This window comes from Clostridium sp., from assembly GCF_051654825.1.
Lineage (GTDB): Bacteria > Bacillota > Clostridia > Clostridiales > Clostridiaceae > Clostridium.
Map to the genome: position 1 here is coordinate 1 of NZ_JBOFYU010000007.1, position 45622 is coordinate 45622.

Sequence of the window (45622 nt, forward strand, 5' to 3'; positions counted from 1 at the left end):
ATCTTGTATCTATATCTTGGCAAGTTATCTGGACCTGTAAATTCTTCTGCTACTACACCGCTTCCTAACATACTCCAAGTTAATACACCATCTTTAAAGGATGCCCCTGGAGGAATATCTCCATTAGGGAAACCATTAAACTCCACGTAGTCTCCCATTGGATCTGTAAGCTTCCAAATATTTGTCTTTTCTAAAATTTCCTTAGAAACTTCCTGGAATTTTTTTGTTAACTCTCCAACATCATTAACTTCTGAATATTCACCTTTAGATGCAATATTACTTATTGTAAACTTAGCTTGTTCATATTTTGTATTATCATCCTCTACCGCAGATGTTAAAAATATTGAATGAATATCTATACCTTTCTTTTTTATAATAAATCCTTCTGAAATAGTTCCTATACCATTGTCATAAACTGTCCTAGTTCCAGTTTTAATAAATACTTTATTTTCATCGTAATATCCATAATCAACATTATAAGTATCATCTTTCAATATTGATTTTAATGAAAATGTACCACCATCTCCTACATCATTACCAGGAACTCCATATTGAAATCCCTCTAATTTATAATCATATACTAGAGTAACCCCTGGATTAACCTCACCTGGACTTCCTACTATATTTTCATCCTCATCTAAATAAACAGCCCTTTGACCCTTATAGCTATAATTAGGTTCTCCATCACTAAGCAATACAATATATTTATCATTAAGCTCTCGTGGTTTCTTAGCAGGACCATTCTGGTCCACATAATTCCCCTCTAACAACTGTCTTGAAAAAGCAAGTCCCTCTTGCATATGTGTTTGTGATCCACTTTTAATTGAATTTATTGAGTTTAAAACTACATTCTTATTACTTGTAAAATCTAACTCTTTTCTAGCAGTTGTTCCAAACACTACTATACATATTTCATTTAAACTATCAGGATCATCCAGCAATATATTAGTAAACTCTTTAGCTGCTTCCTTTGCATTTTCAAGTAAAGTCTTTCCATTAGATCCTATCTTATTCATACTACTTGAAATATCTATTGTTAATACAACTGATGCTCCAGCTGGTGACTTTACTTTATCTTTAGTTACAACTTCTAATGTAATATCAAAATTATCATCAGAAGTTTGCTTTATAGATTTAATAAAATCCACCATTCCATCCTTTGAAGTCTGCATACTTTCTGCTTGACTAACTACTTGCTTTTGATCACTACTGGAGGGGTCATTTGCTAATGTGAAAATCTTATTATAATTTAATATTGAAGCTGTAATAGCAATAGCAAGTATTGAACTATAAATTCTATTAAATGTTTTTTTTCTTTTTATAAGTCTATATGTTCTTTTCATATATTTACCTCCTCCTTAATCAAATAATGTAGTTAGCCTGTCTAAAAGTTCATTATCCACAGTTCCCCATGTATCTATTAATGCATCTTTTGTAGCTTCTATAGCATCCATATTAACTACTAAATCATATTTCATTCCCTTATGACTATTAGGTAAACTATTGCTTAAAGTAACTTTATCTAATAGTACTGTTGAAATTTCTTTTTGCTTTAATATCTTTGTGTAATAAAAATATCTTGTATTTTCATCATAAATCCAATCATCATCTAAATTAGTAAAACTTATATCCAAGTATTCAATAGATGATTTAATTCCTATATTGCTTTCTTTTCTTATTTCTTTAATTTTATTGTATTTTTTCCCATCTAATCTATCCCTATTTAATTGACCTACAGCCCATGAATTTGGGTCCTTCATATCTAGTTTTTCTGATCCATCATCATCTATAGTTAATAAATTTCCTGTGTTACTGTCAATTTCAAACAAAGCCAAATATTCATCTAAAGAAATTCTTACTAAAGCACTTGCTCCCCCAGTATTCTCAACTGTTACCATCTTTTTTACCGTTTCTCCTAATCTCATATCCTCTGGTGGTACAAAATATTCTGCTACTCTAACTTCTAACTTACTTGTTTTAAAAATATTTAACATACTAACTTCAGTTTTAAACCAAGCAAAACTATCTACTGAAACTAAAATTGCTGAAATTAATAGAGTACATATTAAAATATATCTTTTCCTTTTAGGTTTAGATCTTTTTCTCATCTTGCACCATCCCTTTCAGCTATTTTAGATAACTCATCACTAATACTCTTTAAAGGCTCTTCTGTTGGTGCGTTTCCTCCCCACCAGGAATTAATATGAACTTTGCTTCTAGTTATTGGACAACCCTCACTTTTCACCATAATATCGAATTTAGAATTTTCGTATATATCCTTACTTATATTATCGGCTATACTAACATTCTTAAATAAAGAAGCTGTAGTTTTTCCTACTTCTAAAACACCTTTATAATAATAATATCCATCTTTTCCATCTCTCCAATTAGCCTCATCTATATCTAATAAAACAATTGCTTTTGTTTCTAATACCATTTCACCTAAAGCAATTTGTGGCAATGCCATAACCCTTACAAATATAGGTTGATTTGAATTATTTTTCACCTTAACATCTTTTATATGACTATCTCCTGGATATAAAAAATCTGTAGGTAATTTAAAGTCTTCATCAATACTTACATTTAAATCTGCTACTATAAAATCATTTTTAATTGAATCATTTGATGATCTAAAAGCCCAAACTGCCACAACCATAGTTAATACTAATGCTAAAGTAATAAAAATTGTCCTTTTTAACTTTTTCATATGCAATCACGCTCCCTTTTTTCTTTAATTACATATAAAATCAATATACTAACTGAAAATAACAGTATTATTAAATATATTAGCTTGTCAAAAGTAATTCCTGTTTGTGGTTTATCAACATTAACATTTTTAACAGCAGAAAAAACCCATTTAAAATCTATATCTCCGTTATATTCTCCATTCATATCTGAATCTAACATAGCTGTCACATACATAACCTTTTCTTCACCAGGCTTAAAGCTTCCTATTTCCTTTACTTTACTTTGCATATCTATACTTCCAAACCCATTTGGTGACCCCTTATAAAGTTCATTATCATCAATAGATAACGTAATAGTTACTAATTCAAATAAATCTACATCTCCTCTACTTTCTACTGGCTCCATTCTCATGTATAAATTTAAATTAGAATCTAAACTTAAGTTACTTAAGTGAATTTTGTTTGTATATTCTTCTCCTGGCAGCATATCATCTATTTTTACATAATACTCTCCATTTGAAGTGTCCGCACTTATTCCATTATCATCAACAATTAAAAATTTATTTGGTAAAGGTTCTGCATTAACTGAACTATAAAAAATAGTCACTGTCAAAGCTACAAGCAATACTGTAAAACATATTAATTTTTTTACCATTGTTTTCATACATCCGCCACCTCCCAAATATATTAAAATTAATATTTATTTTTCTTTAGTACATTTTTCTTATACTTTCCAATGATATATTGGTAACAAAACGGCCATCTCTATAAACATAAATCTAACCTTCAAATGGAGTTTTAACTCCACTTGAAGGTTAGAAGTCCTTATCTATAGGCATATCAATTGTTAATTACCTCTTAAATATGAAGAGTTTTTCAATTACTAGCCATCAGATAAATTTCTAGAGAAAGCCGTTATATCTTTAGTTTCTTGGAGCGATAATTTCTATTAATATTGCTTGTGCTTCGGCACTTAATGTTGTTGGTCCAATTATTTCAAAGTTTCCACTTACATTTTGAGTAACAGGTGCAATCTTCCACTCAGCTTCAATAGCCTCCCATGTAGGTTGTACCGCTTGCATACGAACGTTTATTTTATAATCAATATCATTTGCTTCATTTCCTACCTTCTTATCTAGCTCAACAGTTTCAAGTAAAGTTGGTGTAGAAGTTCCTTCACTTAATAATTTACCATAATATGCCCATCCATCTGTATCATAGAACCAAGCATCCTCCGGGCCTGTCCAATTAGCTATTGGTTTAACTTTTGTTCCATTTAAAGTTAATATTATATCTCCATGATCTGGATCTAATGCTGTATCTCCATTATTTAATAAGTGAATAGCTGTAACTGCATCTAACTTCTTATTAAATTGATAAGTAACTCCTGTGATTTTATCCGCTGATGTTGTTAAATCAACAAGCTGATATGTGTCATCATCAATTTTATTAAATCCAATGTATTGATATGTTGTTCCTGATACTGAAGCTGTTTGTTTTTCATAAACTAATAATTCTACTGGAGCTGATCCCCCTAAAATTCTTCCTGTATCAGTTATTTGAGTTAATCCTAAAGCATTAATTTTTGCATCTCTGCCTTCTTTTGAAATTGTAACTGCCTTTAAAGAAGCATCTGCTGGATTTGATGTAACTTCATTATATACAGCTAATCCACCATCAACCTTTGCCTCAAACTTTTGTAACATCTCTTCTAAACGTACACGAGTAACAGCTGATCCAGTTCCAGTTTGTATTACACTTACTCTTTTATTAATAGTTACTCCAGGTTTTAAATCACCTGCTCCAATTGAGTCGAAATCTTCTACAAGATCTACCCCTATTACATTTTTAGAGTTAAAATTATTTAATACTGTCTCTTCTGCTGTAAACCATGCATATGTTGCCCCAATTATTATTGCAGATGATACCAATGCTGTCGCTAATAATACTACTTTTTTGTTTTTCTTCATTCTTCCTCTCTCCTTTTGTCATATTTATGTTAATTACTTAAAATAAGCAACTTACATCATTTTTTACAAAAGTACCTTACAAGCTTGGCCCAAATAACTATTAAAAGTACTAGAGATATAATTAGTATTATATTTTGACTTATATAAGAAATTATAAATCCCAAATAAGGTATAACAAATTCTACAACTCCTACTACCTTTTTTTCACTAACAACCATATTATCTGCGCTCTCATTATTGTCCCCTTTTGTTTTAAACCCAATTAATCCTGAATCATTATAATTTTCAGCTTTTTCTATAACTCTATGTGTTAAATAAGCATCAGGATTTACTGAAGGATAAAATGTAATAATATCTCCTACTTCTATATTTTTAGAGTCAGTTATTTTTGTTAATACCAAATCCCCGCTCTTTATAGCTGGTTCCATACTGCTAGTTAAAACATTATAAAACCTAAATCCAAATATTGATTTATTTTTATTTTTGCTAAGAGAAAAAACTGTAGATCCTACTAAAATAAAAATTATCAAGCTATAAAATAAAATGCTTGGTATTATTTTTGACTTTTCCTTTCTATACTCCTCCATAGAGTTATCCTCCTATAATCATTCTCATATACCACTTATCTGCTAACATTAATTATTATATCAATGTTTTTACCAATAAAAAGTTATTCACAATGACTCTTAGTGACAATTGATGACACACCTTGTCCATCACAATTCCTATTTACTTCTCTATTTCATTAATGAAATCTTCTTATACATCATAAATCTACTAAGTATAAGATTTATAATATATTCCTTGTCATAATAATTCTTGATTTCATTTATTTTTTTATTTTGCTTAAGTTCATTATTAATAGCTTCAATAATTTTCCTATCTAATATTTTATAATGAGATGTTTTAAAGTTTTTCAACTTTTCGCCACACTTTACTAAAAAAGCTTTATCTTCATTACAAAATAAAGAAAGTCTAAATAAATTAGTTGTCTCAAATTTAAATGCAGTATCATCAATTAAAATTAAATTTATACTTTCAAACTTTCTCATTTTTTCTATCATACTTTTTATGTGAAGTTCTCTTTCTTCCCAAGACATATAATAATCCATTTGACCTAGTGAAACTCTTCCATGCTTTATATACTCTAATAATTTTGATTTAATTATTATAATATTTATGATTTTTTTATCTGAAAAAAAATCTTCCATTATTACTTCAGTTTTTTCAAATGTTTTTAATATACTTTCTTTTAAAACATCTCTTTTTTTATTAACTAAACCCTTTATAAGTTCATTATTCAAAAAATTTGAAAAGCCCTCATTTGGAACTATATTGAAATTATTTCCTCTATAAAAATCTATAACGTAATCCATATTTTCTATTTCAGTAACGCTTAAAGGCTCAATTATCATATTTTTTCTACTAAAAAATTTTATTGTATCATTATATAAATCCTGAACATTTTTTAAGTTTGTAATATATACTCCAGCTCCATAATTACTTTCTTTGTTATAAGAAAAAATTAATGCAAATCTATTTTTAACTATTAACCTATTTAAATTTTTAAAGTTCTTATTGTCATATATAGTAAAGTTAGAATTTATCATACAGCTTAATAAACTAGTTACTTTTCTAAATTTGCTTATGTCATAAATACTTTCAACTTCTACGCCTAACTTAACATCTATATCTATATCCTTAATATTGTTATCATTTAATTTATTGTCTAAATTATCATTAAAATAATCAAATATATTGTCTGTACAAAGTATTTCAATATCTTCTTTTGTTTCATTTAAAATCTTATCTAATCTTTTATATATAAATTCAAGTAGTCTATTTTCTATAAACTTAATATCATTATCAACTTGTTCTTCCTTTGAATTACCTGATTTTAAATAATTTTTAGTTAAAAGTTCCTCTATATTAATCTTAAGCTCCTCAGTAGTATTACTTGAATTTAAATCAAACCTTTTATTAAATTCTTCAATCATTCCATTACTTTCTAATTCAATAGAAAAAAACTCACTTAATTTTTGTATTACATATTTACTATTATTTAATGATGGCAATCTTTTATTATTACACCACTTGCTTATGTATGAAGAATCATATTCTAATGCAGTTGCAATTCTTACATACTTTACTCCCGTAAACTCTATAATCTCCTTTAAAATATTCCCAAAATCTCCATACCTCATATTTTTTTCTCCTTAAACTTAATATACAACTATTATTTCATTTCCCCATTATTCATATATACAATTGTCTATTTTTTTCTTTTTCCCCACTAAGATGCTTGTACTTTTTACAACAATTTTATATTAAATTTATTTTTATTTTTCAAACATTACTTATATGAGCCCAAATTATTCGCGAATTATAACTTTTTTTAAGTAAATAAAAAAATAGGTATGAATATCATACCTATTTTTGCATTATCCTAATTTACTATTCTATTGATCCTGGTAAAACTATTTCTTCTTGAACACCAACTATATCAAGAATCTTTTCAGCTCTTTCTTTAGTTGAACCAGTTATCACTGTATATTTAACATTTTCAGCTTCTAAGAAACTTAATATTGCCTTATCAACAGCCTTGGCAACTTCTTCATCTTGCCATCTTACGCCATCTTTAGCATAACCAAATTCTCTTGGAACAAAGAATATATGATCATACTTTGGTAAATCTCTTAAAGCTAAAACATATAAGTCTTTTAATATTTCTATTTCCTTAGAAGATCTTTTTTTAGTTCCTAACATAAATCTTCCATATATGTATGGTACAAATGTAGCATAATCTGTTATTGCATAATCAAATGAATTTAAGCTTTCTTCTAAATGAAGTTGCCCTAAATAAATTCCATATTGTTCTGCTATATTTTCAATCATACCTTTATCTCTTAAATAATCAGTACTATATTCTGTTGCTACACCTACATTTAAATCTCTTATTTTCATTTCTACATATAATTGTTGTATTAATGTAGTCTTTCCACATCTTGGACCACCTAAAATTGCTATTCTATTTGGCATTAGTATTCCTCCAAAATTTCTATCTATTTTATAAAGTCTCTATTTTTATAATTTAAAACTAATATATTAATTTGATTATACTTATTTATCAATAATATATTCAAATTAATATCTACTAAATCTATTTTTAATTTTTTTTATTAAAATCTTCTGTAGTAATTAGTTTTATCTAGTCTATAAAATAAGTACATATTTTATCTACTAATACTTTAAATAGAGATTATATTATATCAGTATTGTTATTTAAATTCAATGTATAATAAGTGGAAAAGCCACTTTATAATTCGTATTTGATTTCTAATATAAAATTTCTACATTGTATATATATTGAAAATTTAATAATAAAAACATCTAATAAGAAGTAATTTCTTATTAGATGTTTTATTGTTAAGAAAGTTTAATTAGTAATTAATTAACCATCCCTTTAAAACTTTCTTTTTATTATTTAGTTGTTCTAACATTTTTAGATACTGGCTTAGAAACTTCCCCATTAGAGTATTTAGCTACTACTTTAAATCCATAAATAGTATTTGCTCTTAATTCTTCTACAGTATATTCTGTAGTTCCATTATCTACTGTAGCTACTTCCTTACCATCTTTATAGATAACATATCCAACTAAACCATCTGTAGTTTTAGGAGCTTCCCAAGTTAAAGCTACTGAACTATTAGTTGATTCACCACTTAATTTTGCTGGTTTTGAAACAACTATATCCTTAACTACATGAGTTTTATTATCTTGAACAACGTATTCTATATCATCTTTAAATATTCTTAATTTAAATTCATAGTTACCAGCTTTTTCACTAGTCCATGTGAATTTATTATTATCTGATTTTTCACTTAGTACAGTCCATGTACTGATTCCTTTTTCTTTTACTGATAATTCGTATTCGAACTCAACACCTTCAATTGGAGGTATTGCTACTAAATTAACTGTTTCTCCAACTACTGAAGCTTCTTTATCCATTTCTAATTGAACATTATATTCTGGAGTTTCATCGAAATATCCACAGCTTTCAAGAACGTCAATAATATCTTTTCCATCAACTACTGATTCTGGAGTTTTAGAATCTGTTCTAGTTAAATCTTGCTTTAAGTAACTAGCAAGAATAACATCCATATCTAATCTATTAACTTTTCCATCACCGTTAAAGTCAACTATTGAATCTTCTTTAGCTCTAGTTTGTAATTCAAATTCATATGATTTAGCAACTTCCATAGTATCTACTATATCAATAGCTCCATCACCATTTGTATCTCCTAAAACAGTACCAATTCCATATGGTGCTTGGAAACTTTGTCCTGCAAGTGAGAATGCATTACCAACTCTTTCTCCTGCTTTATTTAATTTAGATCCTGGAACATTAACTATACTATTAAATGCACCTGGTGTTTCTACTATTAAATTATAATCTCCATTGATAATAGGTAGGTCATTGAATGCAAATGTATATCCATATTCAAACATATCTTGTTCAAGATATGTAGGTTCATATTTATTTCCTTGAGGATCTACAGCATAAACCTTACTTCCCTTTACACCTCTAACAATACTTCTTGTATTTCCATATATAACAGTTCTATCAGAATCAATAACTGCATTTTTATTTATAGTACCTGCTTTAACATCTACTATTTCATTTGCAGAGTTTCTAAACTCACCATCTTGACCTTCAAATCTATTATATCTAAATTGGTAACCATCCATTAAAGTTTCTGGATATCCCTTTAAATCTTCAACTGTATATTCAATATCAAATAAATTTAAATCCCCAGTTAATCCTTTTACGTTATCACCAGTTATTTCAAATGACACTTGGAATTCATCATTAAAGTGATCTAGCTTAGTCTTTTCTATATTTACTTTTACTTCATTTCCATTTTCATTTAATATATCTTGTAATTCTTTAGTAGGTGTTATTGAGCTAACTGCTAAATCAGCATCTCCATATACTTTTAATTTGAAATTACCTTTTGCTACATCTTTAACATTATTTAAAGTAATTGTTGATTTAACTGGTTTATCTTTACTAATATTTTCTGGAAGTTCCATTGATACATATTGAGTATCTTCTTTTACAAATATAAAGTCTTTTAATTCATCAGTTACCTTACCTGCATTTGCAAAGCTTACTTCCATTCTGAAGAATCCATTATCTAAGTCTGATCTTTCTACACCAGCTACTTTTATAGTTTCCTCTCCTTCTGACATTGTTCCCATACCTACACTATTTCCATTAGGATAGAATCCTAGTGTAAACATTGAAGCAACTTCATTTTGCTTTAAGTAACTTAAACCTTTTTCATTTTTTAATTTATCTACTATAGTGTTATTGACATTAGCTTTTAACCAAATTCCTTCATGCATTGCACCATCATACCAAAGTTCTTTTGTAAACATATCTTCAGTTACTTCAATAATTCCTGGTTCAAAGTTAAAATCTTGTGTATCAGTGCTTGTATCATTTATGATACCCATAGGCATTGAGTCTGTAAATGTTTCTCCATTAGTTTTTTCTGCAATAATTTCTAATTCATAAGCACCGTCTTTTAATGTAATTTGCTCATGAGATATTTTACCATCAACAATTTTATTAACCTTACCATTTGGTACAATACCTTCTACTATTACTGTTACACCTTCTGGTATCCACCAACCTTCTTCTGTTCCTGCATGTCCGATATATTCACCTGTTTCTGCATCTTTAACAAAGAAGTATATATTTTTTATAGGATCATTAACTGAAAGTAATACATTTATATCAGAAAATGCCATATATAAATTTTCATTTCTATTTAACATGTTTGCTGATGTAAATGCTGCTATTCCCTTTGCATATCCTTGCATATCTGGGTAATCTACAACATCAAATCCATTTTTCTTCACAGTTGCACTAAATGGCATTTGATAATCATTTTTATCATTTCCAACTTCATTGAAGTGTACATAACCTTCATAAGTTCCAAATTCAGCTCCTACTGGTGCTGTTATTGTTACATCAAATGTAGTAGTTTCCCCTGAAGCTACTGTAACTGTTTCTGGTAATGTTAAATTAACTCCATTTTTAGCAGCATCTTTAGCTCTCTTACTATCTGAGTATTCTACTTCTACATTATACGTTTTTGCTTCATCTGTATTATTTTCTACTGTAACTGGTATAGTTTTTGTTCCTACACCCTCTTCAGGCATATTTAACTTACCGTATGAAATCATACCTGTTACATTGTCATATGTCATTCCTTCTTCACCAGCAAAAACCTTGTATTTTGCATTGAATGACACTTTTTCCTTTACTGCATTTACAGGATTAACTCTTCCTGCTCCAGCTTCATGAACACTATAGCTTTCTCCACTCTTTTGGTGAATATGCTCTGATGTATTCATTAATGCAGCCTTAACTTGCTCTGGAGTATATTCTGGATTAGCTTGTAATATTAATGCTGCAATACCTGATACGTGAGGTGCAGACATTGATGTACCACTCATTCTTTGGTAAGCTATTCCATAGTTATCTACATCTTCATTTTTATCATTTATAAATTCTGGAACTGTTGAGAATACTTGAGCTCCTGGTGCAACTACGTCTGGTCTTATATCGTAAGTTTGCTTTACTGGTCCAACTGAACTAAAGCTAGTGATTTCATCACCTTCTACTAAGATACTTCCAGTTGAAGTTATAGCTATTTTTTTATCTAAGTTTTCTTTAAGTTTTGCTCCATCAGCCTTTGAAATAGCTATTGTGTTAGCTACATCTAGCTCTCCTAAGTAAGACATTCTTCCTGAATCTACATTGTTACTCATTATAGCAAATGCAGCTCCATACTTTTTAGCATTTGCAGCTTTATCAACTAATGCAATTTCTCCTCTTTCAACGTAAGCAATTTTACCTGTTAAATCTTTACCTTCAAAATCTTCTGGCTTACCTAATCCACAATAAACAACTTCAAGTTCTTGACCTTCGTATTTGTTTATTGAACTTTGTAAATCCTTAGCCATTATTTCACCTGATATTGTTAAATCACCTAATTTAACATCATAAGTGTCATAATTAAAGTCTACCGTACTAGCTCCAACAGCTATTGGAAGTGGTGATGTACCTGGATTTCCTACTGTAAAGTTATTTGGTCCTGAGTTACCATTTGAAATAACTGTTACAACTCCTGCTAAAGTAGCATTATTTACAGCTATAGTCATTGGGTCATATGGACTATTATTTGCTCCATTTCCAAGAGACATATTAATTACATCCATTCCATCAATAACTGATTTTTCTATAGCTCCTATAATTCCTGATGTTGCTCCTGAACCATATGGACCTAATACTCTATATCCATAAAGTTCTACTTCTGGTGCTACACCTAATACTGGCATGTCTGTATTTGGATTTTCTTTTTGACCTGCTATTGTTCCTGATACGTGAGTACCGTGTGCAGTATAGTATGCTCCACCTTGAGAGTCAAACTCTGGTTTTCCACTTCCTTGCCAATCCTTATAAGTAGTTTCCATTGGATCTGCATCACCATCAACGAAATCCCATCCAATAACTGAATCTATATCTTGTGAATTTGGATCTCCATCTGAATTTCTAAATCCTTGATAAGCATTTGTAAGGTCTGGGTGATTATAATCTATTCCTGTATCTAAAACCCCAACTTTAATTCCTTGACCTTTAATATCTTCATCATGTAATGTATCAACACCTAAGTAAGGTACTGAATCCATCATATAAGGCTCTATTTGATTTGTTTCAACTTCAGTAGCTCTCTTTTGAACTTCTACTGGTTGTTCAACAACAACTTCTGCATCTTTATGAACTCTTTTAACTACACCTGATTCAAAAAGATTTTCTACTTCACTTGCTTTTATGTTTAAAGATACCCCATTAAATACGTTTGTATATGAATTTTTAACTTCTACTGCTTCTGTTGAATAAGTCTTTGGCATTTTAGCTAAGAACTTTTCAAATATTTTATGATCCCTATCAACTTTAACCTTAGATAAGCTAAAAGCTTTAGCTTCCTTAGCTGATAAAACTGTTGGTTCACTTACAAACTCAACTATTACTGAAATCACTTCTTCTGATGCAGTATCTATTTCTTTACTAATTTTAAAATCTTCTTCACTGCTATTAGTTGGCTTTCTTAAGTAATCACCTTCAATAGCTTGTACATTTGTAGCTGTGTTATTTTTTTCTCCTGGTGTGTTTACTGCAGCTGTATAAGTAATACTATTACTTGCTAACGCTAATGTTAAAGCTGCCCCAATTATTCTTTTAACCTTTTTCTTAATCATTGTTATCCCCCTTTTTATTTATGGCTATATTTCAATAGAAACTAAGTGCTTTATATTGAAACATAACAAAATTTCTCATATCAATCGACATTCTCAAAAATAACCAATATTGAAATATCAATTATTTGCCCTATTTGTTAATATTTTCGTATTAATATAATAATTATTTTAACACACTCTCCTATTTTTTCCTACTTTTTTCATTTTTTAAATTTTTACATTTTTTTACCATAAAAATATCAATAATTTATATTTTTTATATAAAAAATTATAATTTATGCTATTTTATTTATAGTTATATTTTTTTCTATATTTATTTACAGCAAATTTTTATTAAAAATATAAAAAAACGCCTTTGCATTGCCTTTTTTTTTAATATAAATTAAATATAATAAACTAAACCCTTGTCGAAAAAAATAAAGAGTAGAAATTTTCATTCTACTCTTTAAAATTAATTATTTTTGTGTTCTTACATTTATTGATACTGGTTTAGATTCTTCTTCATTTAAATATTTAGCAGTAACTTTAAATCCATAAATAGTATTAGCTTTTAAAGCTTCTACTAAATATTCATTAACTTCAACTGGTACTTCTGCTATCATCTTTCCATCTTTGTAAATTACATATCCAACTAATCCATCAATGGACTTTGGAGCTTCCCAAGTTAATGAAGCTGAACTATTTGTTACTTCTGACTTTAAATTCTCAGCTTTTGAAATAACTATATCTTTAACTGTATGAATTTTATTATCTTGAACTACATATTCAATATCATCTTTAAATATTCTTAATTTAAACTCATACTCTCCAGCTTTTTCACTCTTCCATGTAAATTTATTGTTCATTGATTTCTTACTTATAACTGCCCAATCATTACTTCCAACTTCTCTTACTGATAACTCATATTTAAAGTCTACAGTTTCAACTGGAGGTATAGCTAAAAGATTTAAAGTTTCTCCAACTACAGTTGTTTCTTTATCCATGTTTAACTCAACATTGTATTCAGGAGTTTCATCAAAATATCCACAACTTTCAAGAACATCAATAATATCCTTTCCATCTACAAGAGTTTCTGGCACTTTAGAATCTTCTCTAGTTAAATCTTGTTTTAAATAGTTATATACAATTATATCCATTTCAGTTCTATCTACTTTTCCATCACCATTAAAATCAACTGTTAACTTTGATTTAGTTTTTGGTATATCAGTTTCATATAATTTTGCTATTTCCATAGCATCTACTATATCAATAGCTCCATCTCCATTAGTATCACCTATAACAGTTTCCATACCATATGATGCTTGGAAGCTTTGTCCTGTAATTGAGAAGGCATTTCCTACTCTTTCTCCAGATTTGTTTATTGTAGATCCCGGAACATTTACTATACTATTAAATGAACCTGGTGTTTCAGCAATTACTTTATAATCACCTTCAATTACTGGTAAGTTATTAAATACAAATGTATAACCAAATCCAAACATTTCATCATATTTACTATGAGTTGCCTCATATCTATTTCCTTCTGGATCTACTGCGTAAATTGCACTTCCTTTAAATCCTCTAATAATATTATCAACGCTACCAAATATAAGTGTTCTATTTGAATCTATATCTATTTCTTTTGCAATAGTTTTTACTTTTACTGCTACTTCTTCATTAGCAGAGTTTTTAAATCCACCTTTAGTTCCATTTATTTTATTACTTGTAAATTGATAACTATCTTTTAAATTTTCTGATATTCCTCTTAACTCTTGGACTGAATATTCAACATCAAATAATTTAATATCTCCATTTAAGCCTTTAACTTGATCTCCTGTTAATTTAAATGATATTTCAAATTTATCTGAGAAATCTGCCCCTTCTTTTCTATTAATTGATACCTCAACATCATTATTATTTTTAGCTAATATTTCTTCTAACTCTTTTGTTGGCTTTATAGCATCAGCTTTTAATTTAGCAGCTCCTACTACTTCAAATTCAAAAGTACCTTCAACTATATCCTCTACATTATTTAATGAAATTGTTGTTTTTAATTCTTTATCTGTACTTATTGTTTCATTTTCAAAATCTAATGATAAATATTGAGTTCCTTCTTTTACAAAAATAAAGTTATCATCCTTTTGAGTTACTTTTCCTGCATTAGCTAAACTAAGTTGTACTTTAAAGAAACCATCTTCTAAATCACTCTTTTCAACACCAGCAACTTTTATAATCTCTTCTTCTTCAGGCATAGTTCCCATTGCTACTCTTTTTCCATTTTCTAAATATCCTGTAGCAAAAATAGTATTTACTTCATTTTGCTTTATAAAGTTTAATCCTCTATTTTTCATTTTTTCGACTGCTTCATTATGAACATTTGCTTTTATCCAAAGACCTTCATGCATTGCTCCATCATACCAAAGTTCTTTTGTAAACATATCCTCAGTTACTTCAGTAATTCCAGGCTCAAAGTTATAACTGATCTCATCTCCGTTAGTATTATTTACTATGCTAATAGGAATTGAGTCTGTAAATGTTCCTCCATCAGTTTTTTCTGCAATAAGTTCTAAATCATATAACCCCTCTTCTAATGCAATTTTTTCGTGAGTTATTTTTCCATTAACTATTTTACTTACTCTTCCATTTGGTGCTATATTTTCTAAGAATACAGTTGCTCCTTCTCTAATCCACCAACCTTCTTCTGTTCCTGCATGTCCAATATACTCACCTGTTTCTGCATCCTTAATAAAGTAATAAATATTTTTTATTGGATCATTAACAGAAGCTATTAAATTTATATCTGAATAAATCAAGAATAATTCAGGATGTCTATTCATTAAGTTTGATGATGTAAATGCTGATATTCCCTTTGCAAACCCATTGAAATCTGGGTAATCTAAAAGATCAAATCCATTTTTCCTTATAGTTGTACTAAACGGCATTTGATAATCATTTTTATCATTTCCTACTTCATTGAAGTGTACATAACCTTCATAAGTTCCAAACTCAGCTCCTACTGGTGCTGTTATTGTTACATCAAATGTAGCTATTTCTCCTGGAGCTACTGTAACTGTTTCTGGTAATGTTAAGCTAACCCCATTTTTAGCAGCATCTTTAGCTCTATTACTATCTGAATATTCTACTTCTACATTATAAGTTTTTTCTGTATCAGTATTATTTTCAACTGTAACTGGTATAGTTTTTGTTCCTACACCCTCTTCTGGCATATTTAACTTACCGTATGAAATCATACCTGTTACATTGTCATATGTCATTCCTTCTTCACCAGCAAAAACTTTGTATTTTGCTTTGAATGACACTCTTTCTTTTACTGCATTTACAGGATTAACTCTTCCTGCTCCAGCTTCATGAACACTATAGCTTTCTCCACTCTTTTGATGAATATGCTCTGAAGTATTCATTAATGCAGCCTTTACTTGCTCTGGTGTATATTCTGGATTAGCTTGTAATATTAATGCTGCTATACCTGATACGTGAGGTGCAGACATTGATGTACCGCTCATTCTTTGATAAGCTATTCCATAGTTATCCACATCTTCATTTTTATCATTAATATATTCTGGAACTGTTGAGAATACTTGAGCTCCAGGTGCAACTACGTCTGGTCTTATATCGTAAGTTTGCTTAACTGGTCCAACTGAACTAAAGCTAGTTACTTCATCACCTTCTACTAAGATGCTTCCAGTTGAAGTTATAGCTATTTTCTTATCTAAATTTTCTTTAAGCTTTTCTCCATCAGCTTTTGAAATAGCTATTGTATTAGCTACATCTAATTCTCCTAAATAAGCCATTCTTCCTGAATCTACATTATTACTCATTATAGCAAAGGCAGCTCCATACTTTTTAGCATTTGCAACTTTATCAACTAATGCAATATCTCCTCTTTCAACATAAGCAATTTTACCTGTTAAATCCTTACCTTCAAAGTCTGACTCTTTACCTAATCCACAATAAACAACTTCAAGTTCTTGACCTTCGTATTGGTTTATTGAACTTTGTAAGTCCTTAGCCATTATTTCACCTGATATTGTTAAATCACCTAATTTAACATCATAAGTATCATAATTAAAATCTACTGTACTAGCTCCAACAGCTATTGGAAGTGGTGATGTACCTGGATTTCCTACTGTAAAGTTATTTGGACCTGCGTTACCATTTGATATAACAGTTACAACTCCTGCTAAAGTAGCATTGTTTACAGCTATAGTCATTGGATCATATGGACTATTATTAGCTGATGAACCTAAAGACATATTTATTACATCCATTCCATCAGTAATTGCTTTTTCTATAGCCCCTATAATTCCAGATGTTGCTCCTGATCCGTAAGGTCCTAATACTCTATATCCATAAAGTTCTACTTCAGGTGCTACCCCTAGTACAGGCATTTCACTTTCTAAATTTTCTTTTTGCCCTGCTATTGTTCCTGATACATGAGTTCCATGTGATGTATAGTAACTTCCTTGTGAAGTAGTTTCTGGCTTACCACTAACCTTCCAATCTTGATAAGTAGTTTCCATTGGATCTGCATCATTATTTATGAAGTCCCAACCCTTAATTGTATTAATATCTTGAGTTTTAGGATCCCCATCTTCTGCTCTAAATCCTACATATGCATTTGTAAGATCTGGGTGATTATAATCTATACCTGTATCTAATACACCTACTTTTACCCCGTGTCCTTTTATATCTTCTTTGTGTAATTCATCTACACCTAAGTATGGTACTGAATCCATCATATATGGTTCTATTTGATTTGTTTCAAGTTCATTAGTTCTTGTTTGAACTTCTACTGGCTGCTCTACAACAACTTCAGCATCTTTATGAACTCTTTTAACTACTCCTGAATTAAAAAGATTTTCTATTTCACTTGCTTTTATATTTAAAGATACTCCATTAAAAACATTTGTATATGAATTTTTAACTTCTACTGTTTCTGTTGAATAAACCTTCGGCATTTTAGCTAAAAACTTTTCAAATATTTTATGATCTCTATCAACCTTTACCTTAGCTAAACTAAAAGTTTTAGCTTGCTTAGCTGATAATACTGTTGGTTCACTTACAAACTCAACTATTACTGGAATTACTCCATCTGAAGTAATATCAATATCCTTACTTATTTTAAATTCTTCCTCACTAGCTGATGGCTTTTTTAAATAATCACCTTCAACAGCTTGTACATTGTTAGAAATCTTTTCTTCTGGTGTATTAACTGCTGCTTTATAAGTAATGCTATTACTTGCTAATGCTAAAGTTAAAGCAGCTCCAATTATCCCTCTCACTTTTTTCTTAATCATAATTATCCCCCTTTTATTTATAACTATAGTTAAAGATAAAATATATTTATAAAGACTAAATTTTATACTTTATAAAGTTTATTTATTACTTAGACTTTATAAAAATATAATCTTCAACTTACTTTCAAGCTAAATTCCCACAAGCTCAAAATACTAAAATATTAATTTTTTTCGCAATTAATTAACACTTTGTTATTAATACACTGAGTATTTTAACATATAATGCTATATCTTCCTATATTTTTCATTTTTTAAATTTTTACATCTTTCTACTAGTTTAAATCTTTAAAATAATATATTTCATATAAAATATTAAAATCTTTTTACATTTTAATTATCTTTAAAATATATTTCTATGTTATATTACAAACTCTACTATAAAATAAATAAAAGTGCCTATTAAGAATATTAATTCCTTATAGACACTTCTAAAAATAGTTTTACATATATTAATTTTTTATTTTGCAGTTCTTATATTAACTGAAGCTGGTTTTGATTCTTTATGAGAGTATTTAGCTGTTACTTTTACACCATAAATAGTATTAGCTTTTAATCCTTCTATTTCATAACTTGTTGTTCCTACTGGTACATTTGCTATTTCCTTACCATCTTTATAAATAACATATCCCTCTAATTCAGCCTTTGAACTTGGCTCATTCCATACTATTGATGCACTATTATTAGTAACCTTAGAGTTTAATCCAGTAACCTTTTCCACTACAGCAGATTTTACTGTTGTACCAAAAGGTAATTGATAATCTTCATCTCCATTAGTATCATTAATATGAATATAACCTTCATAGTTTCCTAATTGGACTGTTGCTGGAACATTTATAGTAACATCAAAAGTAGCTGTTCCATTAGCTTCAACTGTTACTTCTGTTGGAAGAGTTAAGTTCACTCCATTTTTAGCAGCATCCTTAGCTCTTGGACTATCTGAATACTCAACTTGGATTGAATAAGTTTTTGCTTCACTTGTATTATTTTCTACTGTAACTGGAATAGTCTTTTCTGCTCCGCCCTCATTATCTATAACTAATTTTGCATATGAAAGCATTCCTGTTACATTTTCAATAGTTTCTTTATTTTCACCAGCTAAAACATCATAAGTAGCCTTAAATGAAACTTTTTCTTTTACTGCTTCTACAGGATTTACTCTTCCTGCTCCAATTTCATGAACACTATAGCTAACTCCATCTTTTCTATGAAGATGCTCTGAAGTATTCATCATTGCTGCCTTTACATCTTCTGGAGTATATTCTGGATTAGCTTGTAAAATTAAAGCTGCTATTCCAGCTACATGTGGCGCTGCCATTGATGTACCACTCATTCTTTGATATGCTGCTGCATAATTATCTACATCATCATTTCTATCATTAATATATTCTGGAACTGTTGAGAAAACTTGTGACCCTGGTGCTATTAAGTCAGGTCTTATATCATAAGTTCCCTTAACTGGTCCAACTGAACTAAAGTCAGTTAATTCATCTCCCTTAATTAGCTCTTCACCAGTTTTTCCAACTGAAATCTTAGCATTAGGATTATTCTTTAATTGATCACCTACTGTTTTTTGTACAGCTATAGTATTAGTAGCAATCATTTCCCCTAAGTATGGAACTCTTGTATCATCACTAGTATTTACTAATATAGTAAGTACAGCTCCATTTTCTTTAGCATTAATTGATTTATCTACTAATGCTATATCTCCTCTATCTATAACTGCTACTTTTCCTGTTAAATCCTTACCTTCAAAATCTTCAGGAGTTCCTATTCCACAATAAACAAATTCATATTCTTTTCCATCATATTCATTAAATGATACTTCTAAATCCTTTAAGATTACTTCTCCTGCTATATTTAATGCATCTGCTCCTTCAACTTTAGCATTTACATTATATAATTCTCTCTTATTATCAATAGTACTAGCTCCAACAGCTATAGGTAATTGAGATGTTCCTGGTGAACCTACTGTTTCTGGTCCTGGCCCTGAATTACCATTAGATATAACTGTTACAACACCTGCTTCTGTAGCATTGTTTACTGCTGTAGTCATTGGATCAAATGGATCATTTATATCTGAATCTCCAAGAGACATATTTATTACATCCATTCCATCTGTAACAGCCTTTTCTATAGCTGCAATTATTCCATCATTTTCACCATATCCATATGGACCTAATACTCTATACCCATAAATATCTGCCTTAGGTGCAATTCCCACAACTTTAAATGCACTATCAGGATTTTCACCTCTAGCACCTATTGTTCCAGATACGTGAGTACCATGAGCAGTATAATATTTGCTACCATACTCTGGATGAATCTCAGGTAATCCACTTTCTTTCCAATCCTTATAAGTAGATTCCATTGGATTTGCATCATTATCTATAAAGTCCCATCCAATAGTTGCATCTATATCTTGGTTATGCTCATCACCATCTTCAGCTCTAAATCCTTTATAAGCATTTTTTAAATCTGGATGATTATAATCTATTCCAGTATCTAAAACCCCTACTTTTATTCCTTCACCATCTACTCCTTCATTATGAAGTCCATCTACGCCTAAATAAGGAACTGTATCTACCATTCTACTATTTTTATTATTTGCATCGCTATCTTCCACTGATTTTTCAGTTGCCTCTAAAGCACCTGTATCAACATGAACTGTATTAGTTTTATGAATTCTCTTAACTACACCTGAATTCAATAAATTAGCTACTTCAGTTCCTTTGATTTGCATACTTACACCATTAAATACTGTTTCATAAGAATATTTAATTGTTGGTGCTACTGCTGAATAAGCTTTTGGAGTCTTAGCTAAAAAAGCTTCAAAAGTTTCATGATCCTTTTTTACAGCTGATTCAGCACTTTTTAAGCTGTAAGCTTTTTGCTTTGATGCAACTGCTGTTGGTTCACTAACAAATTCAACTATAATTGATACAAGTTCATCTGATGTAGTATCAATTTCCTTTGATATTTTTGTATCTTCTGCTACATCACTTGCTGTAGCTACATTAATAGTATTGGCATTAATTACGCTTGTTCCTGTAACTGCTGCTATTAAAGCTAGTCCAATTATCTTTTTTACTCTTTTCTTGTTCATACGAATACCCCCATCTCATTTTTGCTTTCAAATTAGATAATCTATTAATACTTATCTCTTTAAATAACTATAACTAAATATTAAATATTTAATATTGCCCCATAATTTTTGATATTTAGTTATTAATATTGTAAATATATTATCATAAATATAATTATTTTCCAATATTTTTCTTTTTTTAAAATTTTACATTTTATTTACTATTAATGATAAATATAACTGTTTTTGCCATATAAAATATATTTGCATAATAATAAATTTAATCATTATATCTAAATTTTAAAAATAACATAATTTATACTTTTTATTTTAAATAAAAAAAGTACCAATATTAGATAAATCTAATATTGGTACTACCTAAATATACAAGTTTCTAACTTTTTCCCATTAATCTTACTTTACCTTAACCTTATCTCATCACTAGTTTTCTTATATCTTACTTTAGCTCACAATTATTATTTTCCACAGTCATTCCTTCTGAAAATACTTCAACAATCTCTTCATTTCCATCTATTTTTTCACTTATTAACTTATTATATAACCCTTGTAGTAAATCTTGAAACTTATTAACCAATGGACCCACCAGCAATGTTGCAAGAATAGTTCCTATTCCTATTGGCCCTTTAAATATAAGTGCTATAAAGATACAACATCCATCTACAAGTAATTTTGCATACATTACTTTTAAACTTAATTTTTCTTTTATAGTTACCATTAAATAATCTATTGGATTAGGTGGCAAACTAGGTAATAAATAAATTCCTATACCAAAGGATAATACTATTATTCCTAGAAAAAATGTTAAATATCTTAAAGCAATATTATTTACTTCTACCCCATTGATAACCTTTACCCAAAAGTCCACACCTGTCCCTACTAATACTGATGTTAAAAAACATAGTATATTAGGAAACTTTTTCTTTATTATTCCAGCTAAAACTAAGGCAACTCCAGAGCAAATAGCCATCCAAGTTCCTGTTGTTAACAAAGCCATATTACTTAATCCAAAACTTATAGCATCCCAAGAGCCTGTTCCTAAATTAGACTTTGAAATTAAAGCTACACCAAATGTAAAAATAAAAATACCAATTAAGAATATAAAATACTTATTATACTTTTTCACAAAACCACCCCCATGTTATAATTATACAAATTTTACTTTTAATTACTACAAATTATTTTATAATTTATATAAAAAAATAGATGGAGTTTATTTAAACTTGCCTCTATCTTCTTAATAGAAATCAGTTTAAATTTCCCCATCTACCTTTTTATTCAAAATTAAGTTTATTTGAATCAAATATAATTCTTTCTATGCCATCTCTTATATAAATATTCATGTATGATAATATTTTTCCAACTAAAATCATAGATAAAAATGTTCCTAACCCTATTCCCCCTAATCCAATACCACTAATTAAAGTAACAATTAAAGCTATTCCAACTACGGTACAATCGAAATATACTTTTATTTTCCCAAATTCTATTCCTGTTTTTGATGATATTACTTTTATTAATCCCTCTGGTGGCATAGGTATAATATTTACAGTTATTGTACATAAAATACCAAAGGATGTAATAAATAAAGCTACTATTAAAAGTATTATTCTAGCCCATATATTTTCTATATTAAAATTAATAGATACATTTAATATATCAACTAATCTACCAAATAATATAGCTACTAAAATTTGTGTTAATTGAATTAATTTAAAATCTTTTTTTAATATTATTATTTGAAGTATTACATAAACTGTAAAAACACATGTAGATAAGGTCCCGATATTAAATGATGTAATTAAACTCAAATTAAGAGCTAATGCACTTACTGAAGAAACACCTAAATTTGATTTTATAGCTAATACTGAACCTAATGATAAAAAGAATATTCCTAATAAATAAATGATATATTTATTACACTTTTTCATCTTTTCTCTTCTTAAATTAATTATAGTTCTTCTCCATTTGTTTTTATAACATTTTGATACCAGTTAAAACTCTTCTTTTTACGTCTTTCTAATGTACCATTTCCTTCATTATCTTTATCTACATATATAAATCCATAACGTTTTTTCATTTCACCTGTTGATGCTGATACTATATCTATTGGCCCCCATGATGTATATCCTATTAGTTCAACTCCATCTGCTATTGCTTCCTTTGCTTCTTTTAAATGTGCACTCATATATTCTATTCTATAGTCATCATTTATTGACCCATCATCTTCAATTACATCATTTGCACCTAATCCATTTTCTACAATAAATAAAGGCTTTTGATATCTATCATATAAATCATTACATGTTATTCTTAATCCTAATGGATCTATTTGCCATCCCCACTCTGAAACTCTTAAATGTGGATTTCTTACAGATTTAAATGCGTTTCCTGAAGTCATACCATTTAATATTTCTGGATCTGTGCTAGTACATCTACTTGAATAATAACTAAATCCTAAAAAATCTACTGTATTATTCTTTAAAATTTCTTCATCTCCAGGTTCCATTTTTATATCTATGTTATTTTCAACAAAAAATCTCTTTGCATAACCTGGATAAGCTCCTCTTGACTGTACATCTATAAAGAAATAAGTGTCTCTATCCTTTTCCCTTGCCTTCTGAACATCATTTGGATTACATGAATATGGATAATATGATGCCGCTGCTAACATGCATCCAACCATATTATTTGGATCTATTTCATGAGCTGCCTTTACTGCTAAAGCACTTGCTATAAGTTCATTATGAGCTGCTTCATATTTAACTTGTAACTCATCTTCTCCATCCTCAATAGTTATCCCTGCACCCATAAAAGGAAGATGTAGTAACATATTTATTTCATTAAATGTCATCCAATACTTAACTTTACCCTTATATCTTGTGAATAATACCCTTGCATATCTTTCATAGCATTCTATTAACTTTCTACTTTTCCAACCACCGAATTTTTCTATTACACCAATTGGTGTATCAAAATGACAAATTGTAACTACTGGCTCTATACCATATTTTAATAATTCATCAAATAACTCATCATAGAATTTTAATCCTTCTTCATTTGCCTCTAGTTCATCTCCTTGTGGAAATATTCTAGCCCATGCAACTGAAACTCTTAAACATTTAAATCCCATTTCTGCAAATAATGCTATGTCTTCTCTAAATTTGTGATAAAAATCTATTGATTCATGTGATGGATAATATTCATCCTCTAAAGGTGATAATGATGGCACATTTCCTTTCATTACACTTAGTCTATTTTTCCCTGCTGGACAAATATCTACAGTAGTTAATCCCTTTCCACCTTCATTATATGCTCCTTCACATTGGTTAGCAGCTAATGCTCCTCCCCATAAAAATCCCTTTGGAAATTTATTTAAACCATTATTCATAACCATACCTCCGTACTTTAGTAAATTTAACTCTATTTTTTATTTAAATTTAATTTATAAAGTAAGTTGTCTAAAATACCAAACAACTTACTTTATATTTATATAATTGTTAATACTGTATTCCCTGCATTAACCTCTTCTATTTCCTTTGGTAATACTTCTAAATAATCGTTTGTATTTGTAACTATTACTGGAGTTATTAAATCATAACCTTCTTTTTTAATTGCATCCATATCAAATTCAACTAATGTATCTCCTACATTAATTTCATCTCCTGATTCTACGTATGACTTAAAGTATTTACCATTTAACTGTACTGTATCAATACCAATATGAATTAAAATTTCAGTTCCATCTTCAGAAGTTAATCCAATTGCATGCTTTGTGTTAAATATCATTTGCACTTTTCCATTTACAGGAGATACTATCTTTCCTTCACTTGGATTTATTGCAATTCCTTTTCCCATAAATTCACCTGCAAAAGTTTCATCATTTACATCTTTTAATTGAACTACTTTTCCATTAGCTGGACTTGCTATAATTATCTTTTTATTTAAGGGTTCTATACTTTTTTCTTCAACTTCTTCTTCTACTACTTCATCTACTTCAACAGTTTGCTCTTCATTACTAGGCTCTTCAAATCCTATAATCCAAGTTAAAATAAAAGCTGATACAAATGCTATTGCAAGAGCTATAATTGTATGAATTATATTCATAGGATTATCTCCCATAAAAATAGGTAGTGATGCAATTCCTGGTGAACCTGATGCGTAACGAACTACTCCTGTAAACCCTGCATATGCCCCAGCTATTCCCCCACTAATCATTATTGAAATAAGTGGTTTTTTAAGTCTCATTGTAACACCATACATAGCTGGCTCAGTAATACCTAAAACAGCTGTTAATCCTGCTGATCCTGCTAACTGTTTTAAATCTTTATTCTTTGTTTTTGCTGCTACTGCTAATGTTGATGCCCCTTGAGCTATATTTGACACAAGCATACCTGGACCTACAATATTTTCATACCCATTTAAAGCTATTCCGTTAATTCCCATAGGTATTAATGCATAATGCATACCTACCATTACTAATAATGGTGAAGTTGCTCCTACAATCATTGGTATTGACCATGGTGCTACTCCATTTATTGTATCTATAACCTTTGATAATCCATCTCCTAAGAAAGAACCTATTGGCCCTAAAGCACTAAAGGCTATCGGTGTCATAACTAACATTGTAATTAAAGGTTTTGAGAAAAATTTAATTGGTTTTGGTGATATTTTATCTGCAAATGCTTCTACATATGACATTATCCAAACTATTAAAATTATTGGCACTACTGTTGATGAGTAGTTTATTAGCTTTATTGGTAGTCCTAATAATGTTACTGACTCACCGGCTGACACTAAAGCACTAAAACTTGGATGAATAAGCATTCCACCTATCAACATCCCCATATATGGATTAGCCTTAAATTTTACTGCTGATGTGTACCCTAATATTACTGGGAAGAAGAAAAATAATGAATCACTTACAAAGTTAAATATATAGTAAGTTTGACTATCTTTTGTTAACCAACCAAATGTCGTTGCAATTACTAATACAGCTTTTAACATACCTGCTGCTGCAAGTGGTTGTAATATTGGTGTAAATATACCTGAAATTATTTCAAATATACTAGATATTCCTTTTTTACTCTTTTCAGTATTTCCATCATTACTCTTTTGGAATGACCCTAATTCCATTAGCTTCTTATATACATTAGCTACATCGCTTCCAATAATTATTTGGAATTGCCCATTACTATTTACAACTCCCATAACACCTTTTGTTTGTTTTAACTTCTCTTGGTTTACTTTTGATACATCCTTTAAGTTGAATCTTAGTCTTGTTGCACAATGAGTTACATGTTCAACATTACCTTCTTCTCCAACATAATTTAAAATACTTTTTGCTAAATTTTCATAATTCATAGCTTAATTCCTCTCTTTCAATCTTTTCATTATTTCTACTAATTAATATTAAGATTTGAAGAATTAAGGTTTTGCCTAGCCGAACTAGTCACAATCCTATGATTACTTCTGGTTATAATTCAAATTATCCAGCACATCACCTCCTTAAATTGAATAGTTACATATATATTAAAATTTATGTTACTTTACTTATTATTAATTGCCTTCTCTAACCACACGAGCTGTGTGTATCATTAAATAAAGTTTTTCTTCTTTAGTTAATTTATTTTTATATCTTTTTTCTACTAATGAACAAATTCTTTCCACACATTTATTAGAATTTGGATATTTAACTTTTATCATCTCATATAAATCATTTTCTTCATCTTCGTAATATCTTCCATTCATTAATCTTTGTGCAAAGAATTTTAAATGTGTTATAAATCTATAATAATTAATAGATTCTTCGTCAAATTCAATATTAAAATGATATTGAACTATTTTAAGTATTTCTTCTATTAAATTTATCATATCTACTATTTCAGGCATGTCTCCATTTAGTTCTCCATTTAAAATATGCATTGCAATTGATGCAGCTTCATCTTCTGGTAACTCTATATTAAGCCTGTCTTTTATTATCTCTAAAGCCTTAAGACCTATCTTAAATTGCTCTTTATGTAATCTTTTAATATCCCAAAGCATTGTATTTTTTATTGGCATATTATTTTTATGTCTATTTACTGAAAAATTAATATGATCTGTAAGTGTTAAATATATATTTTCATTTAACTTAGTATCTAATTTTACTTCAGCATAATTTATTATTTCTTCAGATATTTCTAAATAATCTACTGGTATATCATTTATCAGATTAAGAAGTTTTTCATTAATTGATTTGTTGTTTAAAATAAATATTTTATCAATAATCTCTTCATTAATTTCATCTCCCTTTTTCTTTTGAAATGATATTCCTCTCCCCATAACCACAGCTTCTTTATTGTTTTCATCTATTATAGTTACAACATTATTATTCAATACCTTATGTATTATCATGATTTTAACTCCTTACTTAAACTGAACTTATAAGTACTAATAATATATTTTGTAAAAAGAATGCAAAAAAAACCCTAAACTAATATCAAATATATATAGAGATACCCTATCCCTATAAAATACTTGCTATCAATTTGGGTTTTGCCTGCCTATCCAGTTACAATCCAAAATGGATAATCCGTTTTTACTTATTTATACTTTAACATCTAATGTAAACATTGTCAACGGTATTTTCTATGTTCAGTAAATTAAATAACCCATTTTCTATTTCCTGTAAATGAAACATTTAACCATTTTTCATATTTAATATGCTTAGTTTCCTTATCTATCTTTTCTCTTACTGTATCCATTTCTTCTAAAGTATCTAATTTAGATTGTCCATTAAATACAAAGTCTATCTCTATTCTTAATAATCCACCTATTTTACTTACTCTAGTTATTGAATCTTCAAAGTTATATTCTTTTTCTATATCCTTAACTATTAAGTATATATCGTTATTAATTTCATCATTTGCTTTAACTAATATTATTTCTTTAAAAGATTTAATTAATGCTGTAATTGGAACCTTTAAGAATATTAATGATGTAATAATAACCATCATAGGATCTATATAAATTGTTAAGTAACTTAAACTTGTATTCTTAATTGCTAAAGAAACTAAAAATCCTACTAATACTCCAACGCTTAATAATGTATCCATTAGCCATTGAGTACTTTCTGCCTTTAATATTTCTGAATTTAGCTTTTGTCCTTTTTTTCTCATATATAAGTAAATAAAACTACATCCTACAACTGATATTATTGAATAACTTAATGCAAATCCAGTATCTACTGCATTTCCCCCTATAAGTATTGTAGTTATTGCATTTATTAATGATATTGAACACATAATTATTAATACTATTGATTTAAATGCTACAACAATTGGGCTTAGGGCTGCCTTTCCAAATGGGAAATTTACTTTGTCATTCTTATTTATGAAGTTTAATATAAATAATGATAGCATTGATAAAAATAAGCTGATTAATGAATATAATCCATCAAACATTATCATTGCTGAATCTATAAATAATCCCCATCCTATGCCTAAAAGCGCAAAGAATAGTCCTCCCATTGCTGATAGCTTTAATAGCTTACTTGCCGTTTTCATTTTACACCTCTTTTATTTCTTCCGATTTCTTATACTACTATGATATAATTTTTAAAAACTATTTGTAACTCACTTTAATACTTAATAATTTCAATTAATATGTTAATTTCCATTTAGGAATAATATAGAAAAAGCATAAATGTACCTAAAATTCAATGTATTAATACTCACTTTAATGATTTTTCACATTTTTTTACCTTAATTAGGATAAATCCATCTAAAATTTATAATCATTTTATTTAAAATCATTCTTTTTTCTTTGCTGTGTTTTTATTTTATCTCTTTCTAAATAGGTATAAGATTTCATTTTTTGTGGAAAATTATCTTTTGTTGACATTAAAACTTGAAAATTATTTATTGTTGGAGGTGCCTCATGCAAGCTATAGTTGATAAAAACATTTGTGTAGGTTGTAGATTATGCACAAAAACTTGTCCTGATGTATTTCATATGGATAGTGATGGAAAATCTGTAGCTATCGATGGTGAAATTCCTGAAAGCCAAATATCTAATGCTCAAGAAGCAAGAGATGGATGTCCAGTAAGCGCTATATCTCTATCATAATCCTTATAAAAATAATAACGTAGTAGAAATTTTTTCTACTACGTTATTATTTTTAACCTAAATCAAATTATTTTTTAGTTCTTATATTTATAGACATAGGTTTAGATACTTGTTCATTTACGTATCTAGCTATAACCTTAACTCCATATATAGTATTTCTTTTTAATTCATTTATAACATAACTATTACTATCAATAGATACACTATCTATTAGTTTTCCATCCATATATAAGTCATAAGCTACTAATCCATTCACATTTGATGGTTTCATCCAAGATATAGTTGCACTATTATTAGTTATTTCATCTACTCTTAAATTTTTAACCTTGTCTGGATTTATAATTAGAGAATCTTTAAATTTAGTTATAGCTTCTTCTAAACTTAAAATTACTCCACTTAAATCTTCTATGCTTAAATCATCGCTTATAATTATGTCTCTAGCTTCATTTATTACTAATTGTAATTTTGCCTTTTCATCATTAAATCCATTTATAGATTCAATTTCAGCTTCAGCACTATCTATTAAGCTACTAACATATAAACTTTTGTTCTTTACATCCTCTAGTTTATTTAATATGTTACTTGATGATTGGTCATAGGCTACTACTTCTTCTAAGCTTAAATCTATTTTATTATATAAATTAATACCATTATTTATAGCTATTTCTAATTCACTATATAGCTTTTCTTCAATAGGTAATACTATTTCTGGCTTAGCTAATAATTCTGCCTTTAAAGTCTCAACTTTTTCTAATAAAGAATCTACTTGTTCTAGATTTCTTCTATTATCAAATTCAGAATATAACTTAGCTACTTCACTTATATTTACACCCTTGCTATATAATCTTGCTAAAGCTATGTTTCCATCTAAAACTATACCTGCCCCACTTGAACTTGGGTCTCCCCCCACAGCAAAGTGAACATTAGGATGATAAACGCTTCCTGTTGCCGCTGCTGAAGCTACCTTTTCACCATCTAAGTATAAATCTAATGAACTTCCATTATATGATGCTAAAAGATGATAATATTTATCCTTTTCTAACTTAACTCCTACTCTTTTATATGAACCTCCTATATGAGCCCATATTTCAACAGTCCCATTTGATGTTGATTCAAATCCTATACCACCTGATTCTGTATTCATTAAAATACCTTGATTTTTTATAGTATTCATTTTGAATACAGTTTCTAAAGAAAACTGCTCTGTTACCTTATTTTTTTGTTCTTCACCAAAAGGAACCTTAACATAGTTATTATTTTTCCCACTTAATTTAACTACATCTTGATTTATTTCACTATCATACTCGACTTTTACGTCACCTTTTATTTCAGCATTTACTCCGCTTTCCGTTTTGTCCACTAAACTTTTGCTTAAAAAGTCAAAGTTAAACACATCTGCTCTAGGTTTTTCCACAGTTTCATCAATATCTAAGCTTAAAGTCTTTATAGGTGTTGATAAGTAATCTTCACTTACCTTTCCAAATGATTCAATAGCATAAACATTTAAGTCATATTCAGTATTACTTTTTAATCCATCTATTTTAAAGCTTAAACTATTAGGCATATTAGACCCAAAGTAAAACTCTGAAAAAGCTAATACACTTTTTTCCACAGCTCCTGTAGATTTATTCACAGCATCAATTTTATATGAATGAACAAAATCCTCATGTTCTCCTTGATCAAATGTAATACTAGCTGAATCTTCATTTATATTTGAAGCAGTAATATTAGCGTCAGCTCTAAAAAATGGTTTATTTCTCTCTTCGCTTCTTTCATCAGTATATTTAAAGTTTTCTTTTGAAGAAGGTAATTCTACAGTCCAATTTTCCTTTATAACTTCATCATTATGAAAATCTAATCTTTCTATATCTACCTTGTCTTCACTAACTCTTAAAATCATACCTTGACTAAAATCTGATGCATTAGGTGGAACACTTCCATTTATTTTTCCAGGCTCAAGCTCTGTGTAGCTAATAGCTGAAGTTCCTATACTGGTAAAGTCTCTTTGATGTATAGATCTTTCATCATTCATTGGATAATGTGAATGTCCTGAGAATGTTATTACTTGTGGATAATCCTTTAATACATCATATAATGCATCATTGCCCCAATCATCACTTCCATAAACAGTCCCCTTTATGTGCTGATGTACAGTTAAAAATATAGGTTTATCTCCTCCATCAGCTACAGCTTTATCTAATTCTGCTTTTAACCAATTAACAAGATTTGATGAAAAATCACCATGAGTTGATGAACCTTCCGTACTTACTTGAATAAAGTGATATCCTTCAACGACTTCATGAGTTTGTAAATCTGTACCTACTTGCTCCTTAAATCTTTCTTGAGCCATTTTTGGTGTTAACCCATTCCAATAATCATGATTTCCCATAACTGTTAAAAGCTTAGAATCCTTATTTCCGTACTTTTCATAAATAGAATTAAAAGCATTATACTGACTTATATACCCATTATCAGTTAAATCACCTGCAATTATTAATGCATCTGAATCTGGAGCCTCTCTATTAATTATTTCTAAGGCATTTTTAAACTTGTTTCCATAAGAGCTATTTTCAGTATTTAGCTGTAAGTCACTTATTACTGCAAAAACTAATTCTCCATTGCCCTTTGCTCCGACTTCTGTTAGTGCCATTACCTTAACAGGTGTTATTGATGTTACTACACTTAAAATAAGTGCCATGCTTATTAACCCTTTTATCTTTTTTAATCTTTTGACCATATTGCCCCCTTAAAAATTCTCTATTATTAATTTTTTATGAAATAAAACTATTCATCTATAAGATAACCTTTTTGTGTTAATTAATTATTGGATTCCCTTTATAACTTTGTAAAATTTAGTAAATAATTTTGAAAAAATATTTTTTATTATGTTTAAAAAAATTATAGTTGTCCATAATAAAGATATAAGAAGCAATTATCATTTTTTTATATAGATAAAAATCTCAATTCTCCTATTTAAATCAAAAAAGCAACTTCACCCCCTGAAGTTGCTTTTTATTTTGCTTAGAAATGAAAATATTTAATGATACCTTTTTTAGAAGATAATACTATGAATTAAAATTAATATATTTCAAATAATACTACTGTAAGGAGGGATTAAAGATGAGCGACCAACATAAACCTTATTTACCAAATGTAAGAACTGGATATAAACCAGAAGCACATTCTTTGGTTAGTCATGGTAAATGTAGTGGAGCCACTAAATTACCAAACCCAATAGAAGATCCTATTGTAGTAAATAATATTGTAAATGCTGAATTTGATTACACAGAACGTACGGATGTGGATAAAGATTTAAATGTTAATTCTCAAGAGTAATCCACAAAGCCTTGTATGAATCAAAATATATAGCATGGAAAACGTAAATTAACACTTATTTCTATTGATAATTCTATATAATTTTTTAGTATTTTGTTTTAATTAGAGTCCATAATTTTTAAGCTAACAAGTTTGAGATTAAAAACAAAATACTATAATAGTAGTGTATTTTAATCTATTGAAAATGAGTTAAGCTTACGTACGGCAATTGGTGTAGATGAAAAATCTTTTAGGTTTTAAAATTCACATCTTTACCTTACAAAAAATTTTATCTCTAGTAATTAAACAGAATTGCTATTTTCATGAACTTTAATAGGTAATATACCCTTAAGCATATTTAAATAGATTTAGTTCGAGTTTTTCTATTTGTGCTTAAATAAGTATATTAATGCTATACCTATTTATTAAAAAGCTAATTACTAAAATAACAAAAGTTCGGACGTATTTAGGTGAAGAAATTTTTTTCAAATAGGACACTGTACACTTAAACCTTAATTTAAGACTTATATCTAAATATTTGTAAGGAGTGATTTGAAATGTCTAATAATAAAAAAAATAGAACAGATGGAATTACCCCTTCTGTTGGAAAAAGATTTGCAACCCCAGTAAACTCAACTAATATATCAACATCTTTTTACAACTATTCATCTAAACAACAAATATCTAGAAAATCTAAGTCAAATCAACTATATTAATTAAATAAAGTGTTCCTTTGTGACACTTTAACTTACTTACTAAATAATTATTAAATTTACATTTACTAAAAATATCAGTATCTTGTTGTATCGTTAATTACAATTTAAATAAGCCTATAAATATTATATTTAGTTAGGCTAATTTACTCCTTCTACACTGTAGAGGGAGTTTCCTTTAAAAAGAACAGCCTATAGGAGGTTTTCTCTATGCTCAGTTTTTCAAAAAAAACAAAAAATAATATTAAGTCCTTTGGATATTATTTTAATGAAAGATATCCTGATAGAAGTAACTTAAACTATGTTGGAACTAATTACTGTGAACATAATCTTCTAAATAGGAAAGAATCTTGGAGATAACTGATTTTTTTCCTAATATAGCTTTTAAATTTTTATTCTTATAGTTAAAGGTGTTTCAATACGAAACACCTTTGTTATTTTTTATATTAATCCTAGCTTTTTTAAACCTTCATAAATTCCTTCATTTTCAACATTGTGAGTAAAGTCATATGCATGTTCCTTTAATCTGTCATGGTAATCACCCATAGCTATTCCATGTTTTACAGCTTGGAACATTTCTATATCATTTTCACCATCTCCAAAGGCATATGTATTTTCTCTATCTATATCTAACTTTTCTATTAGTTGTTCAACACCATAACCCTTAGTATATGCACTTACATACATTTCAAAAGATATTCTTGATGGGTGAACCATAAATGCAAAATCACCTTCATATTTTTCTATAATATCCCTATAAACTTCTTCATTATTTAAATGACCTATTATTTTATTACATCTTACATTTGACTTGTCCCATGTATCTGTAATTGAATCCTTAGAAATATTAGCTTGGCTAAGTAAATCCATTAACTCTTTAGCATCATAGCTAGATATATAACTTTTTTCTTTTCCTTCTAATAAGTAATCTATATTATTTTCTTCTAATAAAGTTAAGATTTCATTTAACTTATTATTTTCTATATTGTAATCAAATAAAACTTCTTCATCTAAATCAGCATAAGATCCATTACATGCTATATAACCATGAAGACCTAAATCTACTATTCCACTATCTATACAACTCTTTGGTCTACCTGTTGCTAACATAGTTAAATATCCATTTTCCTTTAATTTATTAATAGCTTCCTTAGTTTTATCACTAGGAGATTTTATTCCTTTAAAGCAATCTATTAAAGTTCCATCTACATCAAAAAATACTACACCCTTGTAATTTTTCATATTCTCTTCCTCCATTGTTAATTATCATTTATTCCTATTTACTTGATTGTAGTTTACTATATATACTTTATTTTTACAATCTTCTAAAAATTAATAATATAAATATACTATCTTTACCCTGACTTCCTATAATGATAAAATCACGTGCTAAATTTAACCTTATAAAAAATAAAAATCTACACTATCAATGCCTCTTTGCATTGATAGTGTAGATTTAAACTACAAAACATAAAGAATAAACTATTTTTAAGATAATCATATATTATAAACTTACCATAGTCACAAGTTGCAGTGATTTTATACATAAGTCTATAAAATAATTACTTAAATAATCACAACTATTTCTAACTCTCCACTATCTTTAGGAATCATATCTCCCTCTATCTTCTTCCCATTAATAGTAATTCCCTTTTCTTTTCCTCTTATCACTCTAATATTATATTTTTCTTTTTCGTTATTTATTTTTATTTCGTATTCATTCCAATCTTCTGGTATACAAGGCTCAATCTTATATCCTTTTCCATTAACTATCTTTAATCCAATAATATTTTCTATTCCAACCTTATACATCCAACCTGAAGCTCCAGTGTACCAACTCCAGCCACCTCTTCCTCCATGTGGATCTTTCAAGTAAACATCAGCTGCCATTACATAAGGCTCAACTTTATAATTCCTTGCTGAAATTTCTGTTGAAGAATGGTTTATTGGATTTATCATATTATAATACTTTACTGCCTTATCTTCTAAACCTAATTTAGTTAAGGCTAGAATAACCCATACAGCAGCATGTGTATATTGACCGCCATTTTCTCTAACACCAGCTACATACCCCTTTATGTATCCTGGTTCTAAGTTAGATTTATCAAATGGTGGTGAAAGTAATTTAATAATTCCCTTATCTTTATCTACTAAATACTTATCTACTGAAGCCATAGCTTCCTTTTCCCTGGCCTTATCTCCAGCACCAGATATTATAGACCAAGATTGAGCTAATGAATCTATCTTACATTCATCATTTACTCTGGAACCTAATGGAGTTCCATCATCAAAGTAAGCTCTTCTATACCAATCTCCATCCCAAGCATTTTCTTCTAAGTTTTCTCTAATAAATTCTTGGAATTTTATGTACCTCTTCTTTTTCTCATCATCCTTCATATAATCACAAATTTCATTAAAGCCATCCAATATCTTATATAAGAACCAACCAAGCCACACACTTTCTCCTCGGCCCTCATTTCCAACAGTACTCATTCCATCATTCCAGTCACCACTACCCATAAGAGGTATATTATGCTGCCCAAACTTTAACCCTCTTTCAATGGCTCTAATACAATGCATATAAATACTTTCTTCCTTAGTTACGTTATTCACTATTGTATATCTTTCATCTTCACCTGGATTTAAAGGGCTATCTTCTAAATAAGGTACCTTTTCAGATAAAACCCCATAATCCCCTGTTAAGTTTATATATTCTATAACAACATACGGTAACCAAAGTAAATCATCAGAAAACCTAGTTCTTATTCCTGAATTAACAACTGGATGCCACCAATGCTGAACATCACCTTCAATATATTGTCTTGAAGCACTTCTTAAAATTTGATCTCTAGTAACTTTTGAATTTAACATTCCTATAGACATTGAATCTTGAAGCTGGTCTCTAAAACCATAAGCTCCTCCTGATTGATAAAATGCTGTTCTTGAAAGATATCTACAGCCTAATGTTTGATACATCAACCAACCATTTAATAAATAATCCATAGACTTATCTGGTGTCTTTACTTGTATATTTCCCAGGAAATTTGACCAATACGCCTTAACATTGTCTAAGGCTTTATCTACTTCTTTTATATTTTTATACTTTTCTACTTTTTCTTTTATTAATTCCTTATTTTCTTCTTGACCTAATAAAACTACAATATCCTTCTTTTCCCCTGGACTTAGTTTTATCTTTGTCATTGATGCCAAGCAAGGATCAAGTACCCCGCCTGAATTATTTGAAAAGCTATCTAACTTTAATGCATATGGATGAGCTAAATCTTCTCCAATTCCTATAAACTCTTTTCTATCTCCAGTGAAACTTTGCCCTTCTCCACCCTGAATAGATAAATAAGCTTTTAGCATACCAAAGTATTTTGAATAAGGATTTTGCCCCCAAATGTAATCATTCTCAATATATGTGCTAATATTCTTAGCATTACTATAACTATGTACTCCTAATACTAACTGAGCATAGTAGAATAAGGATAATTCTTTTTCTTCAGATGATAAATTTTCTAATGATACCTTATAAAGCTTTACTTTTTCCTTTTTAGGACAAAATGCTTTAAGTTCTCCACGAATGTCATATGCAGTATGTTTAAATGTAGAGTAACCAAAGCTATGCTCTATAATATATTCTCCATCATCCCTTACAGGCTTAGGAGTTATACTAAAGTAGTCACCAGTACTATTATCCCTAACATAAAAAGCTTCTCCTACAGGGTCCATTACCCAGTCATTACTCCAAGGTGTTATCTTATTTTCTCTACTATTCCCACACCAAGTATAAGATGATCCCACCTCAGATATATGGAAGCCAAAATCCTCATTTGAAATAACATTGATCCACGGTGCTGGAGTGCTTTCATAATTATCTAACCTTATTACATAACTATTATCACTTTCTCTAAAGCCTCCATATCCATTAAAGAAGTCTAGCTTTTCCTTTTCAAAATCTCTGTTACTTCTTTCATTATGCCTACTTTTCTCTGAAGTATTCTTTTTTGAATCATATTTTAACATTTTATCTTTATGGTCAAATATTTTTTCATCACCATAATTTATTGTTCTACCAAGCTTCGCTCCTGATAGCTCCTTATGTCTAATGTAACTTATTTCTTCCCTTACTTCTGTTTCCTTTATTTGATTTATTAAAGTTCCATTAGATGAATCTATATAGAATTTAGCTATACCAACTAAGAAGTTTTTAACATCTTCACCCATAGTTGACTTATTGTGAATAAAAATTCCACCTGGCTTATTAAGGTAATCTCTTGATAATGAATTTCTAATAGATTCTCCTATGCTTTTTTGTAATGGCTCATCATAGGAAACTTCTTCTTCATTATATATTACAAGGTCAGCCTTTATCCCCTTAATTCTCCAATAATAATGCATATTTATTATTTGTCTTAATAAATCTATGTCATCATCATTTTTAATTAAAAGCATAACTATAGGCAAATCACCTGATATACCATAAGCCCATAAATTTTCTTGGTTCATATTAATATTTTTTATATAATCTTCTCTATCCCTTCTACCACTATGTAAAAATAATATATAAGAAGATAGCTTTTGATATAAGTTTGCTTGTGCAGATTTTATTCCCATATACTTTAATTCTAATTGACTAGAATGATTATATGATTCAATGGAGCTTTGTATTTTATTAATGGCCTTATATCTATCAGCTAAGGCTAAAACTTCACTTTTTGAATCACCTACTGCTGTAATATAATAAACTTCTCTTTCTTCTCCTCCATTAACCTTTATCCTCGTTCTTAAACTCATAATAGGGTCTAAAACTATTCCTATAGTGTTTTCTAGAGATTCTCCCTTATCCATCGCCTTTGGTGATTTTAAATCTCTATCTCTTCCTATAAAACTAATCCTTGATGTATCATAAGAAATACTAGGCTTTTCTTCACCATTTACTAATAAAGTATGTATTATATGTGGAGTTTTTCCTCCCTTTGCTCTTGCTCTTCTATTACCTATTAAGCTCTGTGAAGCTTCATCATATTCTGTGCTAATAAATAAATTTGAAAAGCTAGGATGAACAGCATCTCCTTCAAAGGATTGAAGCGTTACTTCTAAATAACTTGTTATATCTATTAATGCTTCCCCTTCACCTAGATTTTTAATAGTTAATTTTCTTATTTCTACATCATCTTCTGCTGAAATTATTACTTCTGAAGTAGTTTCTATCTTTTCATCTATTCTTTTAAATATTCCACTATCTAAAGTAAATTCTACCTTATAATCACTAGCTTCTACCTTACATGGCTCATATGTAGCACTCCAATATTTATTGCTTTCTACATTTTTTATATAAAAGAACATTCCTGTTGAATCTGATGTACTATCACCCTTCCATCTATATACAGTCATATCATCCTTTTTAGAATAGCCACTTCCTGTTTGAGTAATCATTGTTGAGTAACTACCATTTGATAATAATAATACTTCTGGATTTTCTCTCTTCCATCCATCTATTATTCTTGGAATAAACTTTTCTCTTTCTACAGTTACCTTATGTGTATTAATATCAACTTCTCTTTCAAATGTAATATTTTGAGGTATTTTTTCCTTTAGTAATATTTCAACAGCCTTTATTTCTGGTATATTATGAAATCTTTCTTGTAATATATTTTCATTTAAAACATTATCTAATGCCATTAATGACATTCCAAGATGATGAACCATATAACATCTTACTTCTTCATCTTCACCATCTGTTTTAACTCTAGACTTTGTATAGTCTATAGCTTCTATATAACCATACCTACCTGTTGCCCCTATTTTTTCTAATCTTTTCAAATTACTTATTGAAGCTTCTCTATCATATGGTAGTGCCATAAGTGTAGAATATGGTGAAACTACTAATTCATCTTCTAATCCTCTTTTTAATCCTACTCCAGGTACACCAAATGCTCTATATTGATAATTTTTATCTATATCAAACTCATAAAATGCAGATTCTGAAATTCCCCACGGAACCCCTTTTTTTTCTGCATAATCCCTTTGAGATTTTATTACTGAAGAATAAGTCAAATCTAAAAGGGTTTTATCAAAATTTTTCATTATTTGATACGGCATAAAATATTCAAACATAGTTCCGCTCCAAGAAACTAAGCTTTTATTTCCAAATGCCTTAGTCATATTTCTACTTAAGTTATACCAATGCTCTTTAGGAACTTCACCTCTAGCTATAGCTAAAAATGATGTTGCCCTTGCTTCTGAAGCCATTAAGTCATAATAAGAGCTTCCTAAAGAATTTTCCTCTAAGTTATATCCTATAGAAAATAAACCTCTTTCCTTAACATAAAGAACCTTAAAATCCATTTCATCCATTATACTTTTAATAGTTTCTGAAGCTTTCTTTATTCTTAAATTAAATTCTTCTAAGTGATTAAGCTTTTTCCCTACTACATTCCTTTTATTTTCATCAGCTAAGCTCTTTATACTTCTTAAGAATTCTAAAAGCCCATTAAGTGTTAGATTTTTTTCTTCTCCAAGCTTATCACTTAGTATTTCTTCTATTCCATCAAAAATATAATCATAAAAATCTATCTTAAATTCTAATTCATCCTTAGCTTTATTTAACCAATATCCCTTATTTGACTCTTCCTTATTATCTTTCTTAATATTATTAAAAAGTTCTTTTACTCTTAAAATCTCACTTTGTAATAACTCCCTATATTCATTTATTTCTATTTCATCAGGAAGGTTATTTTCAAGCTCTAAGCCATCATCCTTACTAATTAATTTATAAGTATCTCTTATTGCTAATACTTCATTTATTCTTATTAATGGTTTATCCCCGAAACCTTCCAACATATCTTTTATTATCCACAAATAACCTAACAAGTTTCCACTATCAACTGTGGAAATATACCTAGGCCACAGAGGCATTTGTGTCTTAGTATCATACCAGTTCAAATAATGACCATGATATTTTTCTAATCCATTCATTCCCTCTAAAATAAGCTCCAATCTATTAAGAACGTCTCCCATAGTTAAATATCCAAGATCATAAGCTATTAAGTTAGTTATTAATCCCATTCCTATATTAGTAGGTGATGTTCTATGAGCCACTCCTTTAAAAGGTTTTTCTTGATAATTATCGGGAGCTAAATAGTTATTTTCTTCATTTACAAAATCCTCATAATATGCCCATATCCTTCTACTAGCCCCTCTTAAAAACTCTAAATCATCCTCTTCTATATAATCTCTCTCTTCTTTATCTACTGTAGATATCTTATATGCCAATACAGGTGCTATAAACCAAAGTACTACTAACACTAAATTTGTAGCAGCTATTAATGATGAATTTCTTAATAAAAATACTAATATTAATATTGATACTACTGGAGAAATCCACATCCTCTTATAATAACCACCTAATGTATTAACAACTGATTTTTCAGCATCTTCAGCCGTTTGCCATTGAAGTAAACTCTTTCTTGATATAGTTAATCTAAATAATGTCCTTATTATTGCATCAAGCATTAAATAAGCTTGATAAGGAATAAAGCTAAGTATTAAAACTATTTGCTTAAAGCTTTTAAAGGTACCCATTAATCTATTTTTAGGGGTTACAACAAAATCTGTAACAGTAAATACTAATGGTATTATTACAGCTAAAAATAATAATATAGTTACTTGCCCTGCTCCCCTTAATGCTGTTAAAGTAAGCATTAATCCAATTAATAGACTTGGTGCTAATAAGCTTCTTCTAAGATTATCGAATATCTTCCATCTTGAAAGTGCACTAAGCTTTGATGAGAATAACCACGGCAACGTTTGCCAATCTCCTCTTACCCATCTATGTAACCTTTGACAACTAGATGCATAATAAGATGGATAACCATCTATTACTTCTACATCTGTTAACAAGGCACATCTTGCATATGAACCTTCTAATAAGTCATGTGATAATATAGTATTATCAGGTATTTCATCCTTTAAAGTATTATAAAAAGTATCTATTTCTAAAATTCCCTTTCCAGTAAAAATACCTTCTCCAAATAAATCTTGATATGTATCTGATGAAGCTATTGAATATCCATCAACTCCTGCTTCACCTGCAAATATCTTTGAAAAATATGTTTTATGCTTATCCTCTAGGTTTACACCTACCTTTGGCTGCATTATTCCATATCCTCTAACTACTCTTCCATTTTCTTTATACGGTCTATTTAATATATGCCCCATAGCTTCTATCATTTTTTTAGCTACTCCTAAAGGCAATATAGTATCACTATCTAAAGTTATTATGTATTTTGCAGGTTTTAAATGTTCAAATCCACTACTTATTACATTATATGTAGTATTTTTTTCTCCCTTTAACAAAGCCATGAACTCCATAAGCTTTCCACGTTTTCTCTCATACCCCATATATATTTTTTCTTTCTTATTAAATAGTCTTTTTCTATTTAAAAAGAAGAAATGCTCATTTTTATTATTAAAATATTTTTTATTTAATTTTTCAACTTCTTCTAATGCTACATTATTTATTTCTTCATCCTTTTCTTCCTTTTCATTTTTGCTATCCTTAAAGTCACCAAGTAAAGCAAAATATATATTTTCATCTTTATTTGCTAAATAATATAATTCTAAATGTTCTATTAGCTCCTTTGTTCTTTTTACTGATGATAATAGTGTTGGAATAACTACTATAGTTTGCTCCTGCTTAGGTATTCCCTTAGAATAATCCATCTTTGGAATATATGCTGGTGAAACTACCTTTGATGTGTTCCAATTAAATAATGCTATAGTTATTTCACTAGCCGGAATTATCATAATTAAAAATGCTATTATATATTGAGCTACATTAAAGTTTACTCCTATTAAATACATAAGAATTAATACACCTAATGAACTTAATAATGTTATAGAAGTTATAGTTCCTATAAACCTTCCTGTACTCATTTTATTAGTTATTTTTTCTTTAATGGAAAAACTTTTTAATAACTCATTTACTCCATCATCTATAAGATAATATCCAACATGGCTTTTAAATAATTCCCTTTCATTATTTAAATATCTATTAGATAATTCTAAAACTCTAGCTACTATTTCCTCTTCTGAAACATTTACTATTCTTGCTAACCTTTCTACCTTATGCCTATAGTAATCCTTAGTTTTAAAATCCATATTAGAATAAGTTTTCATTGGATCCTTATTTAATAAATGCTCTACCTTTGATGTATTATTAAAATAATTTTTCCAGTTTATTGAGTCTATTATTCTTAAAGAAGTAATTGTACTCCCTAAGTAAGTTTCAATTATTCCTTCTTGAATATGCTCTCTCTTTATTTTTTCATCTAGAGTTACATCGTTTCCTCCATCTGATCTTTCTAATACAAAATTATAAATTCTTTCATCTTCAATAGAATTGTCCTTTAATATTCTAAAGAACTTTTCTATAAATTCAGCTGAAAATAAGCCATCATGAAGAATCTTAGAATCACCTAAATATTTGTTATCTTTAACTTCTTCTTCAACCTTAACATGAAGAGGATACTCAGTTTGTAGCTTAGTCATTAACTTATCTAGCTTTCCATGATTATATGCATTAACCACAACATCTGCAAAGTCTCTAGCACCAGCCCTTTGCTTTTGCAGTACTACCATATCACTTGTTGTTTTCGCTAATTCTATTATTAATGCTATTCTTATCATTAAGGGAAATGCCCATAGCTCTCCAATAGTAAAGTTAATGCTTTTTCCCTTTATAAAGTTAATTATTTCCTCTTCTTTTATTATGCATCTATTATCATTTACATATTTTTTAGCTAACTCATATATTCTAGGTACACATTCATCATTATTAGATATTGGTAAATTGTCAAAATAACTTTCTGGCAAGTTAAATTTAATAGCCTTATATTCCTTTTCTATTAAATAAATATTATCTAATAGCCAGGCGCCACATCCAATAACCTCTTCCCCCTGTTTTATTAATTTATTTAGGTATTTATGATTATATAATATCCCTTTGAAAGCATTATTTAGTTCTGATATTACTGATTTTCTACAATTAGCTGAATTATTATCTTTCATAACTATACCTCTCTCTATTATTAATAATATGAGGTTATTATTCCCAAAATTTTTTATTTTACTCTCTTATACATAATTATGATATATTTGAACATAAAAAAGAGGAAATATCCCCTAATGATAAAATCATTTAGATATTTCCTCTTTTTCTTTTTTATCTTCATCACTATCAAAGAAGGTCTCCTTTAATACTAATAAAGCTAATAATATTAATGATACAAACATCACAATTGGCTTAGATAAAAATGCAATAACAAATCCTACCTTAGGTAAAACAGTTACTACCTTTCCTATAACATTGCTTGAAGGAACTACTTCTCTATCCTCAACATTGTTATTATCACCCTTTGTAACAAATCCTTTTTCTGTTTCTTCTACTATTCTATGAGTTACTCTATCCCCCTCATAGTTAAATGTAATCACATCATTTACTTTTAATTCTTCACTATCTACAGATTTTACTATTACTAAATCTCCCGGCATAATATCAGGTTCCATACTACCTGTTAATACTGTATATGATCTAAAGCCCACAATATTGTATATATTATCCGATCTAACAATAATATTATTAAGCATTAACAATATTACAAATACAACAACTACATAATATAAAACTTTACCTATTTTCCTTATTGTATCATTCATCTCTGTCCCTCACTAATAAAGCAAAGTGAAGCAAAATATATTTATTTTACTTCACTAATATTTAAATTATAATTTTTCTATTTCTATAGTTAATCCAGTATTTATTGCACTCTTAGATGTAATATCTAATCTTGTGCCTCCATCCTTTAACGCTATCATATATTTCTTAGTATCAAATTTACTTAATACAGTTGAAGATATCTTAGTCATAAGTTGCTTTTGTGTTTCATCCTTAATTGATAAGAATGTTTCTTCAGCAATTATACCTTCAGAGTCAGAAATCTTAACTTTAAACCTTCCTGTAGTGTTAGCTATACTGTTTATAGAAATACTTCCTCTTGTATTTTTTCCTGCTATAGTATTCTTAGCCCCTCCAAGTACGCATACTGATTCTTCAGTTTCCATAGTTGGTTTTAGTAATTTAGTGTTATCATCAAACTTAACATTAACCTTTGTTATTCCAAATTCATGGCTTCTTAATAAATTAATGTCTATATTAATAACTTCATCAACTATTCTTTGAATATCAGCTTCTGTGTACTCAACATCATAACAAAGATAAACTTCTAATGTATCTCCTACCCATTCTGAATAAGCATCAGTTCCATAAGTAGGTATTAATTTAATCATTTTTCCATTAGCAAATTCTTCTGTTTCTGCCTTGCTTTGAACATCAATATTCATAGTCACAATATCATCTTCTGAATTTATGAAGTTTAATTGTGAATTTGCAAATACACCTTGTATTGCACTAACTCCTGGAATTGATGTAGATAATATTTCAGCATCTGTAATACTTCCTTTGTTAGATACTATGTATCCTACACTTCCAGTTAACTCAAACTCATTTCCTTCATATAAATAGATGTCTTGTGGATTTATCTTATTACCAAATCTATCTTCAAAATTTTCTATTGATATTTTTGGTAAGTTTTTTTCTTCTTTATTTTTAGGTAATGTCCAATCTCCATCAAGTTTCTTTATAAAAAGACTATTTCCATTCATAGATACTTCTATATTTTCTGTAATATCACTATCTCCTGATATACCTTCTATAATATTTTCACTTTGGAAAAATAATCTTTTACTAAACTTAAGCTCTAAAACATTATCCTTTATACTAGCCTCTACTAACTCTTGAACTCCTTCTTCAGCCTCTAACTGGCCAATTGAAATCTTATTTCCTGACTCTATGCTTTGAGAAGTAAAGTAAGCATAACTTGAATAGGTACCTGCGCAAGCTATTGATAAACTTAATAATAATGCATATACTTTTTTATTTTTTATCATTTCCCTTACCCCCTACCTATTGCTCTGGAGAATTAATCTGATCTGCATTTATAACAATATCAAAATTAATTTCCGTATTTGAATA

At 28.8% G+C, this 45622-nt stretch carries 26 protein-coding genes; 4 read left to right on the plus strand and 22 right to left on the minus strand.

Features of this window, described 5'->3' with window-relative positions; translation table 11 throughout:
* The 17 genes from ACRDBA_RS00135 to ACRDBA_RS00215 all read right to left on the minus strand — a co-directional run.
* Positions 1 to 1343, minus strand: a 1343-nt coding sequence (locus tag ACRDBA_RS00135; protein WP_438570921.1) for a vWA domain-containing protein, incomplete at its 3' end; no start/stop codon positions are given.
* A 15-nt stretch (positions 1344 to 1358) separates the two neighbouring features.
* Entirely contained in the window at positions 1359 to 2108 is a 750-nt protein-coding gene (locus ACRDBA_RS00140; RefSeq protein ID WP_438570922.1) for a BsaA family SipW-dependent biofilm matrix protein, read from the minus strand.
* Positions 2105 to 2707, minus strand: coding sequence for a hypothetical protein (locus tag ACRDBA_RS00145; RefSeq protein ID WP_438570923.1), 603 nt, complete (start codon positions 2705 to 2707; stop codon positions 2105 to 2107). The genes ACRDBA_RS00140 and ACRDBA_RS00145 overlap by 4 nt, the downstream gene beginning before the upstream one ends.
* The gene (locus tag ACRDBA_RS00150) at positions 2704 to 3351 is read right to left on the minus strand and encodes a hypothetical protein (RefSeq protein WP_438570924.1); all 648 of its coding nucleotides are present in this window, start codon (positions 3349 to 3351) and stop codon (positions 2704 to 2706) included. The genes ACRDBA_RS00145 and ACRDBA_RS00150 overlap by 4 nt, the downstream gene beginning before the upstream one ends.
* A gap of 259 nt (positions 3352 to 3610) precedes the next feature.
* Complete coding sequence (locus tag ACRDBA_RS00155) at positions 3611 to 4657, minus strand: TasA family protein (protein ID WP_438570925.1); 1047 nt, start codon at positions 4655 to 4657, stop codon at positions 3611 to 3613.
* A gap of 56 nt (positions 4658 to 4713) precedes the next feature.
* Positions 4714 to 5244 carry a signal peptidase I gene (locus ACRDBA_RS00160; RefSeq protein WP_438570926.1) on the minus strand — a complete coding sequence of 177 codons (531 nt, stop codon included), beginning with the start codon at positions 5242 to 5244 and terminating at the stop codon, positions 4714 to 4716.
* 150 nt (positions 5245 to 5394) lie between these two features.
* Positions 5395 to 6861 (minus strand): helix-turn-helix domain-containing protein, encoded by a 1467-nt coding sequence (locus tag ACRDBA_RS00165; RefSeq protein ID WP_438570927.1) that lies wholly within the window; start codon positions 6859 to 6861, stop codon positions 5395 to 5397.
* A gap of 250 nt (positions 6862 to 7111) precedes the next feature.
* A complete protein-coding gene (locus ACRDBA_RS00170; RefSeq protein ID WP_438570928.1) occupies positions 7112 to 7696 on the minus strand; it encodes an AAA family ATPase in 585 nt (194 codons plus the stop codon).
* A gap of 441 nt (positions 7697 to 8137) precedes the next feature.
* The gene (locus ACRDBA_RS00175) at positions 8138 to 12991 is read right to left on the minus strand and encodes a S8 family serine peptidase (RefSeq protein WP_438570929.1); all 4854 of its coding nucleotides are present in this window, start codon (positions 12989 to 12991) and stop codon (positions 8138 to 8140) included.
* 455 nt (positions 12992 to 13446) lie between these two features.
* The gene (locus tag ACRDBA_RS00180) at positions 13447 to 18288 is read right to left on the minus strand and encodes a S8 family serine peptidase (RefSeq protein ID WP_438570930.1); all 4842 of its coding nucleotides are present in this window, start codon (positions 18286 to 18288) and stop codon (positions 13447 to 13449) included.
* A 457-nt stretch (positions 18289 to 18745) separates the two neighbouring features.
* A complete protein-coding gene (locus tag ACRDBA_RS00185; RefSeq protein ID WP_438570931.1) occupies positions 18746 to 21391 on the minus strand; it encodes a S8 family serine peptidase in 2646 nt (881 codons plus the stop codon).
* Between the two features lie 436 nt (positions 21392 to 21827).
* A complete protein-coding gene (locus tag ACRDBA_RS00190; protein WP_438570932.1) occupies positions 21828 to 22514 on the minus strand; it encodes a YczE/YyaS/YitT family protein in 687 nt (228 codons plus the stop codon).
* Between the two features lie 148 nt (positions 22515 to 22662).
* Positions 22663 to 23319 carry a YczE/YyaS/YitT family protein gene (locus ACRDBA_RS00195; RefSeq protein WP_438570933.1) on the minus strand — a complete coding sequence of 219 codons (657 nt, stop codon included), beginning with the start codon at positions 23317 to 23319 and terminating at the stop codon, positions 22663 to 22665.
* A 20-nt stretch (positions 23320 to 23339) separates the two neighbouring features.
* Positions 23340 to 24779 (minus strand): 6-phospho-beta-glucosidase, encoded by a 1440-nt coding sequence (locus ACRDBA_RS00200; RefSeq protein ID WP_438570934.1) that lies wholly within the window; start codon positions 24777 to 24779, stop codon positions 23340 to 23342.
* Positions 24780 to 24877: 98 nt separating this feature from the next.
* Positions 24878 to 26752 (minus strand): beta-glucoside-specific PTS transporter subunit IIABC, encoded by a 1875-nt coding sequence (locus ACRDBA_RS00205; RefSeq protein ID WP_438570935.1) that lies wholly within the window; start codon positions 26750 to 26752, stop codon positions 24878 to 24880.
* 195 nt (positions 26753 to 26947) lie between these two features.
* Positions 26948 to 27784 (minus strand): BglG family transcription antiterminator LicT, encoded by an 837-nt coding sequence (licT, locus tag ACRDBA_RS00210; RefSeq protein WP_438570936.1) that lies wholly within the window; start codon positions 27782 to 27784, stop codon positions 26948 to 26950.
* Between the two features lie 248 nt (positions 27785 to 28032).
* Positions 28033 to 28935, minus strand: coding sequence for a cation diffusion facilitator family transporter (locus ACRDBA_RS00215; RefSeq protein ID WP_438570937.1), 903 nt, complete (start codon positions 28933 to 28935; stop codon positions 28033 to 28035).
* Positions 28936 to 29308: 373 nt separating this feature from the next.
* Between ACRDBA_RS00215 and ACRDBA_RS00220 the strand changes: the two genes are divergently transcribed.
* Complete coding sequence (locus tag ACRDBA_RS00220; protein ID WP_438570938.1) at positions 29309 to 29497, plus strand: ferredoxin; 189 nt, start codon at positions 29309 to 29311, stop codon at positions 29495 to 29497.
* Positions 29498 to 29564: 67 nt separating this feature from the next.
* Here the strand turns inward: ACRDBA_RS00220 and ACRDBA_RS00225 are convergent, their stop codons facing one another.
* Complete coding sequence (locus ACRDBA_RS00225) at positions 29565 to 32234, minus strand: metallophosphoesterase (protein WP_438570939.1); 2670 nt, start codon at positions 32232 to 32234, stop codon at positions 29565 to 29567.
* 383 nt (positions 32235 to 32617) lie between these two features.
* Between ACRDBA_RS00225 and ACRDBA_RS00230 the strand changes: the two genes are divergently transcribed.
* The 3 genes from ACRDBA_RS00230 (at position 32618) to ACRDBA_RS00240 (ending at position 33885) form a co-directional block, all read left to right on the plus strand.
* Positions 32618 to 32833, plus strand: coding sequence for a hypothetical protein (locus ACRDBA_RS00230; protein ID WP_438570940.1), 216 nt, complete (start codon positions 32618 to 32620; stop codon positions 32831 to 32833).
* A gap of 536 nt (positions 32834 to 33369) precedes the next feature.
* Entirely contained in the window at positions 33370 to 33528 is a 159-nt protein-coding gene (locus ACRDBA_RS00235) for a hypothetical protein (protein WP_438570941.1), read from the plus strand.
* 207 nt (positions 33529 to 33735) lie between these two features.
* Positions 33736 to 33885 carry a hypothetical protein gene (locus ACRDBA_RS00240; protein WP_438570942.1) on the plus strand — a complete coding sequence of 50 codons (150 nt, stop codon included), beginning with the start codon at positions 33736 to 33738 and terminating at the stop codon, positions 33883 to 33885.
* A gap of 81 nt (positions 33886 to 33966) precedes the next feature.
* Here the strand turns inward: ACRDBA_RS00240 and ACRDBA_RS00245 are convergent, their stop codons facing one another.
* From ACRDBA_RS00245 to ACRDBA_RS00260, 4 genes are all read right to left on the minus strand, one after another.
* Positions 33967 to 34767 carry an HAD family hydrolase gene (locus ACRDBA_RS00245; protein WP_438570943.1) on the minus strand — a complete coding sequence of 267 codons (801 nt, stop codon included), beginning with the start codon at positions 34765 to 34767 and terminating at the stop codon, positions 33967 to 33969.
* A gap of 324 nt (positions 34768 to 35091) precedes the next feature.
* On the minus strand, positions 35092 to 43599 hold the full coding sequence (locus tag ACRDBA_RS00250) for a GH36-type glycosyl hydrolase domain-containing protein (RefSeq protein ID WP_438570944.1): 8508 nt from the start codon (positions 43597 to 43599) through the stop codon (positions 35092 to 35094).
* A gap of 126 nt (positions 43600 to 43725) precedes the next feature.
* Positions 43726 to 44247: a signal peptidase I gene (locus tag ACRDBA_RS00255; protein ID WP_438570945.1), complete on the minus strand. Its 522-nt coding sequence runs from the start codon at positions 44245 to 44247 to the stop codon at positions 43726 to 43728.
* Between the two features lie 66 nt (positions 44248 to 44313).
* Complete coding sequence (locus ACRDBA_RS00260) at positions 44314 to 45537, minus strand: hypothetical protein (protein WP_438570946.1); 1224 nt, start codon at positions 45535 to 45537, stop codon at positions 44314 to 44316.
* Positions 45538 to 45622: the final 85 nt, after the last annotated feature.

What these genes read in the sequence shown, in the direction of transcription:
- ACRDBA_RS00165 (WP_438570927.1), bottom strand. Translation starts at nt 6,861, where the DNA reads ATGAGGTATGGAGATTTTGGGAATATTTTAAAGGAGATTATAGAGTTT.
- ACRDBA_RS00240 (WP_438570942.1), top strand. Translation starts at nt 33,736, where the DNA reads ATGCTCAGTTTTTCAAAAAAAACAAAAAATAATATTAAGTCCTTTGGA.
- ACRDBA_RS00225 (WP_438570939.1), bottom strand. Translation starts at nt 32,234, where the DNA reads ATGGTCAAAAGATTAAAAAAGATAAAAGGGTTAATAAGCATGGCACTT.
- ACRDBA_RS00180 (WP_438570930.1), bottom strand. Translation starts at nt 18,288, where the DNA reads ATGATTAAGAAAAAAGTGAGAGGGATAATTGGAGCTGCTTTAACTTTA.
- ACRDBA_RS00140 (WP_438570922.1), bottom strand. Translation starts at nt 2,108, where the DNA reads ATGAGAAAAAGATCTAAACCTAAAAGGAAAAGATATATTTTAATATGT.
- ACRDBA_RS00175 (WP_438570929.1), bottom strand. Translation starts at nt 12,991, where the DNA reads ATGATTAAGAAAAAGGTTAAAAGAATAATTGGGGCAGCTTTAACATTA.
- ACRDBA_RS00160 (WP_438570926.1), bottom strand. Translation starts at nt 5,244, where the DNA reads ATGGAGGAGTATAGAAAGGAAAAGTCAAAAATAATACCAAGCATTTTA.
- ACRDBA_RS00215 (WP_438570937.1), bottom strand. Translation starts at nt 28,935, where the DNA reads ATGAAAACGGCAAGTAAGCTATTAAAGCTATCAGCAATGGGAGGACTA.
- ACRDBA_RS00185 (WP_438570931.1), bottom strand. Translation starts at nt 21,391, where the DNA reads ATGAACAAGAAAAGAGTAAAAAAGATAATTGGACTAGCTTTAATAGCA.
- ACRDBA_RS00230 (WP_438570940.1), top strand. Translation starts at nt 32,618, where the DNA reads ATGAGCGACCAACATAAACCTTATTTACCAAATGTAAGAACTGGATAT.
- ACRDBA_RS00155 (WP_438570925.1), bottom strand. Translation starts at nt 4,657, where the DNA reads ATGAAGAAAAACAAAAAAGTAGTATTATTAGCGACAGCATTGGTATCA.
- licT (WP_438570936.1), bottom strand. Translation starts at nt 27,784, where the DNA reads ATGATAATACATAAGGTATTGAATAATAATGTTGTAACTATAATAGAT.
- ACRDBA_RS00150 (WP_438570924.1), bottom strand. Translation starts at nt 3,351, where the DNA reads ATGAAAACAATGGTAAAAAAATTAATATGTTTTACAGTATTGCTTGTA.
- ACRDBA_RS00220 (WP_438570938.1), top strand. Translation starts at nt 29,309, where the DNA reads ATGCAAGCTATAGTTGATAAAAACATTTGTGTAGGTTGTAGATTATGC.
- ACRDBA_RS00205 (WP_438570935.1), bottom strand. Translation starts at nt 26,752, where the DNA reads ATGAATTATGAAAATTTAGCAAAAAGTATTTTAAATTATGTTGGAGAA.
- ACRDBA_RS00145 (WP_438570923.1), bottom strand. Translation starts at nt 2,707, where the DNA reads ATGAAAAAGTTAAAAAGGACAATTTTTATTACTTTAGCATTAGTATTA.
- ACRDBA_RS00245 (WP_438570943.1), bottom strand. Translation starts at nt 34,767, where the DNA reads ATGAAAAATTACAAGGGTGTAGTATTTTTTGATGTAGATGGAACTTTA.
- ACRDBA_RS00255 (WP_438570945.1), bottom strand. Translation starts at nt 44,247, where the DNA reads ATGAATGATACAATAAGGAAAATAGGTAAAGTTTTATATTATGTAGTT.
- ACRDBA_RS00200 (WP_438570934.1), bottom strand. Translation starts at nt 24,779, where the DNA reads ATGAATAATGGTTTAAATAAATTTCCAAAGGGATTTTTATGGGGAGGA.
- ACRDBA_RS00235 (WP_438570941.1), top strand. Translation starts at nt 33,370, where the DNA reads ATGTCTAATAATAAAAAAAATAGAACAGATGGAATTACCCCTTCTGTT.
- ACRDBA_RS00195 (WP_438570933.1), bottom strand. Translation starts at nt 23,319, where the DNA reads ATGAAAAAGTGTAATAAATATATCATTTATTTATTAGGAATATTCTTT.
- ACRDBA_RS00170 (WP_438570928.1), bottom strand. Translation starts at nt 7,696, where the DNA reads ATGCCAAATAGAATAGCAATTTTAGGTGGTCCAAGATGTGGAAAGACT.
- ACRDBA_RS00260 (WP_438570946.1), bottom strand. Translation starts at nt 45,537, where the DNA reads ATGATAAAAAATAAAAAAGTATATGCATTATTATTAAGTTTATCAATA.
- ACRDBA_RS00250 (WP_438570944.1), bottom strand. Translation starts at nt 43,599, where the DNA reads ATGAAAGATAATAATTCAGCTAATTGTAGAAAATCAGTAATATCAGAA.